Annotated in this window: 55 protein-coding genes and 2 tRNA genes (2 of these 57 running past the window's edge); 32 read left to right on the top strand and 25 right to left on the bottom strand. The window is 50.5% G+C overall.

The genetic code is table 11. The features are described from left to right. Together MLAB_RS03385 and MLAB_RS03380 are read right to left on the bottom strand one after the other, a co-directional pair. Nucleotides 1-192, bottom strand: the beginning of a protein-coding gene (locus MLAB_RS03385) for a peroxiredoxin (protein ID WP_011833018.1). It extends 276 nt beyond the left edge of the window; only the first 192 of its 468 coding nucleotides appear in the window; it begins with the start codon at nt 190-192; the stop codon falls past the left edge of the window. Nucleotides 193-226: 34 nt separating this feature from the next. Further along, a complete protein-coding gene (locus MLAB_RS03380) occupies nt 227-904 on the bottom strand; it encodes a RibD family protein (RefSeq protein ID WP_011833017.1) in 678 nt (225 codons plus the stop codon). A gap of 81 nt (nt 905-985) precedes the next feature. Here MLAB_RS03380 and MLAB_RS03375 point away from each other — a divergent pair, with 81 nt between their 5' ends. Continuing rightward, nucleotides 986-1633, top strand: coding sequence for a CDP-alcohol phosphatidyltransferase family protein (locus tag MLAB_RS03375; RefSeq protein WP_011833016.1), 648 nt, complete (start codon nt 986-988; stop codon nt 1631-1633). A gap of 29 nt (nt 1634-1662) precedes the next feature. Here MLAB_RS03375 and MLAB_RS03370 read toward each other — a convergent pair whose 3' ends face one another. Continuing rightward, nucleotides 1663-2685 (bottom strand): NOG1 family protein, encoded by a 1023-nt coding sequence (locus tag MLAB_RS03370; protein ID WP_011833015.1) that lies wholly within the window; start codon nt 2683-2685, stop codon nt 1663-1665. 55 nt (nt 2686-2740) lie between these two features. Between MLAB_RS03370 and MLAB_RS03365 the strand changes: the two genes are divergently transcribed. Together MLAB_RS03365 and MLAB_RS03360 are read left to right on the top strand one after the other, a co-directional pair. Beyond that, on the top strand, nt 2741-3619 hold the full coding sequence (locus tag MLAB_RS03365; protein ID WP_011833014.1) for a CBS domain-containing protein: 879 nt from the start codon (nt 2741-2743) through the stop codon (nt 3617-3619). 59 nt (nt 3620-3678) lie between these two features. Next, nucleotides 3679-3930 (top strand): PRC-barrel domain-containing protein, encoded by a 252-nt coding sequence (locus tag MLAB_RS03360; protein ID WP_011833013.1) that lies wholly within the window; start codon nt 3679-3681, stop codon nt 3928-3930. Nucleotides 3931-3956: 26 nt separating this feature from the next. Here the strand turns inward: MLAB_RS03360 and MLAB_RS03355 are convergent, their stop codons facing one another. Beyond that, entirely contained in the window at nt 3957-4637 is a 681-nt protein-coding gene (locus MLAB_RS03355) for a phosphoglycolate phosphatase (RefSeq protein WP_011833012.1), read from the bottom strand. Nucleotides 4638-4657: 20 nt separating this feature from the next. Continuing rightward, the gene (radA, locus tag MLAB_RS03350; RefSeq protein WP_011833011.1) at nt 4658-5647 is read right to left on the bottom strand and encodes a DNA repair and recombination protein RadA; all 990 of its coding nucleotides are present in this window, start codon (nt 5645-5647) and stop codon (nt 4658-4660) included. A 205-nt stretch (nt 5648-5852) separates the two neighbouring features. Here radA and MLAB_RS03345 point away from each other — a divergent pair, with 205 nt between their 5' ends. Then, nucleotides 5853-6038, top strand: a complete 186-nt coding sequence (locus MLAB_RS03345; RefSeq protein ID WP_011833010.1) for a hypothetical protein — start codon at nt 5853-5855, stop codon at nt 6036-6038. On the opposite strand, the gene MLAB_RS03340 is transcribed toward MLAB_RS03345, so the two are convergent. The 4 genes from MLAB_RS03340 to MLAB_RS03325 form a co-directional block, all read right to left on the bottom strand. Beyond that, a complete protein-coding gene (locus tag MLAB_RS03340; protein WP_011833009.1) occupies nt 6033-7307 on the bottom strand; it encodes a hypothetical protein in 1275 nt (424 codons plus the stop codon). The two genes, MLAB_RS03345 and MLAB_RS03340, sit on opposite strands and share 6 nt — an antisense overlap. A gap of 2 nt (nt 7308-7309) precedes the next feature. After that, nucleotides 7310-8611, bottom strand: coding sequence for a diaminopimelate decarboxylase (gene lysA, locus MLAB_RS03335; protein WP_011833008.1), 1302 nt, complete (start codon nt 8609-8611; stop codon nt 7310-7312). Between the two features lies 1 nt (nt 8612). Continuing rightward, the gene (locus tag MLAB_RS03330) at nt 8613-9767 is read right to left on the bottom strand and encodes an LL-diaminopimelate aminotransferase (RefSeq protein ID WP_011833007.1); all 1155 of its coding nucleotides are present in this window, start codon (nt 9765-9767) and stop codon (nt 8613-8615) included. A gap of 228 nt (nt 9768-9995) precedes the next feature. Next, nucleotides 9996-10220 (bottom strand): winged helix-turn-helix domain-containing protein, encoded by a 225-nt coding sequence (locus tag MLAB_RS03325; protein ID WP_245525977.1) that lies wholly within the window; start codon nt 10218-10220, stop codon nt 9996-9998. Nucleotides 10221-10427: 207 nt separating this feature from the next. Here MLAB_RS03325 and MLAB_RS03320 point away from each other — a divergent pair, with 207 nt between their 5' ends. Both MLAB_RS03320 and MLAB_RS03315 read left to right on the top strand, forming a co-directional pair. Further along, complete coding sequence (locus MLAB_RS03320) at nt 10428-10790, top strand: hypothetical protein (protein ID WP_011833006.1); 363 nt, start codon at nt 10428-10430, stop codon at nt 10788-10790. 33 nt (nt 10791-10823) lie between these two features. Next, nucleotides 10824-11225 carry a hypothetical protein gene (locus MLAB_RS03315; RefSeq protein ID WP_048062000.1) on the top strand — a complete coding sequence of 134 codons (402 nt, stop codon included), beginning with the start codon at nt 10824-10826 and terminating at the stop codon, nt 11223-11225. A gap of 285 nt (nt 11226-11510) precedes the next feature. On the opposite strand, the gene MLAB_RS03310 is transcribed toward MLAB_RS03315, so the two are convergent. Further along, entirely contained in the window at nt 11511-13163 is a 1653-nt protein-coding gene (locus tag MLAB_RS03310; RefSeq protein WP_011833004.1) for a phospholipase D-like domain-containing protein, read from the bottom strand. 36 nt (nt 13164-13199) lie between these two features. Between MLAB_RS03310 and MLAB_RS03305 the strand changes: the two genes are divergently transcribed. The 9 genes from MLAB_RS03305 (at nt 13200) to MLAB_RS03270 (ending at nt 22636) form a co-directional block, all read left to right on the top strand. After that, complete coding sequence (locus MLAB_RS03305; RefSeq protein WP_011833003.1) at nt 13200-13712, top strand: hypothetical protein; 513 nt, start codon at nt 13200-13202, stop codon at nt 13710-13712. 35 nt (nt 13713-13747) lie between these two features. After that, nucleotides 13748-13909, top strand: a complete 162-nt coding sequence (locus MLAB_RS09560; protein ID WP_011833002.1) for a zinc finger domain-containing protein — start codon at nt 13748-13750, stop codon at nt 13907-13909. A gap of 6 nt (nt 13910-13915) precedes the next feature. After that, the gene (locus MLAB_RS03300; protein WP_011833001.1) at nt 13916-14176 is read left to right on the top strand and encodes an elongation factor 1-beta; all 261 of its coding nucleotides are present in this window, start codon (nt 13916-13918) and stop codon (nt 14174-14176) included. Nucleotides 14177-14293: 117 nt separating this feature from the next. Then, on the top strand, nt 14294-16774 hold the full coding sequence (locus tag MLAB_RS03295; protein ID WP_011833000.1) for a CDC48 family AAA ATPase: 2481 nt from the start codon (nt 14294-14296) through the stop codon (nt 16772-16774). Between the two features lie 170 nt (nt 16775-16944). Next, nucleotides 16945-18117 carry a redox-regulated ATPase YchF gene (locus MLAB_RS03290; protein WP_011832999.1) on the top strand — a complete coding sequence of 391 codons (1173 nt, stop codon included), beginning with the start codon at nt 16945-16947 and terminating at the stop codon, nt 18115-18117. Between the two features lie 54 nt (nt 18118-18171). Further along, entirely contained in the window at nt 18172-18489 is a 318-nt protein-coding gene (locus MLAB_RS03285; protein ID WP_011832998.1) for a hypothetical protein, read from the top strand. 125 nt (nt 18490-18614) lie between these two features. Then, a complete protein-coding gene (locus MLAB_RS03280) occupies nt 18615-20066 on the top strand; it encodes an alanine/glycine:cation symporter family protein (protein ID WP_011832997.1) in 1452 nt (483 codons plus the stop codon). Nucleotides 20067-20147: 81 nt separating this feature from the next. Beyond that, complete coding sequence (locus MLAB_RS03275; protein ID WP_011832996.1) at nt 20148-20990, top strand: MBL fold metallo-hydrolase; 843 nt, start codon at nt 20148-20150, stop codon at nt 20988-20990. A gap of 5 nt (nt 20991-20995) precedes the next feature. Continuing rightward, nucleotides 20996-22636: an ATP-dependent DNA ligase gene (locus MLAB_RS03270; RefSeq protein WP_011832995.1), complete on the top strand. Its 1641-nt coding sequence runs from the start codon at nt 20996-20998 to the stop codon at nt 22634-22636. Between the two features lie 23 nt (nt 22637-22659). On the opposite strand, the gene MLAB_RS03265 is transcribed toward MLAB_RS03270, so the two are convergent. Both MLAB_RS03265 and MLAB_RS03260 read right to left on the bottom strand, forming a co-directional pair. Next, a tRNA-Gln gene (locus MLAB_RS03265) sits at nt 22660-22732 on the bottom strand. 109 nt (nt 22733-22841) lie between these two features. After that, nucleotides 22842-23714, bottom strand: coding sequence for an SPL family radical SAM protein (locus MLAB_RS03260; protein ID WP_011832994.1), 873 nt, complete (start codon nt 23712-23714; stop codon nt 22842-22844). Nucleotides 23715-23877: 163 nt separating this feature from the next. Between MLAB_RS03260 and MLAB_RS03255 the strand changes: the two genes are divergently transcribed. From MLAB_RS03255 to MLAB_RS03245, 3 genes are all read left to right on the top strand, one after another. Next, nucleotides 23878-23961: transfer RNA gene (locus tag MLAB_RS03255), tRNA-Leu, on the top strand. 51 nt (nt 23962-24012) lie between these two features. Then, nucleotides 24013-24780, top strand: coding sequence for an EFR1 family ferrodoxin (locus MLAB_RS03250; RefSeq protein ID WP_011832993.1), 768 nt, complete (start codon nt 24013-24015; stop codon nt 24778-24780). Between the two features lie 127 nt (nt 24781-24907). Next, nucleotides 24908-25834, top strand: a complete 927-nt coding sequence (locus MLAB_RS03245; protein WP_048061999.1) for a DNA polymerase subunit beta — start codon at nt 24908-24910, stop codon at nt 25832-25834. Nucleotides 25835-25882: 48 nt separating this feature from the next. On the opposite strand, the gene MLAB_RS03240 is transcribed toward MLAB_RS03245, so the two are convergent. Both MLAB_RS03240 and MLAB_RS03235 read right to left on the bottom strand, forming a co-directional pair. After that, a complete protein-coding gene (locus MLAB_RS03240) occupies nt 25883-28273 on the bottom strand; it encodes a DNA-directed DNA polymerase (RefSeq protein WP_011832991.1) in 2391 nt (796 codons plus the stop codon). Beyond that, nucleotides 28274-29125 (bottom strand): malate dehydrogenase, encoded by an 852-nt coding sequence (locus MLAB_RS03235; RefSeq protein WP_011832990.1) that lies wholly within the window; start codon nt 29123-29125, stop codon nt 28274-28276. A 159-nt stretch (nt 29126-29284) separates the two neighbouring features. Between MLAB_RS03235 and MLAB_RS09380 the strand changes: the two genes are divergently transcribed. From MLAB_RS09380 to MLAB_RS03210, 5 genes are all read left to right on the top strand, one after another. Continuing rightward, nucleotides 29285-29830 carry a GNAT family N-acetyltransferase gene (locus MLAB_RS09380; protein WP_011832989.1) on the top strand — a complete coding sequence of 182 codons (546 nt, stop codon included), beginning with the start codon at nt 29285-29287 and terminating at the stop codon, nt 29828-29830. A gap of 103 nt (nt 29831-29933) precedes the next feature. Next, nucleotides 29934-31577, top strand: coding sequence for a dihydroxy-acid dehydratase (gene ilvD / locus MLAB_RS03225; protein ID WP_011832988.1), 1644 nt, complete (start codon nt 29934-29936; stop codon nt 31575-31577). Nucleotides 31578-31716: 139 nt separating this feature from the next. Then, on the top strand, nt 31717-32910 hold the full coding sequence (locus MLAB_RS03220) for a M24 family metallopeptidase (RefSeq protein ID WP_011832987.1): 1194 nt from the start codon (nt 31717-31719) through the stop codon (nt 32908-32910). Nucleotides 32911-33095: 185 nt separating this feature from the next. Continuing rightward, nucleotides 33096-35045, top strand: coding sequence for a Na+/H+ antiporter NhaC family protein (locus MLAB_RS03215; RefSeq protein ID WP_143702763.1), 1950 nt, complete (start codon nt 33096-33098; stop codon nt 35043-35045). A gap of 108 nt (nt 35046-35153) precedes the next feature. After that, entirely contained in the window at nt 35154-36548 is a 1395-nt protein-coding gene (locus MLAB_RS03210; RefSeq protein ID WP_011832985.1) for an MFS transporter, read from the top strand. A 15-nt stretch (nt 36549-36563) separates the two neighbouring features. Here the strand turns inward: MLAB_RS03210 and MLAB_RS03205 are convergent, their stop codons facing one another. The 6 genes from MLAB_RS03205 to MLAB_RS03180 are packed head-to-tail and all read right to left on the bottom strand — an operon-like array spanning nt 36564 to nt 43138. Beyond that, nucleotides 36564-37688 (bottom strand): isocitrate/isopropylmalate dehydrogenase family protein, encoded by a 1125-nt coding sequence (locus MLAB_RS03205; protein WP_011832984.1) that lies wholly within the window; start codon nt 37686-37688, stop codon nt 36564-36566. Next, the gene (locus MLAB_RS03200; RefSeq protein ID WP_011832983.1) at nt 37685-38161 is read right to left on the bottom strand and encodes a 3-isopropylmalate dehydratase small subunit; all 477 of its coding nucleotides are present in this window, start codon (nt 38159-38161) and stop codon (nt 37685-37687) included. Before MLAB_RS03200 ends, MLAB_RS03205 begins: the two co-directional genes overlap by 4 nt. A 3-nt stretch (nt 38162-38164) precedes the next feature. Continuing rightward, complete coding sequence (locus MLAB_RS03195) at nt 38165-39415, bottom strand: 3-isopropylmalate dehydratase large subunit (RefSeq protein ID WP_048061998.1); 1251 nt, start codon at nt 39413-39415, stop codon at nt 38165-38167. Nucleotides 39416-39454: 39 nt separating this feature from the next. Next, the gene (gene ilvN / locus MLAB_RS03190; protein ID WP_011832981.1) at nt 39455-39958 is read right to left on the bottom strand and encodes an acetolactate synthase small subunit; all 504 of its coding nucleotides are present in this window, start codon (nt 39956-39958) and stop codon (nt 39455-39457) included. After that, the gene (gene ilvB, locus MLAB_RS03185; protein WP_048061997.1) at nt 39955-41652 is read right to left on the bottom strand and encodes a biosynthetic-type acetolactate synthase large subunit; all 1698 of its coding nucleotides are present in this window, start codon (nt 41650-41652) and stop codon (nt 39955-39957) included. Before ilvB ends, ilvN begins: the two co-directional genes overlap by 4 nt. Then, nucleotides 41624-43138 carry a 2-isopropylmalate synthase gene (locus MLAB_RS03180; protein WP_011832979.1) on the bottom strand — a complete coding sequence of 505 codons (1515 nt, stop codon included), beginning with the start codon at nt 43136-43138 and terminating at the stop codon, nt 41624-41626. Before MLAB_RS03180 ends, ilvB begins: the two co-directional genes overlap by 29 nt. 198 nt (nt 43139-43336) lie before the next feature. On the opposite strand from MLAB_RS03180, the gene MLAB_RS03175 reads away from it, so the two are divergent. From MLAB_RS03175 to MLAB_RS03145, 7 genes are all read left to right on the top strand, one after another. After that, nucleotides 43337-44905 carry a 2-isopropylmalate synthase gene (locus MLAB_RS03175; protein WP_011832978.1) on the top strand — a complete coding sequence of 523 codons (1569 nt, stop codon included), beginning with the start codon at nt 43337-43339 and terminating at the stop codon, nt 44903-44905. Nucleotides 44906-44964: 59 nt separating this feature from the next. Continuing rightward, nucleotides 44965-45957: a ketol-acid reductoisomerase gene (ilvC, locus tag MLAB_RS03170; protein WP_011832977.1), complete on the top strand. Its 993-nt coding sequence runs from the start codon at nt 44965-44967 to the stop codon at nt 45955-45957. A 293-nt stretch (nt 45958-46250) separates the two neighbouring features. After that, entirely contained in the window at nt 46251-47546 is a 1296-nt protein-coding gene (locus MLAB_RS03165; RefSeq protein WP_011832976.1) for a 4Fe-4S binding protein, read from the top strand. A gap of 451 nt (nt 47547-47997) precedes the next feature. Further along, nucleotides 47998-48795 (top strand): 2-amino-3,7-dideoxy-D-threo-hept-6-ulosonate synthase, encoded by a 798-nt coding sequence (locus MLAB_RS03160; protein WP_011832975.1) that lies wholly within the window; start codon nt 47998-48000, stop codon nt 48793-48795. Nucleotides 48796-48838: 43 nt separating this feature from the next. Continuing rightward, nucleotides 48839-49705: a prephenate dehydrogenase/arogenate dehydrogenase family protein gene (locus tag MLAB_RS03155; RefSeq protein WP_011832974.1), complete on the top strand. Its 867-nt coding sequence runs from the start codon at nt 48839-48841 to the stop codon at nt 49703-49705. Next, nucleotides 49702-50499 carry a prephenate dehydratase gene (locus MLAB_RS03150; RefSeq protein ID WP_011832973.1) on the top strand — a complete coding sequence of 266 codons (798 nt, stop codon included), beginning with the start codon at nt 49702-49704 and terminating at the stop codon, nt 50497-50499. The genes MLAB_RS03155 and MLAB_RS03150 overlap by 4 nt, the downstream gene beginning before the upstream one ends. A 365-nt stretch (nt 50500-50864) precedes the next feature. Continuing rightward, nucleotides 50865-51287, top strand: a complete 423-nt coding sequence (locus tag MLAB_RS03145) for a DUF3795 domain-containing protein (protein ID WP_222702366.1) — start codon at nt 50865-50867, stop codon at nt 51285-51287. Between the two features lie 15 nt (nt 51288-51302). On the opposite strand, the gene MLAB_RS03140 is transcribed toward MLAB_RS03145, so the two are convergent. The 5 genes from MLAB_RS03140 to msrB form a co-directional block, all read right to left on the bottom strand. After that, entirely contained in the window at nt 51303-51971 is a 669-nt protein-coding gene (locus tag MLAB_RS03140) for a CpXC domain-containing protein (RefSeq protein WP_011832971.1), read from the bottom strand. After that, entirely contained in the window at nt 51968-52594 is a 627-nt protein-coding gene (locus tag MLAB_RS03135; protein ID WP_011832970.1) for a CpXC domain-containing protein, read from the bottom strand. Before MLAB_RS03135 ends, MLAB_RS03140 begins: the two co-directional genes overlap by 4 nt. Continuing rightward, nucleotides 52594-53349: a dihydroorotate dehydrogenase electron transfer subunit gene (locus MLAB_RS03130; protein WP_011832969.1), complete on the bottom strand. Its 756-nt coding sequence runs from the start codon at nt 53347-53349 to the stop codon at nt 52594-52596. Before MLAB_RS03130 ends, MLAB_RS03135 begins: the two co-directional genes overlap by 1 nt. Beyond that, nucleotides 53342-54226: a dihydroorotate dehydrogenase gene (locus MLAB_RS03125; protein WP_011832968.1), complete on the bottom strand. Its 885-nt coding sequence runs from the start codon at nt 54224-54226 to the stop codon at nt 53342-53344. Before MLAB_RS03125 ends, MLAB_RS03130 begins: the two co-directional genes overlap by 8 nt. A gap of 64 nt (nt 54227-54290) precedes the next feature. After that, nucleotides 54291-55280, bottom strand: a complete 990-nt coding sequence (gene msrB / locus MLAB_RS03120; RefSeq protein ID WP_011832967.1) for a peptide-methionine (R)-S-oxide reductase MsrB — start codon at nt 55278-55280, stop codon at nt 54291-54293. Nucleotides 55281-56093: 813 nt separating this feature from the next. Here msrB and MLAB_RS03115 point away from each other — a divergent pair. Both MLAB_RS03115 and MLAB_RS03110 read left to right on the top strand, forming a co-directional pair. Then, complete coding sequence (locus tag MLAB_RS03115) at nt 56094-57305, top strand: YcaO-related McrA-glycine thioamidation protein (protein WP_011832966.1); 1212 nt, start codon at nt 56094-56096, stop codon at nt 57303-57305. Further along, nucleotides 57262-57364: the start of a TfuA-related McrA-glycine thioamidation protein gene (locus MLAB_RS03110; protein WP_011832965.1), read on the top strand. Its footprint extends 539 nt past the window's final position; only the first 103 of its 642 coding nucleotides appear in the window; the start codon lies at nt 57262-57264; its stop codon lies beyond the right edge, outside the window. Before MLAB_RS03115 ends, MLAB_RS03110 begins: the two co-directional genes overlap by 44 nt.

Below are 57364 nucleotides of genomic sequence, written 5' to 3'. Positions count from 1 at the left end.
TGTGTCGAGGCGGGAAAACTCCGGTAAAAGTGCGGAGAAGTCTTTTGCTTCGGCCGTGCATCCGGTGGAGTTGTCTTTCGGATAAAAATAGAGGACGGCAAAACGGAATGCGTCCGTTGGAAATGTCCATGTTTTTCCCGAAGCATCGGAAAGCGTGAAGGGGGAGACAAAATCGTTTACCTGAAGTGCCATGTCTGAATCTTGGCACGGCAAAAAGATAATAATTTCAGTAGAGGACCCGGTACTCGGTCACCAGATTGGTACCATACATCTTCGTGCTTCGAAGATCGAGTTTGATCATGTCGTTTTCCGAGGCAAGCGGCATCCCGCCGACCAGTGACGGCGTGTCGCTTCCGCCGACGATGAACGGCATGTGGATGAGTCTGATCTCGTCAACGAGGCCGTGATGAAGCATGTGCCAGTTGAGGGTCGGCCCGCCTTCGATGATGAGTTTTTTTATCTGATATTTGGCGGACAAAATATTCATCAGCTGCACAAAATCCACCCGGTCTTCGCCGCAGACGACCACGTCTACCCCGCGGGCGGTGAACGCATCGATCCGGTCTTTTGGAGCTTTTTCAGAAACGGCAAGAACGGTCCGGGCTTTTGTCGTGTCGAAGACGTTTGCTTCCAGCGGCAAATCAGCAAGGCTGTTTGGGATGACGCGGAGAGGGTTCTCCCCCTCGACCATTCTGACAGTCAGAAAGGAGTTATCAATACGTATCGTAGATGAACCAACCATGATCGCGTCGTACTCGGCACGTGTTTCGTGGAGAAGGATCTCGGCTTCATGGGACATATGTTTCATGAGTATTTTACTGGAAACACCTTTGCCAAGAGTGAGTTTCCCGTCAGCCGTGATCTCTGAAATCATCAGCACGTGTGGTTTTTGTAATGTCTCCATGAAAGTTTCCTTCTGATTCTTATAGCTTGACGATGTATAGATATTTAGCACGCACTGATAAATGATTTTACCTCTATATCCATGAATATTACATCGCTCAGATACAAACTTACGGGATGGCTCGACCCGATTGTTAGAGTATTCGTTAAAACAGGGATGAGTCCAAATCAGATCACTCTCCTTTCACTCTTTTTCGGGATCGGCGCGGCGGTCTGCTATTTTTGTCAGTCGTTTATCCTTGGAAGCATTCTTCTCCTGATATCCGGGATACTTGATCTGACGGACGGATCGGTCGCACGAATAACCAAAAAGAAAAGCGATTTCGGGGCGATCAGCGACTGGATCGTCGACAAATACGTGGACGGGATCGTGCTTCTCGCAATCGGTCTGTCAGGGGTTCCCATCATCTCCCAGTTTGTCGGATTTGCGCCGACGGCGGATATGCTGATCGCCGGCCTTGCCGTTATCGGTTCGATCATGAACACGTTTGTAAAACCGGTGACGTATGCCGAGATCGGCTACACCTGCAAAGAGGATGGAAAGATCTCGGACCCTCTTGAGGGAATCGGATTTTTCGGCAGGCCCGAGACGATGATCGCTCTTGTCCTTTTCGGCGTTATCGGTCAGATCTGGATTGCCGTGATTCTCGTTGCCGTCTGCACGAACCTTTCCGCATTCCAGAGGTTATGGTATCTCTGGAGAAAGCACGGGGAATACAAAAAAGATTAACTCTTTTTTTCTAAAAAAAGTTTGCCGGATCAGAAATCGGTTTCCGACTCCTGTCTTCCCCCGCGCCTCTTCATTTCCGGCTGCGGGAGTTCGGCGCGGATATCCACGACCTCGTCCACTTTCAACTCTTCGCGAAGACGGAGAAGTTCGGCAAGGACCTCGTCGACACCTTCGCCTGAGACGGTGGACATGTTGAAAAATCCTTCAACGGTCTTCACATCCGATTTGTTTACGACGGAGATCATCGGAACTGAGATGATAGATTCAATCTCCTCGCGGAGTTTCATCTGGGCTTCAAACGAATATCCGCAGTTCTCGCTTGCATCGATAACGAAGAGAACCAGATCGGCGACGTAGACAAGAGCGTTCAAGGCCTGTTTTTCGATCGCGTTTCGTTCCTCTTCCGTCCGGTCTAAAAGACCTGGCGTATCGATGAACTGGATCTTTTTTCGTCGCTCGGCATTCCTGTGTCCGACAATGACACCTTTTGTCGTAAAGGGGTAGGAAGCAATCTCGGGTTCTCCGCTGGAGACTAAGCGGATGAAGGAAGATTTTCCCACGTTAGGATATCCGGCAACGACGATCGTAAACTCGTCCGTGCTGATCACGGGGAGTTTTCGAAGAACGTTTCTCGCATCGTTCAGGTATCGAAGAGCGTCATCCGCCCGGTGAACGATCGAGGCGATCCGTGCGACGGCGCGTTTTCTTTCGACCTGCGTATCGGTCCAGCGCATCCCTTTGGAGATGCTTGCTCCCACATCACGCACATTCTTTGCGGCCCAGCCAACCATGCCCAGATTTTTCTTTAAATCATCCATCCCGAACAAAATATCGCAAAGGTCCCGGTAAAACGGCGGCAGCTCTTCAAATTCGGGGAAACTCTGGATAATTGCCACCAGCTTGTCATGCGTCGCCTGGGTGATCGCCCGGACGAAGTCCTCGTTTGCATGACGTTTATTTGTTTTTTCCCGCATTTTCTTCGAGGCACGGCGGAAACTGCGGTCAAGCAGTTCGTCTGCTGTTGGAACGGTCGGGATTTTATCGAAGTACATTTTTCATCCAATCCATTTGGTTTATTACTATAGCAATCAGAAAGAATCAGTAAGTATGGATTTATCACTAATTCAAAAAGATATCCTTATTACTCTTATCTCGCTTTATCATCAATATTCGCATCCAATCAAGAGCGAGGTCATAGCCGATATCATTCGAAGGAACCCGGGAACGGTCAGAAACCAGATGCTTGCTCTCAAAGTGCTTGGACTCGTAGACGGAATTCCCGGACCCAAAGGCGGATACCAGCCGACTGCCCGCGCCTATTCGGAACTGAATATTTCAACGGATTACTCGGAAAGCGAAGTGATCATTCAGAGAAACGGTGAACGGGTCGAGGGTGTGCGCGTAAATGAGATCGCCTTTACTACCCTCACCCACGCGGATCTGTGTCACGCATTGATCAAGATCATCGGCAATGTCAGGTCGTTTGAGGTCGGCGACAAAATAACCATCGGGCCGACTCCGGTGAACAAACTGCTCATCAAAGGAGAGGTTTTCGGAAAGGATGAGATCAACAGTGCTCTGTTGATTTCGACATCGGAGATGACATCGCTGCCGAAAAAACAGATCCGCGAATATATGAATTCCCCGCTGATCTCGCTTGAACCGGATATGACATTAGCATATGCGATGAAAACGTTTCTCCAGAGAAAGATCCATGGAGCACCGGTTGTTGAAAACGGGACACTGCTTGGAATCCTGACGATGACTGACATCGTTTCGGCACTGGACCGGGAGATGCCGACGACCTCTCTTGTAGCCGACGTGATGGTCACGAGAGTCATAACGATGCCGGGGGATATGCGGCTGTATGAAGTTATCAAACAGTTCAAGGAACAGCATGTTGGAAGGGTGATCGTTACCGAGGATGAAAAACCGATCGGCATTCTCACGCATTCGGATATCATCCAGGTGTTCCCGTCATTATAAATGCAGGACTTATACAAACGGATAAATACTATCTTGTCAAACTTTAAAGCTGATTAATCATGCAGAGTGAGCAGTTTACCCATAATATCCGGCGAAAGCGCGTGATGAGCACCGATGGCAAGATCATAGGACAGATCAGAAACGTAACTTTTGACGCACCGACCGGACAGCTGAAGGCGCTCGTCATCCGCCCCGATGCAGGTTTTGATACGACCGGTTATAAACTTGAAAACGAGGCGATTACCCTGCCATTTGAGGCCGTGAAGGATATCACGGACTTTATTGTGGTCGACAGGTATATGCTTCGCTGAATACGTTTAACCCCCTCACTCCTTTTTTAGAAGTATTTGCGCAGTGCTTCGGCCGTACCTTCGCCGTAGGATTTTTCCATCACGTGGTCTGCAGCCATTTTTGCTTCCGGAGAGGCATTTGCCGGAGCAACGGAGATCCCGCCGAGTTTCAGCATCGATACGTCGTTGACTGAGTCTCCGGCGACCAGGAAATCCGAAGGCGCAAGGCCCATCTGTTCAGCCAGTTTTTCAAATGCCGCACCTTTGGTGATGCCCGGGACCTGCAGATGGATGGCAAATCCCGTGTCGATGACGACGACCGGCATGTCTTTGAGGATCTCTTTTACAGTTTCTGTCGGCGCATCCCGGGAGAATGCGATATCTGAATCACGGTATCTGTTGCTGAAAAGCCGCAGGTCGTCACCTTTGGGCTGCAGTTCATCCACGACTTTCTGATACGCTGCAAGACAGAGTTCCTGGTTTCCCGAGATCTGCTTTTTACCGAGGTAACCAAGACGATACACCCCGCCGTTTTCCGCGATGATGGTCCCGTCCGTTCCGATCATGTGAGAAAAGGCATCCAGAAAACAGAGTGTGTTGCCCGAAGCAAGTATGATCGGGATATCGTTATCAAGAAGTTTACGCATCTCATCAACGACTTCCGTTGATAATCTGCGGCGGTCATCCGTCAACGTACCGTCGATATCAGTGATAAAGGCCCTGGGCATGATTAAAAATAGTATTGGGTTCAGCAGGGTTTGATACCTGCGGTTTCGACCATGAAGGTCGCTTCGCCTTCAGGAAGGTTGGGACTGTCCACAAGTCTGGCGATACGTTTGCCGGCTTTGCTCTTTCTGAGATAGACACGGTAGGTTGCCGTGTGGCCGACGATGTTTCCGCCGATCGGTTTGGTCGGGTCCCCGAAGAGAAGACCCGGGTTTGCCATGACCTGATTCGTGACTAAAGCGACCGCGTTCAGATCGTCGACCAGTTTGAAGAGGTCGTGCATATGTCTGTTGAGTTTCTGCTGTCTGCCGGCTAACGTTCCGCGTCCGGCATATTCCGAACGGAAGAGACTGGTCAGGGAATCGATGATGACGAGTTTGACCGGGAGACCGGATGCCGTAAGTTCGTTGGACAGTTCTCTGGCAGCGTCGATCAGGAGCATCTGGTGATCCGACGAGTGGGCGCGTGCCACATGGATATTTGCGAGGAACTCGTCAGGTGTTGGAACGACATATCCCTCCGGCAGATCGGCGAGTTCCAGCCCTTCGGCCATCTGCTCGATACGCTCGGGGCGGAAGGTATTTTCCGTGTCGATGTAGAGACAGCTGCCGCCAAGACCGCCAAGTTCCTGCGGGAGCTGGCAGTTTACCGCGAGCTGATGAGCGATCTGGGATTTTCCTGAACCGAATTCACCATAGAGTTCGGTAATTGCCTGGGTCTCAAGACCCCCGCCGAACAGTTCATCGATCTCCGGGACAAGGGTTTTGAGTTTGAGAACGTCCTGCCTGCGTGCAAGGATATCGGTCCCGGTTTTAAATCCGCCGATGTCGGCCATCTCGCGGGCTGCTTTGATGATCTTCTTTGTGGTGGACTCGCCAAGCTCGGCAGCTTCTGCAAGATCCACCGGCGTTGCCGTCGCGATGCTTTCGACCGTGATGTAGCCGGCGTCACGCAGCCGGTCGGCGGTTGCCGGCCCTACTCCCGGGATTTCTTCAATATCAAGTGCTGTCATATCTTCTTGTTCTCCTGTTTTTTCAGATATACTAATACATCTGCACAGAGCCATATAAACCCCTAACCGCGCGGTGCGATAATGCCCTGCCAACGCGCATAAACCCCGATCTCACTCAGAGAGATGCAGTTTTATTTTGGTATTTTTTCATTGATTTTTTGGCCGCTCCGATATCCTTATACCCGCCGTAGACCCATCTATCGGTATGGCCGAAAAAAACAATGAAGAATACAAAAATGCCCTCCTTGACATGGCCGGCGATATCGCAGCCAACCCGCTCGTGAAGCCGATCATTGACCAGCTCGTGTATGATTTTATCCGGTCTCCTGAATGTAAAAAGGCGTTCGGCGAATATGCCAAACGAAAGATCACCGACAAACTCGGATTATAAAAGAGGGTCGAGCCGCGAAACAAGCGGAGCGGGATATGTGGTCCGGACATTGAGATTCGTCACCTTAATCCGCCCGTTTTGCGAGACTCCGTCTACTTCTGCAATCATGCCGGGCTCCGGCATATGATCGCCAAGAAGTATCCAGACCTCGCTGCCGTCATCGAGTGAAAGGCCTTCGGGCCGCAAAATCACTATGCCGGTAACCGAAATATTTTCTCCGGGAAGGGAAACCATCTGAATCACCGAGCCGCGGCCGACGGAAAGCTCCAGTTCCCCGTAACGATTCAGTTTTGCAGCGGCGTTGATAATCTGGACAGAATCCCCCGGCAAAAAAAGGGTGTCCGCAGCATCACCCCATACGGCCGCATTCACGCTGCAGTTCGTCGAAGACCCGCGTATGGTCACGTTTCTGACACGCGACTCCGTTCCGCGGCGGGTGGTGAATGACCGGATCTCGGAAACGGACGTCACGACTCCGGTTATGATCGGGTTCGATCCTTCGCTCACTTCTGATGCATCTTTGGAAAGAACGGGGATCTCATCCGGGATGATGCGGATCTCGGCAGAGTCGGAGACGACATACTCGATGATGCCCTCATCCTCCTTTCTCTGCACACCGGAAATCGATACGCATGATCCAACATCCACATCGGCGAAAAGTTCGGGCGACCAGCTTACCAGACGTGCCGTGCCGGAAGCATCTCCTATGATGAACTCCTGCAGAAATGATGACGTTCCGTCGCGGCGGACGATCTCCTTCATCTCAAACGCGGCAAGGATTTTGACGGTAAGCGGAGCGGCCATGACTTCCGACTTGGGCGGCTTTTTCGTCTCGACGATCGTCACATTGCTTTCCCGAAGAGCAAGACAGTTTCCTTCCTTCTTTCCGGGGCGGGGTTTTGCGATCACTTCGATCACCGACCCGACTTCAAGCTCGGCCGCCGCCTCTGCACGTTCATCCCAGAGACTCAGAGTCACCGTTCCAGTGGGATCACCGAGAATGATCGAAGCAACGAGTCCGGGCGGTTCCCCTTCGCGGGTAAACTCACGCGGAGGTTTGATCTCGAGGATCTTTCCAAAAAAAGAGACGATGGAGGTTTTGGCCGTTGGAATCTCGCCGATTTTGATATGGCTTCGTCCAAGCTCATCCACGACCATCATCGCGGCCGTGACCTCATCCACCAGCCCGCCAAGGGAGGCTGATTTTTGCTCTACCCGCTCATCGAATGCTTCCTTACTGAGGAGATCAGAGACGAGCGCGTAATGCATTGTTATTTTCTGTGCCAGGATGGAGTGACTACGCAGCCGGTCATTTCCTCGTAGGTCTCGGCACGGCGCATAAGTTCTGCCTTGTCGCCGTTCACTAAGACCTCGGGGCACCGGGGACGCGAGTTGTACTGGGAAGACATCGAGTAACCGTATGCTCCTGCATCCAAAACCGCGATAAGATCACCGGCAACAACGGACGGGAGCGCCCGATCGGATCCGAAAATATCTCCGGTCTCACAGATGGGGCCGGTGATCGTGTAGGTCCCGTCTGCAGGCTGGTCAGCCTTGTTTGCTACGACGACCTCGTGCCAGGAGTCATACATCGCCGGACGGATCAGGAGGTTGAATCCTGCATCGACGTTCACAAAGGTCTTGTGGACCTTTTTCACGGAGTTGACGCGGGTCAGAAGGATCGTTGACTCGCCGACCATCCATCTGCCGGGCTCGACCCAGAATGCGGGTGAGATGCCGGCCTTTTTGCATCCTTCAAGGAATACCGGCATAACGGCTGCCGCATACTCCTCGGGGGTTGGAGCTTTGTCGACGGTTCCTTCACGGTGGTATGGAATACCGAGTCCTCCGCCGAAGTCGATAAACTCGAGTTTGACGCCGATTTTGGTGACCTCGCCGGCAACTTTCATGATAACGCCGCAGGCGATCGCGAATGGTTCGACTTCGAGGATCTGGGAACCGATATGACAGTGCATGCCGACCGGAACAACATATTCCATGGAAAGGGCTTCGCGGTATGCTTCCAGGATCATTTCGGCAGGGATGCCGAACTTACTGTTTTTAATACCGGTGGCGATCTTCGGGTGGGTCGGCACCTCGATTGCCGGGTTGACGCGGAATCCGATCTTTGCGGTCTTCTTGAGCTCTTTTGTGATCGCATCGATCTGACGGAGTTCATCGACCGAGTCAACCGAGATCATGATGTCTTTTTCGATGGCTGCGCGAAGATCGGCTTCGGTCTTGGAACTGCCGTTAAAGAGAAGGATCCCGGCAGGAATGCCGGCTTCAAGTGCGGCACGCATCTCTCCAAGCGAGAAGATATCTGCGCCGGCACCTTCGCGTGCAAGCGACTGGATGATCACCGGGTTCTCGTTTGCCTTTGCGGCGTAGAGAAGCTGAACGTTGTTTGTGTACTTCTTCAGCGCTGCTTCATAGCGTCTGAAGTTTCCGGTCACGTGATTTTCGTTCGTGACATACAGCGGGGTCCCGAACTTTTCCGCAAGTGAGACGCAGTCCGCGCCCCCGCAGAAAAGGTGACCGCCGCTAACTGAGAGAGACTCTGGAAGGTTCATGTTATCCTCTGATGCCGCATTCGTTCATGCGGTCGATTGCTTCATTGATTCTGTCGACGGGACGGGTAATGGCAAAGCGGACGTATCCCGCTCCGGATGCGCCGAATCCGGTTCCCGGGGTTACGACGATTCCTGCTTCATTGATCATTTTTGCAACGAACTCGACCGAGTCGGGCACCTTCATCCACACGTAGAAGGATGCTTTCGGGGAGGTTACTTCGAAACCAAGCGACCTAAGGCCGGAGACCAGTGCGTCGCGGCGTTCCTTGTACACGGCACATGCCTCGTCGACACAGTCCTGGGGGCCTGTGAGGGCAACGATCGAGGCACGCTGGATTGCATCGAATACACCCGAGTCGATGTTGGTTTTGACTCTGCCGAATGCCTCGATAAGACCTGCATTTCCAACACACATGCCGATACGCCAACCGGTCATGTTGTAGGTTTTGGAAAGCGAGTGGGTCTCAAGTCCAACGTCCATGGCGCCTTTTGCTTCGAGGAAGGAGGGAGATTTGTAGCCATCGAAGGAGATCTCCGAGTAGGCATTGTCGTGCACGACAATGATGTCGTTGTCTTTCGCGAAATCAACGGTCTCTTCGAAGAAGTCCATGGAGGCAACCGCACCTGTCGGGTTGTTCGGGTAGCCGATGAACATGAGTTTTGCAGTTTTCAGAACATCCTTTGGAATAGCGGAATAGTCCGGAAGGAAGTTGTTCTTCTCGAGAAGCGGCATCGGGTGGCATTTTCCCTCTGCGAAGAGTGTAGAGGTTTTGTAGACCGGATATCCGGGGTCGGATACGAGGACATAGTCACCTGGATTGACGAATGCCTCAGGGATGTGCGCGATACCCTCTTTGGATCCAATCAATGCGAGGACCTCTTTTTTCGGGTCGAGCTTCACGCCGAAACGTCTGTCATACCAGGTGGCGACCGCCTGCCTGTACTCGAGCATTCCTAAGTAGTCAGGATAATGATGTGTTGCAGGATCCCTGGCGGCTTCACATAACGCATCAACAATATGCTTCGGCGTCGGTAAATCCGGGTCCCCCACACCAAGATCAATTAAATCAACACCCTCGGCACGCTTCTGTGCCTTCAATGCATCTATCTGTGCGAAAAGATACGGAGGTAAGTTGTCAAGCCGTTTTGCGTACATCGCATTAATATTGAACGTGCAAATAAATTAAGACGTTTGTCGGGGGGTGTTGCGATCGCGTGAAGATTCCTAACATCGAAGTACAAACTATGAATAATACCTAAAAGTCGGGTGCTTTTTTTAGAACAATACGGGAAGTTGATCAATCGAATAAATACTTGGACAAATGCTTACGAAAAAGAAAAAGGTGAGTTTGTGAGGTGTATTCTTGAGGAGGTGCGTGAGACTTCAGGCCGATGCATGAGTCGGTGCTGTCGTCATCTTCGGCATGTAAATTGCCTGGCGTGCGTCACGGAAGTTGAACTTCTCGATGATGAGGCCATTTTCCTTCAGACGTCTGAGCGCATAGCGGACCGTGCGTGGCGCAAGTCCTGTGCTTAAGACAATATCTTTGTGCGTCTGAGAACCTGTGCGTTCCAGCAACTGGAAGATCGTGAGACACGACTTGGGCATGTTTGTTCTCTGCATACAAGATAATCTACGCGAAAGTATATAATCATTTCCCACACTAGTTCGTGTTATTTTGAACTGTTTGTTTATATGGTTCGATATTGTTCTGGTTGTCACGAACTAAAATACATCCCTCTGCCGGGTCTGTTGGGCAGACTGAGGCCGGAGACGAAGATTAATCAGGTCAGGGTAACATACACACAAACCAGTATGCTGACCCGCCCCGAACGCCGCGCGGTAGTGATCATGGTTGGTGTGATCCTGCTGCTTGCCGCACTGTATGCCGGAATGATGGTTCTGTTTCCGGACGGTGGGGCCGTTTTCTATCAGGATGACAGAGCGGACGGAACCCTCGTATATCTGGAGGGGGTCGTTTTTGACACGAAGATCACGAGTACCGGCGGTCATCTGATCGTGAATGTCTCGGGCGTGGATGTATTCGTTCCAAACGGAGGAAGTGAATCCGTACTTCTTCCCGGAGACCAGGTCAGAGTTCTGGGCACTGTCGATACCTATGCAGGAAAAAAAGAGATCACGACAAATGGGATATCAGACATCACGATTCTTGTATGATCTTAATAGTTTCAACCGACATACATGACTGGTATGACAGATATGCCCGCACCCGGTGAACAGATCGATCTGCTGAAACTCAAAGAGATCAGACAGCGCGAACGGATCAACGTCTATCTCTATATGGATGAAGAGATCGCAAAGACCTCGAATGTCGCGGATGATGTGGAAAAATACCGTCTGATCGACATGGATTTTCGCCCGGTCCTCGAGATCGAAGACTGGCTGAAAAATATGCAGAAACATATGAAGCAGATCGAAGGTCCGGGAGCAAACATCGAAAAAATGCTGAAAGAACAGCCTCTTTCCGCGGAAATTCTAGAAATCGGCACCATGCAGACGGCCGTCGGTCCGCGGGGATATATCAAAGCACTCCTCCCCTATCTTGATGAAATGGAGGAGATGGAAGTCAGAAAGGCGACAGGATTCAAATAAAAATAGGACGTAAGCGGTTTTATCCTCAATCCAACTTGGGAAAGGTATTGCTGGGTGTGGACATAAGAGATAATTTTACCGCGAATCTTCGCGAATTCTCGCGATTCGCGGTTTTTTTCTCTCTTGTGTTTACACTAATGCCATACACGAAATCGAAGTACGCTTTACACGTGTGTTAGATTTGTTGATTAAGAACGCCTCGCGTAAGTCCGATTCAAACAAAAATATGTGCGAGTCCAAAATATCTCGGATATCCTGGTTAAATTATGAAGGCACTTTACATAATCACCTTCTCCGATAGATCAGGATCCCGACAAGCAGGATCACGATCCCTCCCGCAAGAATAAACCGGACGTCAAAACCGATTTCGGTCGAAACCGGGTCTTTGTCGAAATCCCCGTCCCAGTCATATGCAAAAACGGCTGTATAATACTGTGCAGCCTCCGGGCTTTGTATGATCAGACCCGCCTCGCGATTATTGTTTGGAGAGTTATAATTCCAGTTAATAGAACTGATAAGAACATACTCGCCGTCAATGACCATTCCTTTGTTGTGCAGTTTGGTGAGATAGTCGCCGGGAAGCATCAGGTGTGCAGAAATAGTTGGACCGTATCTGTTCAGCGTAGCCACGAGCTCGTTATTGTCCGCTTCATCTTCCGTATTATAATACATGCCGTCCAGCATTACCCGAACATCAGCACCCCGGTCCGCCGCATCGAGAACGGCGGCGAGCCAGATATTGTCACCGTCCGGATACGGCGAAATATAGGCCTGCTGAAGATCGACCGATGTGTCGGCAGATCTGATCAAATCAAGAACAAGACTGATCGTATCCGGCGAGACGACCGGCGTTATGGTCACGTTGTAGAGAGTCAACGAAGAAAAATACGGCGTTATCTCCTCATCGGACCATGAATCAGGAAGGGGTTCTGTTCCGGCAGCGTATGGATATATGTCGTAGCCCAAAACATCTGCGGTGAAAACATCCGTGAAATACTCGGCGACCTCTGTGTCATAGACTGCCGCTCCCCACCCTCTGTTTCCTTTTGTTCCTGTGAGGGGGATCCCGCTTGGCTTGAAGTTTTCCGAAAGAACCGTTGTGACATAGTCATCAGCCACCATATATTTTGCATGCAGATACCGGTATCTTGCAGGGAGATTTCCTTCGCTTTCGATCGTCAATACTGAGACGCCGTTTTCCGTCAGATAGTTCAGAACACCCTTTTCTTCATCAGACACGCCGCCCACCGGACCGCCCTCAAGGAGAAGGGTCACCGAAACACCCCTATTTGCGGCGGCAGCGATCTCCCGGGCGAGTTCCGGATGAGTGAACTCATACATCGATATCAGCAGCGTGTCGGTTGATTCCCGGATAACATCCATCACGACATCGTATGACGCGTCCGGCGAAACGAAGAAGGTCACCGAGTCTGCGGTGAATGTTTCGGCAGAGAATCTGCTCTGACCGATTTTATAGATCCGTTCATCCCAACCTCCATCCGAATACACATGGACCCGACCGTTCGATGCGGCGAGTTCATCCGGCCAGGAGACCGTTTGAACGATTTGTCCATTGAAAAGAAGAGAGAGTTCGTCGCCGGTGTTCGCCATCTGAAATCTGCCGCTTTGGAGTACATTGGGCGTTGAGCCGCTCTCGAGGATCTCATAATCCGGGAAGGTTCCATGAATCGAATAATAGGCCTCGGCACTTCTGGCAACGATTATTTCCCCGCTGGAAAAAGATCCTGCGGGAAACGAGAGCGTCCCTTCACCGTCAGAGACGGTCCATCCGGCGAGACTGCCCGTTCCTTCCAGAATGAAATACTCGTCCCCGTCCCCGGAGGCATATCCGTCCGGGCAGAACTCGGCGAGAACGAAAGCCGAGACAGGAGATACGCAGAGAGAAAGAAGCAAAAAGGTAACGAGCAGCCTTTTCATACTGGTTTTTCTTTATTTACGTCATACTATTAGTGTATGACGGAGGTGACGGTGCTAAAAATCGGCGGGAGTCTGATGGATGCCGCAGAAAACATACTTGCCGAGATCCCGGCATCGCCGACATTAATCGTTCCCGGCGGCGGGGTCTTTGCAGATTTTGTCCGTGCCGAAAGGCTCGATGACGAGACCGCCCACTGGAAAGCGATCGAAGCGATGGAAAAATACGGCAGGTTTCTTTCCACATACGGCTATCCGGTCACGCACGAACTGAAAATCCCGGATGAACCGACCATCCTTCTTCCAAAATATATCCTGCAGAAAGAAGACCCGCTTCCCCACACATGGGACGTCACCTCCGACTCGATCGCGGCATGGGCGGCAGGCGTTCTCAAATGCCGGCTCTTGATCATAAAATCAACGGAATCCGGGGACGATCTCGTCGATCCCGAATTTGCATCCGTTCTTGCACAAAGCGGGGTCACGACTGAGATCATCAACGGACGGGCTTTCGGCAGTGTGAGGAGATACTTTGAAGCCACACGTTTATAATAAACGGACGCTAATTAACTAAGGAGTTTGATCGTATGGCAACTATAAAATGTACATCATGCAATGCCCCGCTCGCAGAGCGCGGTGCCACCGAGTTTAAATGCCCGGACTGTGGAGAGATAATTTACCGCTGCGCACGCTGCAGAAAACAGAGTGTCAAATACACCTGCCCGAAGTGCGGATTCCAGGGGCTCTGAATAGTCATGGGTGAAGTCGTTGTTATTCTGAAAATCATGCCGGAATCCCCGGACGTTGACCTTGAGAAACTGCAGGCAGACATCAGAGCAAAAGTATCCGGTATCGAGGATATGAAAGTCGAGCCGATCGGATTTGGTCTCTCTGCAATCAAGATCGCCATGATCACTGAAGATGACGAGGGAGCAGGCGATAAGATTGAAGGACTGTTTTCCCAGATCCCGGGCATCGACCGTACAGAGATCGAGTCTCTGAACCGGTTACTCTAAATATCTTTTTTCTTTTCAGCCGGCGTGCTGTTTATCCTGTATCCAATCCAAGACAGCGCATGCTGGATATCCCGCTGTAGAAAATTATTAACGACACCCATCGTATATACATCTATCATGCCGGAAATCACACTCAAGGTGGACAGTGCCTACCCGGAAGATCAGGGGAACGGGAAGGCACGTCTTGACCCATCAGCTATGCAGGCGCTGAACGTCAGTCCTGGCGATTTGGTCAGGATCACCGGAAAAACCTCCACCGTTGCCAAAGTATGGCGTTCGTTTGAAAGCGACTGGAATATGGAAAAGATCCGGATCGATAAATATACCCGGGCAAATGCCAGCGTCAATCCGGGAGACCGGGTAACCGTGGAAAAAGTCGAGGAGGAGATCCCGGCCACATCGGTTACTCTTGTATCGCCGTCGGAAATATCAGCAGCATTCCCCGATGAAGAGGATGATTATCTTATATCGCTCATCAACTTCCCGGTGTCCTTGGATGACATCATCCCGATAAAAACTTTCCACCCGGGACCCCCTCTTGAGTTCAAGGTATCCGCAATTGAACCGGAAAATGCCTGCATACTCAATAAAATGACGGAGCTCGTCTTCAATGACGATGATGAGTTCGATGGCACCAAAGCAATAACCTATGAGGACATCGGCGGACTGAAAGGAGAACTGAAACGCGTTCGGGAAATGATCGAACTCCCGATTCGTCACCCAGAACTGTTTGAAACGATGGGGATCGAACCGCCGAAGGGCGTCCTTCTTTACGGGCCGCCGGGAACCGGTAAAACGCTGATCGCGAAGGCCGTAGCAAATGAAAGCGGAGCACACTTCATTTCTATCGCGGGTCCCGAAATCATCTCCAAATACTACGGTGAGTCGGAACAGAAACTCAGAGAGATTTTTGAAGAGGCAGAGGAGGAGGCCCCCTCTATCATCTTCATCGATGAACTGGATTCGATCGCCCCGAAACGCGAGGATGTAAACGGCGAAGTCGAGCGGCGCGTGGTTGCCCAGCTTCTGACTATGCTTGACGGCATTACGGACAGGGGGCAGGTCATCGTGATCGGTGCAACGAACCGGCCCGATGCGATAGATCCTGCACTTCGGAGACCGGGAAGATTCGACCGGGAGATCGAGATCGGCGTTCCAGCCGAAGCAGACAGGATGGAGATCCTCCAGATCCACACAAAAGACATGCCGTTTGAAGGGATGGCAAAGCTGAAGGAGCTGCGCAGCAGCGAGCCGTCCGAGACCGTCCTTGAGAAGGCACTCGCAGACTACGAAGCATCGCGGGACAAACTGCTGTGGATGCTTGCTTCGCAGGCAAAAGGGTTTGTCGGGGCAGATCTCGCCGCTCTGGCACGCGAAGCTGCGATCCGGGCATTACGCCGGCAGATCGATGTGGCGGACATCGACAATGAAAAGATCCCGGAAGAAGTCCTGCGAAAACTGGAAGTCACAACGTCGGATTTCATCCTCGCTTCACGAGAGGTAGCCCCATCAGCGATGCGGGAGATCGCTCTGGAAACCGCAGACGTTTCCTGGACCGATATCGGAGGAAGCCGGGACGCGGTTCGCGATGTGCGCGAATCGGTGGAGTTCCCGCTCACGAGAAAAGAGGTCTTCGCACAACTCGGTATTCGTCCGCCAAAAGGCGTCCTCCTTTACGGGCCGCCGGGAACCGGCAAAACCATGATCGCCAAAGCGGTCGCTCATGAAAGCGGCGCCAACTTCATCGCTGTGAAAGGACCGGAACTTCTTTCGAAATGGGTCGGTGAATCCGAAAAGGCTGTTCGAGACATCTTTAAAAAAGCACGGCAGGTCGCTCCTGCGATCATCTTCTTTGATGAGCTCGACTCTTTAACGCCGTCACGCGGCGCTTCCGACGGCAGTCGAACGACAGAAAACGTCCTCAACCAGATCCTGACGGAGATGGACGGCATCGAAGAGTTGAACGATGTGATGATCCTGGCAGCCTCGAACCGTCCGGATATCATCGACCCGGCACTTCTCCGGAGCGGACGTTTCGACAGGCTCGTCTATATTTCAGAACCCGAAGAGGCCGACAGGAAAGAGATCCTTGCAGTCCACATGCAGAATATGCCAATCGAAGGATCATCATTCGATGAAGCGGTGAAAGAAGTCTCCGGGCTGAACGAGGCTTCACTCGAATCTCTGGGCGCAAAGTTTTCCGGAAAATCCGTAACCATCAAACAGATAAAAACGGCAGCCGGCAAATATACGAAAGGAACACCTCTCTCCCTTATCGAAGAGAGAAGACGTCTTGCGGCAGTTTTACGACAACATGCCGTAACCCTCAGTGATCCGGAAAAAACAAAACTGATCCGACAACTTGCAGAAGATACTGCCGGATATGTAGGATCGGATCTTGAAGGACTCTGCCGTGAAGCAGCAATGCATGCACTCAGAAATCAGGCGAACGTTGTCACCGCGGACGATTTTGCCGAAGCGAGAAAGAAGATCCATCCAACAATGAACGAGCGGGTGCGAGAATACTACATCTCCATCTCGCAGAGATTCAAAGGCGGACTGCCCAAAGAAGCGCAGAATCTGATCGAGTACCAGTAAAGAACACCGAGCAGCCCGGGACCCAACCCGAGCCTCGTTTGTTCATGTTCAAAGAGAAGACATCCGGAGTCATTTCACAGAAAACTGACTTTGGTCTTCTACACAACACATAAGAGTTCATCGGCCCTAATTATAGGTCAGAGATACCTCGATACAAGGAAAGATACACAATGTTACAAATTGCACTGGCTGGAAAACCAAACTGCGGCAAATCAACGTTTTATAAATCGCTGACTCTTGCAAATGTCGATATCGCCAATTATCCGTTCACGACCGTGAACCCGAACAAAGGGGTCGCCTATGTTCGGACGAGATGTCCGTGTAAGGAACTCGGGATCGAAGGATGTACTGAATGTATCGACGGAAACCGGTTTATTCCGGTCGAACTCATCGATGTGGCGGGCCTTGTCCCCGATGCGCATTTAGGCCGCGGTCTTGGAAACCAATTCCTCGACACCCTTCGCGAGGCGGATGCGATCATTCAGGTCGTTGACGCTTCCGGAAGCACGGACGCCGAAGGAAACCCGGTCGATATCGGGACCCGGAACCCCATCGAAGATGTCGAGTTTCTGCGCTACGAGTTCGCCATGTGGATGGCGGGGATCGTCGAGAAGCACCGTCCCCGGCTCGTCCGTCAGGCGCAGGGAAAAGAGCAGGTCCTGATCGATCTTTTAGGGGAAGCACTTGCGGGTCTTCGGATCAACGCGATCCAGATCAAAGAGGCGGTCGACGAATGCGGGATCAATCTCGCTAAGGCAACGCCGGAAGACATCGAGAAGATGTGCGAAGTTCTGCTCCGCGTTTCAAAACCGATGATCATTGCGGCAAACAAGGCCGATCTTGCTTCTGATGAAAACATCGAGGCACTCAAGGTTCTCGGCGCCGTCCCGACGATCGCGGCCGGCGAACTTGCTCTGAAAAGTGCCGCACATGCAAAGATCCTGAGATATCTTCCGGGAGATTCCAGTTTCGCTCCGATCGAGGGAGCAAAACTTTCCGCACCCCAGGTAAAAGCCCTGACGATGATCGCCGAGCACATGAAAAAGTTCGGAAGCACCGGCGTTCAGGAGATCTTAAACAAGATCGTCTTCGAGGATATCGGCATGATCGTGGTCTACCCGGTGGAAGACGACAACAAATACTGCAATGCGAAAGGGCAGGTCCTGCCGGATGCATTCCTTATGCCGATCGGATCGAACCCCAAAGACATGGCATTCCGCGTCCACACGGATATCGGGAACGGATTTTTGTATGCGGTCGATGCCCGCACGAAGATGCGGATCAAGGATACGACCGAACTGAAGTCCGGCGACATCATCAAGATCGTCAGTACCGCAAAATAACCCCTCTTTTTTGGCAAATCTATATATCGGATAACTCCCTAATGTAGAATACTTATGGGAAGCGAAGTCTATCAGGCTCAGGTCCTCCGGGCGTTTTTCGATACGATCACCGGCACCGACAGGAATCTGACCCGTATCTATATGTGCGTGATTTCGCTTGCCAAACTGAGAATGGAGTCTCCCGAAAGGCTGAGGTTCCTCGTTGAGCAGATGCAGGTCAGCAAAACCAAACGCGAACTTTCAATCGATATTCTTGACTACATGGTCGAGGTGGCAAACTCCCTCGACACTTGGGCAGGTCAGTCCGCGTTCGGCATCACTGCTCCCCAGAACTCCGACGATTTCGGCAGCGTCTCGCTTGACTCTCTGTGATATTTCGATCAAGGATTTCAGCCATTTTTTTGAATACTGATCGGATAATTTCTTTTTTTGAAAAGCTCTTTTCGGCAGACGAATCATACGGGTTAATTATGCATTATAGAGAAACGTTTTAGCTCATGAGTGTTTTAGAGGCAATTAACGACGCTGTTAACTCAGTGAACGACGTCGTCAATATGTATGCTTGGTATATAGCATTCGTATTCCTGATCGGTATCGGTCTATACTTTACCGTCAAAACGAAAGGCGTCCAGATCAATCGTCTGGGTGAAGCATGCAGAGTTGCGTTTACCGGATTACGCGCAGAAAAAGGCAAACAAACGATCTCGTCGTTCCAGGCCTTCTGCGTCAGTATGGGCGCACGTATCGGTGTCGGTAATATCGCCGGTGTCGCCGTGGCAATTGTCATGGGAGGTCCCGGAGCTGTTTTTTGGATGTGGATTTTTGCCTTGATCGGCGCTGCAACCAGTTTCGTTGAAACGACGGTCGGTCAGATCTACAAAGAAAAGAAGGATGACGGTCATTTCCACGGTGGTCCGGCATTCTACATTAAGAATGGTCTCGGCAAACCGAAGTTCGCAGCATTCATCGCAATTCTGATCATCATCACCTACGGTCTGATGTTCATCGGTGTGCAGGCTAACACGGCAACGCTCGCTTTCTCGAATGCGTTCAACACCCCGCAGATCGTCTTTGCGGTCATCATCACCGTTCTTGCAGCCTTAGTCGTCTTCGGCGGTATCAGACGTGTTGCAAAAGTTTCAACATGGCTTGTTCCGGCAATGGCAATCATCTGGCTCTTACTCTGTCTGCTGATCGTCCTCGTCAATTTCACTCAGGTCTCCCTCGTCATCCAGACGATCTTCTCCTACGCATTCGGTGTTCAGGCATTCGTCGGCGGAGGAATCGGAGCAGCCATCATGTGGGGTCTGAAGCGTGGTGTGTTCTCGAACGAGGCTGGTATCGGTTCTATCCCGAACGTCTCCTCGTCCGCAGATGTTAAACACCCGGTAAAGCAGGGACTTATGCAGTCTGTCGGTGTTTTAATCGATACACTCGTCGTTTGTTCGGCAACCGCCTTTGTGGTCATCATCTACACCAACGTTGCCTACCCAGGCTACGACGGCATCCCTGTTTCCGGAGCAGCCCTTGTTCAGGAAGCAATGAGCGCTACCTTCCTTGGAGCCGCCGGCCCGTATGTCATTGCGGTCTTCATGCTGATCTTTGCATTCAGCAGTCTGATCAGTTACTACTCCATGAGTGAAACGAACACGAAGTTCATCACCGAAAAGAAAGGAGCAGTAGTTGTTCTCCGTGTTGCGATCGTTGCGATGGTTTTCATCTCATCCATGATGTCCATGGGTCTTGCATGGAACCTTGCAGACACTTTCCAGGCACTTATGGGTATCTTCAACATGGGTGTCCTGTTCTTCCTTGGCAAACACGCCTTTGAAGCACTCAAAGATTACTTCGACCAGAAAGCCGACGGTGTCATGGAGCCGGTCTTCAACGCATCCTGTCTTTCCGACTCAACAGGTGTTACCTGCTGGTCCGAAGAAGAAAAGAAGTGATCCAATCCATAGGATTACTTACTTATTTTTTCACTCTTATTTTCCTCTGAGTATTTCTCTTAGTAAATCCAATACTGTGTAATGGATTGCGTCCTTCTTGCGAGCGGGAGTAAAGGAAACTGTATCTATGTTGGAAACGACACCGATTCGATCGTAATCGATGCGGGGCTGGGATATCTTATGCGGACACTGCAGAGTATGCGCCTGAATACCGATAATCTTCGCGGGCTCTGCATTACTCATGAACATTCGGATCATGTCAGATCAGCGAAAGCTTTTGTAAAAGCCGCACATGTTCCGGTTTTTGGATCCGGCGGCACGCTTGACGCACTCAGATATGGAAATATCATTCCGGCAACCGCGGAACGCGTCATCTGCCGCGAACATGTCCCGGTTCAGGCAGGCGGTCTGAAGATCACGACGTTTCGGGCATATCATGATGCGGCCGAGCCGACGGGGTTTGTTATCGACGACGGAGATTCCCGGATCGGGATCTGTCTCGACACCCACGAGGTCTCGGATACCATGAAAACGATCCTTTCCGCCTGCGATGCCGTCGTTTTGGAAAGCAACTACTGCTCCGAAGCGATGAAAAGCGATCAGTTCCCGGAATGCGAAGTCTGCCGGGCGTGCGGAGCGGAATGTCAGGGAAACAGGTGCGTTCTCAGGGTTTACCCGCGGTACCTGAAAGACCGTATCAGAAACGACGGGCACCTCTCGAACGAAAATTCCTCGGCATGCATCGCCGAGCTTTCGAAGGACGTCGGGATCATCGCTCTTGCGCATCTTTCGGAAAATTACAACCGTCCGAACATTGCCCGCGAGATGGCTTTGGCTGCGGCGGGCGAGAGCGGAACGGAAATTTACGTCAGTGATCAGCTTGCGGATTACCGGGAACGCCGCCTTGTCCGGTTCGAGGTGTAAAGAACATGCAGTTTGTCGAGTTTGCAGAGATATGTAATACGATCGAGGGAACATCCTCGCGTCTTGCGACGGCCGATATTCTGGCCGAAAAATTTCCTCTACTCACCGAAGAGGAACTGCCCGTCTTCGTCAGATTCATGCGGGGAAGACTCTTTCCCGACTGGTCGTCCGAGAAGCTCGGGTTCGGCCCGAATCTTTTGTATGATGCCCTTGCCTACGTCATCGGTAAAAAGCGGAGTTATGTGGTCTCGGCGATCAACAACGCAGGTGATATCGGTAAAGTCGTCGAGAGTCTTATCGAAAAACGGGAGCAGACGATGTTTTTCTCGGAAGAACTGGATCTTCTGGATGTGAACGCCCGGTTTCTGCAGATGGCAAAATCCTCGGGAAGACGATCTCAGCAGGAGCGGCTGAGATCCGCCCAGTATCTTCTTTCGAACGCAACGCCGCTTGAGGGGAGATACCTTGCCCGTCTCATGCTCGAAGAGATGCGGATCGGTGTTGGAGAAGGCGTCGTAAAAGACGCGGTCTCAAAAGCGTTCGGCGTTCCGTCAGACATTGTCGAACACGCTCATCAGGCTCTCAACGACCTCGGAGAGGTGGCGTTCCTCGCAAAAACCGACCCCTCCCGGCTTTCCAATGTTCATATCACCGCGTTTCGCCCGGTAAAAATGATGCTTGCCCAGCAGGGCTCCATCACCTCGATGGTCGAAACGCATGGAACACTCGCTGCGGAAAACAAATACGACGGCAGCAGATTCCAGTTCCATAAATCCGGCGGGAAGTGTGCGATCTACTCCAGGCGTCTTGAAGAGATGACGGCGTCACTTCCCGATGTTGTTAAGATGCTGGATAAGGCGACCGATCATGACGTCATCATCGACGGCGAGGTGATCGCGATCATGAATGGAAAACCCATGCCTTTCCAGACAATCCTTCGGCGGATCCGCAGGAAGCATGATGTCGGGGATGCGCAGGAGGCAATCACCCTTCTTCCCTGGGTGTTCGATATCCTTGCTGCCGACGGAGAGACCCTGATCGATCTGCCCTTTAGGGAGCGGCGCAAGATCCTTGAATCCGTCATGAATGCGTATGTCGCACCGCAGCTCGTCAGCGACTCCGCAGAAGAGATCGAAGCGTATTACCACTCCTCGCTCGACAATGGGAATGAAGGGATCATGCTCAAAGTGCTCGACTCGCCGTATCTTCCGGGAAATCGTGGCAAGCTCTGGATCAAGATCAAGCCCGAGGTCGATACGATCGACCTGGTGGTGACGGCGGCCGAGTGGGGCGAAGGAAAACGTGCGAAGATGTTCGGCTCGTTCCTTCTTGCCTGTCAGGATGAGAACGGCGACCTTCTGGAGATCTCGCGGGTGGCGACCGGTATCGACGACTCTATGCTTTCGACCCTGTATGATCTTTTCAAAGACAAGATCATTGCCGAAAAGGGAAAGACCGTGACCTTCGAACCGGATGTGGTCTTTGAGGTGGGGTATGCGGAACTGCAGAAAAGTACGAATTACGAGGCCGGGTATGCTCTCCGGTTCCCGCGTTTTGTCAGGCTTAGGGACGACAAGGATGTCTCGGAGATCGAGACGCTGGAAAGCCTGACCCGCCGGTATTCTCTGCAGAATAAGGAAGAGTAAACGCGAACAAAAAAACAGGCCGATACTCCTGGGCGGACTCGAACCACCGTCTCCGGCTCCAAAGGCCGGAATGATTGACCACTACACTACAGGAGTTGGCGAATTAAAAGACGCATGCGGTCTGCACTATCTTCTCCAGACATGTCGGTCTGGAAAGTATTTGTAGATTTCCGATTTTTCCACGAGAGGTCTTTCGAATACTATCTTATTCGAACAGGCTCATCTGTTTGTCGCGGTGTTTTTCTTCAAACGTGTTCAGATATGCGAATATCCGGTCGTTGTCGTGCACGATGCCGTTTTGTTCGCATGTTTCATGAAATACTTTCATGAGTTCCGAGCTTTTTGGACTCTCTATTCCGTAACTTTCCCCGTACTTCTCCATGTACTTCTCTTTCAGGTGCGGAAAATGTTTATCCAGCTGCTGGTAAAAGTATTCCCGGTTTCCTTCGCGAAGCGTCAGTCCCATGCCAAAACAGAGAACGCCGTAGACTTTTGCTTCTCTGCAGTAATCCAAAATCCCTTCAATGTTCTCTTTCGTATCATTGATAAACGGCAGGATCGGGCAAAGCCATACGACCGTTGGGATGCCTGCATCCCGCAGCTGCTTCAGGACTTCGAAGCGTTCCCTTGTTGTGCTTACGTTCGGCTCGATCTTTCTGCAGAGATCCTCATCGAATGTGGTCAGCGTCATCTGGACGACGCATTTCGTTTTGTCGTTTATTTTTTTCAGGAGGTCAATATCCCGCAAAACGCGGTTCGATTTTGTTATAAGCGTACATCCAAAGCCGTATTGCTCTATCAAAGACAGGGCTTTTCTCGTATGTTCAAGCTCCATCTCGAGCGGAATATAGGGATCCGTCATGGATCCGGTGCCTATCATGCATTTTTTCCGCTTGCGTCGAAGGGTTTCGCTTAGTAATTCGATGGCATTTTCCTTGACTTCGATGTCTTCAAACGCGTGGTCGATATGGTAGCACCTGCTTCTCGAATCACAATAGATACATCCGTGGGAACACCCGCGGTAGAGGTTCATCCCGTTATTGGCCGATAAGATCCCTTTGGATTTTACATAGTGCATGGCATTTTCCTCTTCAAACAGCCGTTTTGTGCGGCATACTTTTTTCCATCGCTCTGTTGATTTTATGGGGGTCTGAATGGTTGAATCTTTCTTTCGCGGGCACTCTTCTGCGGATATATTTCCGCTTTCTTTTTTATGTAGGAACATCAATGTAATAGGGTAGGCGAGGGTAGCCAAGCCAGGCCAAAGGCGCCAGACTTAAGATCTGGTCTTCAGTAGTTCATGGGTTCGAATCCCTTCCCTCGCATTTTTCTCAATCAAATGAATAACCTGAACATATTTGTTAAGGGAGTTTATCATGAAAATATTTTATTTTACGGGCACTGGAAACAGTTTATATGTTGCTAAAAGATTTGAAGGAGAGCTCTATTCCATACCAAAGGTTCTAAGAAGCAATGAATTGCGGTATAAAGATGAGAAAATCGGCATCATATTCCCCTGTTACGGATTAGCTGCTCCGAAAATCGTACGTGAATTTGTAGAGAAGGTGACCCTGGAAAGTCCGTATATCTTTGCTATTTTAACATACGGCAATATGATATCAAATGGGGTTGGCTGGTTTGCAAACTACGCAAAAAAGCATGGCATCTCTATAAACTATGCAAACAGCCTTTTGATGGTTGATAATTATCTGCCGATTTTTGACGTTGAAGAACAGAAAAAAAAGCAGAAGAACATAGAAGAAAATTTGAGCGTCTTACTAAAGGATATTTCTGAAAGTAAGGAATACATCAATAAAGGTTCAGTATTAGACGCCATTTTAACGAGTGGATTTCAACAAGTGACAAAGATCCTTCCCGAGTATAATTCACCAAAAAAATTCTCAATTAATGATGACTGCAGTAATTGCGGGACATGTGTCAGGGTGTGTCCGCGGGATAATATTTCACTTGACAAAGAGCAGGTAAACAGTAAACCAATTCATGGAGATACGTGTGAATTTTGTCTTTCCTGTATCAATCTCTGTCCGAAAAAAGCAATTAAACTAAAATCCGAGAAGAATCCGGATTCCCGGTTTAAAAATGAACATGTGACTCTAAAAGAAATAATAGAGTCTAATAGCTGAAATTATAGATACGCAATCGAAAAACAGGTGAATGAAACATGTTAGATCGAAAAATGCCAAAAAATGGAGACAAACTTTCCCTACCTGGATTTACCCGAATAGATGAAAAAAAGAGCCGTGTATTTTTATGAAACCGATTCGTTTACGTGATTTTGTTATGACCGAAGACGGCTGTCTTTACGCCGTTTCGGGGTATGAAAACGATTCCCGCGCCGAATGCGTGCTGCGCTATGTCCCGACACAGGACGGGGACAGAACAGCGCCGTCCGGGATCCGATATAAAAAATACGATTTTGCCGACGCCTTTGCCTGGGTCAAAGAACACAAACCCGAATACCTTGATCTGGTACACCGTGTTCCCCTCTCAGACATCGTGCGTGTGTTGAAGCCCGAAGAAGAAGCGGCAAACATTGCTGCGAGAAACCCCAGAGTCGCCCGGCTTTTTTCCCACTTTGATCTGCCCCCAATGACCTTTGGATGCACGGGATCCCTGCTTGCGGGTCTGGAAAATTCCGCGTCCGACATCGACATGGTCGTCTACGGCTCGGCCTGGTTTTTGGCACGCGAGCAGCTGATGGCCGCGGTGAAGGCGGGAAAGATCCCGGAGATGAGCGAAGAGATGTGGCAGAAAGTTTACCGGAAGCGGGTCCCCGACATCAGTTTCGACGACTTCGTTCTGCACGAGAGCCGGAAGTTCAACCGCGGCGAGTTCGAAGGGACCTACTTCGATCTGCTCTACTCAAGAGGATACGACAATATCAGATCCGTTCCGCCGATCACGCTCGGCGAAAAAACGGGCGTGATGACGATCGAAGCAAAAGTCACCGATGCAAGTCTGGCATTCGATTCGCCCGGGATCTATAAAGTCGACCACGAAGAGATCGACATGGTCTTATCTTTCACGCACACCTACTGCGGCCAGTGTTTCACGGGAGAAACGCTGGAAGCAAAGGGCGTCGTCGAGGAGCACGGGGATCAGACCTGGCTTATCGTCGGAACGACCCGCGAAGCCCACGGCGAGTACATCGTCTCGAGAACTCTGCTCGATCAGTAATTTTTTTAGAAAAGGTGCGGGAGTTTATACTAAACTCCTGTGCCAAATTTAGAAGAACATATCCAGCGTCGTTTTTCGTGACTTGGTCGGGTCAAACTCATCCCAGTCCCACCCGAGCGCGTCGAAGATCCGGTTCAGCGGTGCCTGGATCGTTTTTTCAAGCATCGTTTCCCAGTCGATCTCGAACGCTCCTTCTGGAACCTGATCGGGATACTCAAAGCAGAGTACATCCGTATCTGGATACTTTTCAGGCATATATGTCCGTTTGATGTAAAGCCGCTTGGGCTTGCTGCCGCGTTTGAAGTCGGTTCCAAGATAGGTATTCGAGTAGATGGCCCCACGTCCGTGCGCGTCTAGATGAGCGTAATCGGCAAGAGATTTATTTATCCCGCTTGGGATGCCGGCCTTTTCAAGCGGACATTTTCCCGCGCGGTACATCGTCAGAACCTCAGGCAGATACTGTTTTATGTCTTCTTTGCCGTTTCCTTTCAGGATCATCTCCAGAACACGCTCCTGTACTTCGCGAGTGATTTGTGCCGAATCGGATCTCTTCATCTCAAACCCGGTTATATCAATTTTATCGACATCCTGTCCCTCTTTCCAGATCAGATGTCCTGCATACCGCTTCTTTGCACCACCCTGGAAAAATCTCCGGTAGATCTTCTCGAACTTGATCGAGAAGAAGTTCATATCCGCGCCGAGAGTCTCCCGTGCAAATGACAGGTAGCTTGCGTTGAGTTCCTCCTCGATCTCTCGGGCGATTTTCATCGTATCTTCAAGAGACGTGAACGGTATCTGCACAAAACATGAATCCGTATCGCCGTAAATCACGTCATACCCGCGCTTGGTTATAACGAGTTTCGTGTGCTGAATGATCGCACGGCCTACGGAAGTCACGGCCGCTCCGATGTCCCGGTCATACAACCGGAATCTGGAGAAACCCGAGACTCCGTAATACGTGTTCATGATCACTTTCAGCACGTTCTGCTGCATATCGTACAGAGTGTACTCATCAGATCCGAACGGAAAACTGTTTCTGAGTTTTTTCCGTTCGTCGCGTTCTGCCATCAACTCGCTGATGATCGAACGGGTCAGACCGTCCGGAGATTTTCTGAACCGTATCCCGTTTGGGGCATGGATCTCGCCATCGGGGGATTTCGTCTCCGGAGAAGCGTTCAACGTCATCATAGCCATTGGATAGAGCGATTTCAGATCCAAAACGATGACGTTCTCCCGAACACCTTTACTTGGATCAAAAACGGTCGCTCCTTCGAACTCCTCGCCCGAGGCGTTTCCTTTGGACGGCAGGATAAATTTGCCGAACGCTTTTCTGAGAATATAGATGTCGATGACGTTCGAAGAGTTCAGCGTTTTATCCAGAGGACAGCCCACATATCTGGCAACTTCCTGATAGAACTCGATGATGTTGTTCTTCCTGTTGATCCCAACGCACAACTCGACATCCTTGAAGTTGTACTCTACCATCTTCAGGGGGTCGTTATCCCAGAGATCGCCAAGAGTTCCAATGTACCGGACTTTGGTCTCGCCGAGTTCATCTTCGGCGACGGCGTCGAGACGATACGACTCCTTCTGACTTCCCTGCATCTTCTTGTATGCTGCGAGAAGATCGAAGATGACACGTCCCCTCATCGCATTTCGCTCGGTCATTCCGGGCATCCGGGCAAAGACTTCGGAACGGAAACCTAGGGTTTCGGCACGCTTGAGGATGTACTCGGCATCGAAGTCGATGAAGTTCCAGCCGGAGAGAATATCGGGATCTTTCTCCTTGATGTAATCGATGAAGCCTGCGAAAAGATCGCGTTCGGTGTCATAGGAAATGATTGTATGACACTTGGAAAAACATCCGCTTGCAAGAGGTTCGGCGCTGCCGTATCCGCCTTTGGTTTTTCCATTCAAAACAAACGTTGTATACTGATCGTCGAACGAATCGTGACAGGTTATACAGATGATCGGATCGCGTTCCGGTTCGGGAAATCCGTTTCTGTCATCACACTCAATATCGCACATACAGACCCGCGGTCTGGATATTACCTCTGCCGGTGAGAGTTCGGTAAAAGAACACTCGTCCAACGGAGCACGGACACCGCCGGTAAGGCCGGTGTCGATGAGAAACCTGGTGGCGAACGGGATGTCGGCTTCGAAATGGTGGTAGTTGTCCCTGATATTTCTGACGTCGCCGGGTTTTTCCGTATATATCCGGCGAAGAGGTTCGCCTTTGATGGAGACCCCGCGATCCTGCGTAACGTCAATTTTTTCCGTGTGGGGTTTGTCTGCTTCGCTTTCACGAACCCAGAAGTAGGGACGAAATCCGGTGACTTTCAGCTGATGAGGGGTCCCGTCCGCTTCTCTTCCAAAGATGTGAACAACCGGACCTCCGGGAGCATTTGAGTATTCTGCCTGATTGATGGCAATTTCCATCTATACTCTCCTGCAAAGTCCCTGTAGGAAATCCGCAGCCTCATGAAGTTTTTCCATTTCCCAAGGGTCGAATTTTAGACTTTCATCGATCTTTGCGCCGGAACGCGTCACGACAGCCGGCAGTCCAAGTGAACAGCCTTCTATCCCGTAAGCACCGTTTGCCGGAAGAGAACAGATGATTCTTTCTCCCTTTTCGATTTTTTCCAGCATGGAGGCGATGTGATATGCCGGGCCAAAAACCGTACCTGCTTTTCCTTTGATGACCGGCATCGAAGAGCCGCGAAGACCGGTTAGGATCTCTTCTCTTACCGGGATAGGAATGTCGATGTCCAGACTGGAAAAGAGCGGGACCTGGTGTTCGCCGTGTTCGCCGAGGACCTGGCCCTCTGCTTCGATTCCTATTGAGCGAAGCACCACGGTGAATCTTCTGCTGTCGAGAAGACCGCCGAACCCGACGACCTGACTTTCGTCAAGGCAGCTTTTTTTGGCAAAGTACCAGGTAAAAACATCCATAGGATTTGTAACGACGATGAGTTTGCCGGAGAATCCTTTCAGAAGTTCCGAAGATTCCTTTGCGATCGGGAGATTTTTATCAAAAAGATCGGCACGCGTTTTTATGTTGGGGGACCGCGAGTAGCCGGCAGAAAATATACAGTAATCGGCGTCTTTGAGATCGGCAGGGTTTGTGGACACGGGAATATCCATCCCGTGAATTATATCGAGTTTTTGGGCATGCTGCAGGGGTTCGCTGATATCGAAAAGGACGAGTTCGTCGGCAAATTTTCTGAGGGCAGAAACGTATGCAACTTCTCCGCCGATTCTGCCCACTCCAAGGCATGCAACTATAGTCATCTGGTACTGTATTGGTTCTGGAGGGCTTTAATTATGGCGACCTCATACAGCGGATTTTTGTAAGGAGGGAATGACAAAGAATTTCCGGACACCGGCGAGGGTCCCCGACCCGAATTCACCCACGATAAATTTATTGTATCCGCCTTCCCACACTAGCTCATGGCTGAAAGTATCTCCGCACAGGTTCGGTTTTGCCCGGTCCAGGAGTCGGAACTTGGGCGGATCAATGAGTTATGCAATATCCCCGAGATTGCAGAGCATTTCGAATCCATCCCGCCGGTTTCGATGGAGGCAACAATGGCATTATGGTCTTACATCCAGTCAGGAATCGTTTCTCTCTGGTGCATGCATTACAAAGATCGGATAATCGGCGGTGCCGGCTTTTATTCCCAGCCGCCCGGAACCCGGCTATCCCACAGCGCGACATTTTTTCTGTATATCGAACCGGCGTACTGGGGGATGAGTATCGGTACAAAAGCGATAATGCATCTTGAAGATGAAGCCAAAAAACGCGGATTTATCCGGATGGAATGTCTGGTCGCCGACACGAATCCGCGTGCCGTCTGTCTGTATGAACGGCTGGGATACGAACTGGAAGGAACCAAAAAAATGGCGTTTTATCTTGACGGAAAATACACCGATCTAAAATTTCTCGGAAAGATCTTCTGGGACAATCTGAACGAAGAGGGGCTGCACCACAGATAAGCAGCCCGCTTTCCTTTTTTGCGCATTAGCTTTCCTTTAAGTAATCAGAAATTTTCGGCCGCTTGTTTTATTATTGCCTATTACCTTTATCTATGTGATTCAGATGCGCAGCGATGATGTGAAATCAGGATACACCAGAGCACCCAACAGGGCTCTTATACGCTCACTCGGGATTTCTGATCAAGAGATGAAAAAACCCTTTGTCGGGATCGCAAACTCCTGGAACACGATAGTTCCGGGACACACGCATCTCAGAATGGTTGCCGAACGCGTAAGAGAGGGAGTTGCGGCAGGCGGGGGTGTTGCTTTTGAGTTCAACACGATAGGAATTTGCGACGGTATCGCGATGGGACATGAAGGGATGCGGTACTCGCTAGCCTCACGGGAAAACATCGCGGATTCAGTTGAACTCATGATCCAGGCCCACCGGTTCGATGCTCTTGTCTGTATCTGCACTTGTGATAAGATCGTTCCCGGCATGCTTATGGCGGCGGCACGATGTAATATTCCGGCGATCGTCGTCACCGGCGGGAACATGCTCCCCGGACATCACAAAGGTTGCGAACTTTCCCTGACCGATATTTTCGAGGGGGTCGGCAAGGTGGCTGCCCGCAAAATGAGCGAGGAGGAACTTCATGAACTGGAAGCCGCGGCAATGCCTGGGTGCGGCAGTTGTCAGGGATTATATACGGCAAATACGATGGCCTGCATGACCGAAGCGATGGGAATGTCCCTTCCCGGCTGTGCGGCGATTCCCGCAGTGGATGCGGCCAAACTCCGGATCGCCTATGAAAGCGGTGTCAGAATCGTTGAGATGATCAAAGAGGATGTCAAACCCCGTGACATCATCACGAAAAATTCGCTGAAAAACGCCATCGCCGTAGATATGGCGCTTGGCGGTTCAACGAACACGGTCCTTCACTTAATGGCGATCGCTCAGGAAGCGGATGTCTCGCTGAGCCTTGATGATTTTACCCAGATGGGAGCAACCGTTCCGCACATCTGTTCGATGCAGCCCGGAGGACCACACTCAATGCAGACGTTATATCACTCAGGGGGGATCCCCGCGGTCTTCAAACAGATCAGACCGCATCTTGACGACTGTATGACGGTTTCGGGAAAAACAGTGTTTTCGATCGCAGACGGCGTGAAATACGTGGATGAAAATGTGATCCACAGTCTGGAAAATGCCGTTCACAAAGCAGGCGGGCTGAAGATCCTGAAAGGCTCGCTTGCGCCGAACGGGTCGGTGATCAAATCGGCAGCAGTAATCGATGCGATGTGGAAGCATCAGGGACCCGCACGGGTTTTTGACGGAGAGAACGAGGCGATGGACGCGATTCTTACCGGAAAGATCGTCGAAGGCGACGTGATCGTTATCCGGTATGAGGGACCGAAAGGAGGACCGGGCATGCCGGAGATGCTTTCCCCGACCTCGGCACTGATGGGTCTTGGCTATACGCATGTAGCTCTTGTGACGGACGGACGTTTTTCCGGCGGAACTCGTGGTCCGTGTATAGGTCATGTTGCTCCGGAAGCAAAGGCAGGAGGACCGATCGGCCTTGTTCGTGAGGGAGACATCATCAAGATCGATCTCTATGAACAAACACTGGATCTTCTCGTTGACGAGGCGGAACTTGCAGAGAGAAGAAAGACGTGGGTGCCCAAAGAAAGAGAGTTAAAGGGCGTGCTTGCACGATATGCACGATACGCTGGTCAGGCCGATAAGGGCGCCGTGCCTGAATAATTTTTTTATTTTTTTTAGAAAGCTCCACTTAAATCGGACGCGTGTGCATCTTCGCTTCAAGGAACCGAAGCCATATTTTTGCCGTCTGAATGCATTGCCGGATGCCAAGTATTATCCCTTTCTTCTCGATAAACTGGTTATGCAAAATAATGTCCCTCTCGCTGAACTTGAAAACCGGATGGCCCGTTTTCATGCTCAGATGGATAATAAATACCCGGACTGGGAATATGCAGCGGTTTTTGGCAAGGTCAATCTCTATTACTTCACCGGCACGATGCAGGACGGCGTTCTTCTGATACCAAAACGTGATGATGCAGTTTTCTGGGTAAGAAACAGTTATTCGCGCGCGCTCGACGAATCAACATTCAACGATATTCGGCCAATGGACAGTTTCCGCGATGCTGCAAAACAAACGGCCATTACCGGCGATACGGTGTATACGGAAACGGAAGTAATCTCGTATGCCCACCTGCAGAGATTTTTGAAGTATTTCCCGTTCAAGCATATCGCTTCAGCTGATCGAATAATTGCAGATGTCAGATCGGTGAAGAGTGAATATGAACTGACGCTGATGAGAAAATCCGGGGATATCCACCGCCATGTGAAAGAAGAACTGGTGCCCAATATTCTTCGGGAAGGGATGAGCGAAGCAGAACTTGGAACCGAGCTCTATCAGATCATGATTCGTGAAGGACATCAGGGAATCGTACGATTCGGGATGTTCGACACGGAAGTCAGGATGGGACATATCGGGTTCGGCGAGAGTTCCCTTTATCCGTCCTATTTTAACGGAGCAAGCGGAAACCGTGGTATAGGGCCGTATGCTCCGGTCCTTGGCAGTCCCGACAGGAAACTGAAATACGGCGATCTCGTGTATCTGGATGTAGGATGCGGGTATCACGGATATCAGACCGATAAAACGATGACCTATATGTTTGGCAAATCTCTGCCGGATGAGGTTATCGAGATGCACTACAAATGCGTCGATATCCAGAATGCCGTTGCCTCGATGCTGAAACCAGGCATGGCTCCGTCGGTGATCTATCAGACGATAATGGATGATCTCGATGAGGATTTCAAACAGAATTTCATGGGCTACAAAGAACGGGTGGTCAAATTCCTCGGTCACGGGATCGGCCTTCAGATCGACGAAATGCCGGTTATTGCAAAAGGATTCGATGAACCGCTTGCTGAAAATATGACTCTCGCTATTGAGCCGAAGAAGGGGATACAAGATATCGGGATTGTTGGGATAGAAAATACCTTTGTCGTCACACCTCAAGGCGGAGCGTGCCTCACAGGGAATAATCCCGGCATGATCTTGGTTGATTGAAGGCCTGAGGCCCATCACCATTTATCATCGCGTATTTTTTCGCATCGATAGAGTCAATTTGTCTGAAGTTGTTCTCTTCAAAGACTCTGTTTCAAAATGATATGACAGATAAATCGCTGACAATTAATAGGATGTGGTTTAAATCTTTTCCTATTCAGGGAAAACCCTGAGGTGTGATAAATTTTATGGATAAACAAAAACTACTTAGCATCATCAGTGTTATAGTGGTTCTCATTGCCTTCGCAATTCCGCTTGCCTATACCGGGGCCGCCACAATCCCCGATGAAGACTCCGGATTTATTTCTTGGTATGAAAATCACCCGGCAGCAACACTAGGTGAAGATTCCACCGGTGTTTACGCCGAAGATGTCGTGAACGATCCTGGCAAAGTGGACAAAATGCGACTCGCCTATGCATTAGGTTTCGTTACACTTCTTGCCCCGCTGCTCGCTCTTCTTCTTGCATTCCTCACAAAGAATGTTCTTCTTTCTCTGTTCCTTGGTGTTCTTAACGGGGCCTGGACCCTCTGTCTTGTTACCGGCACAATTTTTGGTGCAGCATCGGGAGCATTCCTGAACTCGACCGATTATTTTGTCGCAACGATGGCAGATCGGTGGGATGCCGGAATTCTCATGCAGGTCCTGGTCATCGGAGCACTGATCGCACTCATCACCCGTATGGGAGGTATGCGTGGTCTTGCAACGCTGATCACCAAGATCGCCAAAGGTCCCCGCAGTGCACAGGTCGCCATCTGGTTGTCTGGATGGATCATCTTCTTCGATGATTATGCAAACGCCCTTATTATTGGTCCTATCATGCGTACGGTCTGCGACAAGTTCCGCATCTCGCGTGAAAAACTTGCATTCCTCGTAGATTCGACGGCGGCACCGGTCGCAGGAATCGTTCTCGTTTCAACGTGGATCGGAACCGAAATCGTGAATATCAACACCGGTCTTAGTATTGCAGGCATCACCGACATGTCCGCATTCGGTATCTTCATCGAGACGATTCCCTACCGGTTCTACAATATTCTCGCACTCTTCTTCGTGCTGGCAACCGGCCTCCTTCTGCGTGAATACGGCCCGATGGCAAAAGCGGAGATGCGTGCCCGTACAACCGGTCAAACCATCAAACCCGGTTCCGAAGTTGCAACGGAAGAAGACTACGACAAAGATCCGGAAAAAGCTGAACTCAAGGATGACCACGGCATATTGACGACTTCCAGAAAAGTTCACCCGCCAAATATCTGGAATGCAATCATCCCAATCGCCGTTCTGATCATCTCGGCGCTCGTTCTCTTCTACACGAACGGTGTATCCTACATTATGGCAGGTGAAGGTATCGGCATTCTTCCGAACGGTCAGACCATCACTGCGGAATTGTTTACTCAGATGAGCTTCTTTGAAGGCCTCACCTATGCATACAGTTCTGCCGATGCAAGTATTGTCCTGTTCCAGGCCGGTCTTCTTGCCTGTATCGTTGCCATCATCATGGGTTTTGCCCAGAGGATTTTCACCGTGAAAGAAGGTATAGAGACCTGGGCACATGGTATGAAATCCATGGTCTTCGTCTGTATCGTCCTGATTCTTGCCTGGTCGATCGGATCAGTTATCAGCGATCTTGGTACGTCCTATTTCATTTCCGGTATTTTCTCAGATTCCATCCCGCTTTGGATCGTGCCCGCACTGATCTTCATCATTGCAGCTTTGATCTCTTTTGCAACAGGAACTGCGTATGGAACAATGGCGATTCTTCTGCCGCTGTGCATCCCTCTTGCAGCCGTTATCGGAGGAGGAGTTATCAACGGTGAAGCAGTAGATCCGCTCTTCATTGTGCTTTGCTCATCAGCGGTTCTTACCGGAGCCATCTTTGGTGATCACTGTTCTCCGATCTCGGATACGACGATTCTGTCATCGATGGGTTCTGGATGCGGTCTGATGGATCACGTTCAAACACAGATAGGCTACGCAATGACGATCGCCGTGATTTCCGTAGCGGCATATCTCCTGATCGGCCTTGGCCTTCCAATCTGGATCGTTCTTCCAATCGGTGCTGCGCTGTGTGTCGCGGCCCTTCTGATCCTCGGCAAAAAAATGCCGACCTGGGATCCGAAAACGGAAAAACTTCTCGAGTAAACTCGGGAACATCATCCCATTTCCTTTTTACTTCGCAGATTTCAAGTATTCATACTGTCAACGTGTTTAAGCGTGTATTCCGTCATCACAAGTCCACACCATCAGAAAATGCTGCTTTTGATTGCCGCATTTGCCGTTTTTATGGACGGACTTGACGGATCGATTGTCAACGTTGTTCTTCCGGTTATGGCCGCCGAGTTCGGTATCGACATCTCGGGAAGCTCGTGGATTGTAATCGCGTACCTTCTTTTCATGGCAGGATTCATTCTTGCATTCGGGAAAGTTGCCGACAACGGAAAAATTCGTGGAGTGTTCTCAATCGGTTTTGGGATTTTCGCCCTTGGTTCTCTGATGTGTGCTCTATCCCCGTCGCTTGAATGCATCGTCGCCGCACGTGCTCTGCAGGGGCTGGGTGCTTCGATGATCGCAGCGGCGGCGCCTCTGCTTGTTACAAGGTTCCTGCCGAAGGAAAGACGGGGATTTGGGATGGGCGTAATTGCGACGACCGGCGGTATCGCTCTAACCTTCGGCCCCCCTCTTGGGGGATTTATTTCGGCATACCTTTCATGGCACTGGATTTTTTTAATTAATGTCCCAATCGGAATCGCTGCCATCCTTCTTGCAAAGCTGGCTATCCCTTCGCCGAACGGCAAGCCAGTGAACGATCATTTCGATAAAACAGGTACGGCGCTGATGTTTGCAGCGATTGCATCGATGATTATTTTCTTCGAACGCGGCCCAGTCCTTGGATGGACGAATGCCACGATTCTCATCTGCGGAGCGGTATTTGCCTTCTCCTTTGCAGGGTTTTGTATCCATTCACTGCGAAGCCCGTACCCTCTTTTGAATATCAGAATATTCCGGCACTGGAAATTTACCTCAGTCACTATTTCCTATCTTCTGACATGTGCCGTTTTCTCAGGCGTGATGTATATGGTCCCGTATTATATGCAGACGGCGGTAGGTTTGTCGACGGTGACGTCGGGGATGCTTCTGATGATCGCATCGATTCTGACAGCGCTTGTTGGAATCCCTATCGGCGCATGGAGCGACAAAATCGGCTGCCGTACGCCCTGCATTATGGCCGCGTTGTTTCGAATATCCTTCTGTCTGATCTTCCTGCTGATAATTCCAGAGTGGGGGGCGGCAGCAATTATTCCCGGTTTGATTTGCATGGGCCTTTCGTTTGGGATCTCGGGAGGTCCGGCGACAACCCGTATTGTCCAGTTCTCTCCAAAAGGTGAAGACGGGATGGGGACGTCAGTCATGATCACCTCGGATTTTCTTGGAGGTGTTATAGGGGTTGCGGCGTATGCCGTCGTTTTTTCCCTGGCAGTCCCCGGATCGGTAGGAGTCTCGGTGAGTGATCTATCATCCGCTGCATTGACGAGCGGATTCCATGCTACAGCCGCTTTCGGCTTGATCCTTGGAATTATAACGCTTATTCTCTCAAGCGTCGTGCCGAATCTGATCGTGAAAAAAAGTGGGTTGGCAGACCCGTAAAAAAGTTGGAGGATTTTATCCTCTCAGAATATCTTTTGCGATCCAGTCGCCGATATCCGACGTGTGCATTGAACCGCCCATATCTTTTGTGACCGCCTTATTGAGGATCGAATGTTCGATCGAACTGACGACGGCCGATGCCGCCGCGTGTTCGCCGAGCGAATCCAGCAGAAGTGAGCCGGACCAGATCGTCGCGAGCGGATTTGCTACGTTTTTACCTTTGTATTTCGGTGCGGATCCATGGATCGGCTCGAACATCGAGGTTCCCTTCGGATTGATGTTTCCTCCCGGCGCAAGACCAAGCCCTCCCTGAATCATCGCCCCCAGATCGGTGATGATGTCTCCAAACATATTCGGGGTGACGACAACATCGAACCACTCAGGATTTTTCACAAACCACATCGTGATCGCATCAACGAAGTTGTATTCGGTCGTCACGTTCGGGTAGCCTTTCTTCGTCTCTTCGAACACTTCGCGCCAAAGTCCGTACACATCCGTTAAAACGTTCGCCTTATCAACAGACGTCAGCTTTTTCTTCCGCGTCTCTGCAAGATCGAACGCATACTCCATCACACGCTTCGAACCTTCGCGGCTCACGACGCCAATCTGATAGGCAAGTTCGTCGGAATCGGTTTCCACATCGACGCCGAATTTGACCGAGTAGAGATCGCGGATGACTTCCAAATGATCTCTCTGTTTACCCGCCTTTGCGCGTGAACCGATACCCACATAGAAGTCCTCTGTGTTTTCCCGCACGACCACGAAGTCGATATCTTCCGGCTTCTTGTTTGCGAGAGGAGTCTCGATTCCCTGCAGGAGTTTGATCGGACGGAGATTCACATACTGGTCGAAGTAGAATCTGACCGCAAGCAGAATTCCTTTCTCCAGGATTCCGGGCTTGACACGGTCGTCTCCGATAGCGCCGAAGTAGATCGCCGGGAATTTCCCAAGCTCTTTTAATTCATCTTCCGAGATCAGCTCTCCCGTCTGAAGATACTTCTCAGCTCCTGTATCAAAGTCGGTCCAATTGATGTCGAACCCGAATTTTTCTCCGGCAGCGTCCAATACTTTTCTTCCTTCGGCAATGATCTCCGGACCAATGCCGTCTCCCGGCATACATGCCGCATTATATGATGTCATTTATTTCCTCGCATTTTTGCGTATTCAACAAGGCCACCGGCCTCGACTATTCTCATCATGAACTCCGGAATCGGTTCAAGCGGATACTGTTTTTTGTCTGCTTCGATGTATGCCTGACCAAGATTCACGAAAACCTCGGCGCCGTCGGCAATCTTATCGGTATCCGGACAAACGAGCGGTAAAACGCCGGTGTTTATCGCATTCCGGTAAAAAATCCTCGCAAACGATTTTGCAACCACAAATTCGATGCCGGCCCCTTTCAGTGCAAGGGGTGCATGCTCCCGCGATGAACCGCAGCCGAAGTTTCTGCCGGCAACGATCACATCGCCGTCTTTTGAATTTGCAGCAAACTCATTGCGCGTACCTTCAAAGGCATGCGATGCAAGCTCTTTTGGATCATAGATCGTCAGGAACCGGCCAGGGATGATCGCATCGGTATCGATGTCGTCCCCGAATTTCCATGCTCTTCCCATGATTCACACCTCCCTCGGGTCGGTGATCACGCCGGTAATCGCGCTGGCGGCGGCGGTTGCTGGAGAAGAAAGATACACGAAACTCTCGGTACTTCCCTGTCTTCCCCTGAAATTGCGGTTCGATGTCGAGAGGGAAACTTCTCCCGGAGCTAAAAGCCCGAAAGCCCCGCCCATACACGGACCGCAGCACGGCGCTTCAACCAGTGCCCCTGCTTCGACGAACTTCTCGATAAGCCCTGCTTTCAGGACCTTCATGTACTCGGCTTTTGATGCCGGGACCATGATCACGCGCACATCTTCAGAGAAGACATTATCACCAAGAACTTCTGCCGCTTCGGCAAAGTCTTCGTATCTGCCGTTCGTGCATGACCCGATGAAGACCTGATCGACCGGTTTTCCGGCGACTTCGGTCACATCGACGACATTGTCGACATTATGCGGGACGGCGATCTTTGGATTGATTTTGGCGATGTCATAATTCCGTGTTTCAAAGAATACCGCATCCTCATCGCTCGCGAGGGAAAACGGTGTGACCTCGGTCCGTCCACGCATATATTCCCAGGTCTTTTCATCCGGCGGGACGATGCCTGCCTTTGCTCCCATCTCGATGGCCATGTTTGCACAGGTCATTCTTCCGGGAATGTCCATCTCCGAGAATGCATTCCCGCAGAATTCCAGAGCACGATACGTTGCGCCGTCTGCCCCGATATCTCCGGCGAGCGTTAAGATGAGGTCCTTTGGGCCGACACGGTTCTGGAATTTCCCGTTTGCATTAATCCGGATCGTCTCGGGGACTCTAAAGTAGAGTTCGCCGAATTTCAGGACATATGCCATATCAGTCGAGCCGATACCTGTCGAAAATGCACCAAGAGCGCCGTACGCACAGGTATGGGAATCCGACCCGACTACGATATCGCCGGGTTTTACTCTTCCCTTTTCGGGAACGACCTGATGACAGACCCCCTCTTTTATGTCATAGTTGTAGATGCCCTGTTCGCGGGCAAATGTTCTCATCATCACATGATTTTCTGCTGCGCTGATGGAGTCAGCCGGGATCTGATGGTCGAAGAGCATGATGACTTTTTTCGGATCAAAGACGCTGCCTCCACCCATCTCTTTCATTACATTGATCGCAAGAGGACCCGTGATATCATGTATCATCGCACCGTCGACCGGTGCCATTACTACATCTCCTGCTCTGCATTCTTTTTTGCAGTGAGCGGAGAAGATTTTTTCAGTTATGGTCAATCCCATTTACATCACTTTCGATTTTTATGATAATTTTTATTTTTTTTACTGACGAAGAGCGGAACTGGAGGTTCCTCTCTGCAGAGCAACTCTGCCGGTCCTGACAAGTTCGAGAATCCCGTAGGGACGCAGAAGGGATTCCAGAGCGAGAATCTTATCCGAGTCGCCCGTGATTTCAAGCACGAGAGTCTGTAATCCGACATCGATGATCTTCGCCCGGAAAATCCCGGCGATCTGCATGACTTCGGAACGCTGAAGTCCAGGTTCGGCATGAACTTTGATCAGGGCAAGTTCGCGCTCAACATGCTCTTTTTCCGTGATGTCCGTGATTTTTATAACATCAATCAATTTATTGAGCTGTTTTTTTACCTGTTCAATATGCATGTCGTCGCCGATCACAACAATCGTGATCCGGCTCATGCCCGGCGTTTCGCAGGTCCCGACAGCAAGACTTTCGATGTTGAACCCTCTTCGGGAGAAGAGGCCGGAAACCCGCGCGAGGACACCAGCCTTGTTTTCAACAAGGATGCTCATGATATGCTGTTTCATCTCCCTGACCCTCCGTTGTGACAGTGTTTTCCAATCATATCGCTGATTGCAGCACCTGCCGGAACCATGGGGTAAACATTTTCTCCCCGCTCGATCTGGAAATCCAGGAGATAGGGGCCGTTATAATCCAATGCGGTCTGGAGAGCTGCGTCTATCTGATCAACGGAATCAACTTTCATTCCCTGAATGCCGTAGGCTTTTGCGATTCCAACAAAATCCACAGCCGGGAGTTCCGTGTAGGAGTATCTTCTGTCGTAGAAGAGTTCCTGCCACTGTCTAACCATACCGAGATACATGTTGTTCAGAATCACGATCTTCACCGGGATCTTGTACTGCGCAACGGTGGCAAGTTCCTGAATGTTCATCTGGAAGCTCCCGTCGCCGGCGATAAGAACGACCGTTTCCTCGGGCTTCGCAAACCAGGCTCCGATCGCAGCCGGAAATCCGTACCCCATCGTTCCAAGGCCGCCAGAACTGATCCACTGACGGGGTTTTTTAAAGCCGTAGTGTTGTGCGGCCCACATCTGATTCTGACCGACCTCACTCACGATTATGCCGCCGCCGTCAAGAAGCTCGGAGAGCTTTTTGATGATGTTCTGCGGGTGAACTTTTCCGTCTTCTACGACACGCAGGGGATGGTTTGTCCGCCATAATTTCACCTGTTCCAGCCAGGGTTCTGAGATGCATCCGTTATTTTCTGCCAGACAGATCATATCGGCAAGGACGCTTTTGGCATCACCAACGATCGGCACGTCCGGATTCACATTTTTCCCGATTTCGGCGGGATCGATGTCGATATGGATGACTTTTGCATGCGTTGCGAAATGACTCAGCTTTCCGGTTACACGATCATCGAACCGTGCTCCGACCGCTATAAGCAGATCGGCTTCGGATACCGCGTAATTTGCATATTCGGTCCCATGCATCCCGAGCATTCCCAGATTCAACGGATGATCTGCAGGAATCGCGCCAAGACCCATCATCGTTGTCGTGACCGGAAGACAGAAGAGTTCGGCAAGTTTCACCAGCTCTTCTGATGCTCCTGATGTGATAACTCCGCCCCCAACGTACAGGACCGGTTTTTTTGCTTTGTATATCAGGTCGAGTGCCTTTTTGATCTGTTTGGAATGACCTTTGAGCGTCGGCTTATATCCTCGAAGTTCGGGTTCTCCGGAGAGAACCTCCTCTTCTGCTACTTTTGCCGTCAGCACGTCTTTAGGTAAATCGATGAGGACCGGCCCGTTTCGTCCGGTTCCAGCGATGTAAAACGCAGCTTTCACCGTCATTTTGATGTCGCGTGCATCTTTTACCAGATAGTTGTGTTTGGTGATCGGCAGTGTAATTCCGGTAATATCGGATTCCTGAAAGGCATCATTTCCCAGCATTCCGGTTGGAACCTGACCGGTAAGTGCAACAATTGGAACCGAATCCATGTTAGCCGTGGCAATACCAGAGATGAGATTGCAGGCCCCCGGACCCGATGTCGACAGACAGACACCTACACGTCCGCTGGCTCGGGCATATCCGTCCGCTGCATGAACCGCAGCCTGTTCATGTCTTACAAGGATATGGGTTAGCTCCGCATCGTATAGCTCGTCGTATATCGGGAGGACCGAGCCTCCCGGATATCCGAATATGATGTCGACACCCTCTTCTTTTAAGCTTTCAATCAGTATTGCTGCGCCTGTTTTCATTCTCATCTCTCAGTAATCTATTCATGCCTGCTATTACCGCCTCGACACTTGCCTCTACGATATCTGTTCTAGCGCCCCGGGAGGTAAGCACCCTCCCGTCCTTTCTCATTTTCACCGTTACATCGACCAAGGCATCCGTTCCGCCGTTGATCGCATCCACATGAAATTCCTCAAGCGTGATGTCCCCAAACTTGGCGACGGACTGCTGGAGGACTTTGATGGTTGCATCGACCGGACCTGTTCCGGTAGCCGCGCCGGTTACCTTCGTCCCGTTTACGACCATCGTTGCCGAAGCCGTCGGAATGGCGTTACTTCCGCTCACGACCGTGAACTGTTTGAGGCTGATCACCGGCTTGCATTCCAGAAGCATCACCGAATCTGCTATTGCCATAACATCGGCGTCGGTCACTTTCATGCCCATATCGCCGACTTTTTTGACCCTTGCGACGATCTCGGCAAGATGTTTTTCTCCCGGTTCGTAGCCAAGTTCCTTTAAGGCCGACTGCACCGAAGCGGTTCCTGAATGTTTTCCAAGAACGATTCTTCGTTTTCTGCCAACCGTTTCCGGGGACATAGGTTCATACGTCGTCGGATCCCGCAGGAGGCCGTGTGCATGGATACCGCTTTCGTGGGTAAATGCCATGCCGCCGACGATCGGCTTGTTGGCTGCAAGCGGGATCTTCGTCAGCTGTGATACGAGGGTCGACAGTGCATAGATCTTGGTTGTATCGATTCCGGTATCATAGCCGTACAGCTTTTCAAGCACCATCACGACCTCTTCAAAGGGCACATTTCCTGCACGTTCTCCCATTCCGTTGATGGTCGTGTGAGCACAGGTAGCTCCCGATCTTAACGCCGATATGGTATTCGAAAGAGCCAGTCCGAGGTCATTGTGACAGTGGATGCTCAGTGGTGCGAAGCATAACGGCGGGATAATTTCTGCTGTTTTTTCAGGCGTTAAAAGCCCGACGGTATCACAGAAACAAAGCCTGTCAGCTCCGTGTGCTACTCCATCTCTAAAAAGCCGGGCCAGATACTGCTGATCTGCCCTTGAAGAATCTTCACCCGAAAGTTCGACGATAAGTCCTCTTTCTTTGGCATATGCAACGGTTTCCATCGCCATTGCATAGACTTCTTCGCGGGTTTTCCCGAGTTTTTTGGTTATATGAAGGTCAGAAACCGGAACGACGAGATGCACCGAATCCACACCGCATTTCACAGCCAGATCGATATCTTCGGTCTTGGCCCGCGCATATGTGCAGATTTCCGCGTTGAGTCCCGCATCGGATATCAGCTTTATAGCCTCTCTTTCGCCTTCGGATGCGACCGCGGATCCAGCCTCGATCACATTCACGCCGATTGCGGAAAGTTCTTCTGCGATTTTCAGTTTCTGTACGGGTGTCAGAGAGACGCCCGGCGTCTGTTCCCCGTCACGAAGGGTCGTGTCCAGGAAACGGATGTTTTTATAGCCAAATAAAACAATCACTCATGGGATTAAACTCCGTTTAGATTGTCTAACTTCGATTGGTATATATAAGTTTGGGAAAAAACACCTTTGCCATGCGCTCGTGAATGTAATTTTCACAGAAGTGCGCAGATATGGGGGTCTAACCCACTTTTTTTAGACACTAAACGAAAGTATTATTATGTATCGATGCATTGATACTGGGTATGTCTCAGGAAGATGGGATCGGAGCAGTCACTGCGAAAGTGGCGGATTGCATTCTATTGCGATAAAAGTACAGTCAACACGAACAGAAGAGTGACTATTTTAGACACCACACTTCGTGATGGTGAACAGACTCCCGGCGTGTCATTCACACTGGAGCAGAAAATTGAAATTGCGCATCAGCTGTCCGATATCGGCGTTGATGTGATTGAAGCAGGCTTTCCGGCATCTTCGGATGTCGAATTTGAAACGGTCAAGAGGATTTGCGCTGAAGAGGGTATCCGCCCCAAGATCTGCGGACTCGCACGCTCTGTCAAAGCGGATGTAGACCGTTGTATCGAGGCCGGCGTTGATATGGTCCATGTGTTTATTCCCACATCTGAGATTCAGAGAACCTATACCATCAAAAAAAGTCATGCAGAAGTCCTGGCGATCACCCGGGAGATCATTACCTATGCACGTTCGAAGTGCGATTATGTGATGTTCTCGCCGATGGATGCAACCAGAACTGAACCGTCGGAACTGATTGAAATCTGCAAAGCAGCAGATGAAGCCGGCACGACGATAATCAACATTCCCGACACAGTCGGTGTAAGCACCCCTTCGATGATAAAACCCCTCATCGCAATGATTCGCGAAAACGTCAAATGCAAAATCGATGTGCATTGTCACAACGATTTCGGCCTGGCGACCGCAAACACCATTGCAGCAGTTGAAGGAGGAGCTGACCAGATTCAGGTCACCGTAAACGGTATCGGCGAACGGGCAGGTAACGCGGATTTAGCCCAGACGGTTATGATCCTGAAATCGATCTATGGAATCGAAACCAATATTCGGACCGAAAAACTGGTGGAGACTTCAAGAATGGTTTCCAGATTTTCACAGATTGCCGTTCTGCCGATCCAGCCGGTCGTAGGCGAAAATGCATTTTCGCATGAAAGCGGCATCCATTCCCACGGCGTAATGGCTAACCCCGGAACATTCGAGCCGGGAATCATGACGCCCGAAATGGTGGGTCACCGCCGGCGCTTAAAGCTTGGAAAGCATGTTGGAAAACATGCGGTCCGGCAGATGCTGGAGGACATAAACGTAAATCCGTCCGACCCCGAACTGGACATGATCGTCGCTAAAGTCAAGGAGATCTCCGGACGCGGGCGAAAAGTAACCGAGTTCGATCTCTTCGAGATCGCAAAAATCATCACCGGCAGTCATAACGACAAAAAAATGATCGAGCTGGATGATATTTCGGTATTTACCGGGAGCCATGCGATTCCGACTGCAAGCGTACAGGCCGTAGTCCACGGTGAAAACAAGATCTGTTCCAAAACGGGAGACGGACCGGTGGATGCAGCAATGAAGGCGCTTTTAGCGATCGCACCTGGAAAAGTTCAGTTGAAGAGCTTTCAGATCGAGGCGATCTCCGGTGGAAGCGATGCGCTCGGATGCGTCACTATCGAAGTCGAGGATGAAAAAGGCAGGATCTTTGATGCAGCCTCGTCAAACAGTGACATCGTGATTGCATCGGCTGAAGCGATGGTGAATGCCCTCAATGTCGTTTACCGCTCGGGTGGTTTCGACAGATAAACAATTAAATCGTAAGGAAGTTAATTTACTCAGTATCTATCAAAAAGGAAGGAAAAAAGATGATGGAAAAATATCATGAAACGGATGCGGACCTGAAAGATCTCTCAGGAAAAACAATCGCAGTTATCGGTTACGGATCGCAGGGAAGAGGCCAGTCACGGAATCTGAAAGACAGCGGTCTCAATGTGATCATCGGAATCAGAGCAGGAAAGAGCAGAGACCTTGCAAAGAGCGACGGATTTGAGACATATGATGTCGCCGAAGCGGCAAAGAAGGGAGACGTCATCATGATTCTCGTCCCCGACGAAAATCAGGCAGCAGTCTATAAAGCCGAGATCATGCCGTATCTGACTGAAAACAAGTGTCTTATGTTCTCCCACGGATTCAACATCCACTTCGGTCAGATCGTTCCTCCGGCAAACGTCGATGTGATCATGGTCGCACCCAAAGGTCCGGGCCACATGGTCAGAAGAACCTACGAAGAAGGAAAAGGTGTCCCGGCTCTGATTGCGATCGAGCAGGACCACACCGGAAACGCAAAGAAACTTGCTCTTGCCTATGCAAAAGGTATCGGTGCAACCAGAGCCGTCGTCCTTGAAACAACCTTCAGAGAGGAGACGGAAACCGATCTGTTCGGAGAACAGGCAGTTCTCTGCGGAGGAGTCACCTCTCTGATCAAGGCAGGATTCGACACGCTCGTCGACGCAGGATATGCACCCGAGATGGCATACCTGGAAGTTCTGCACGAGATGAAGCTCATCGTCGACCTGATTTACGAGGGCGGATTTACCAAAATGCGTGAAGCGATCTCAAACACTGCCCAGTACGGCGATATCACCCGCGGTCCCCGCGTGATTGGAAACGAGTCCTACGAAGCCATGCGTGAGATTCTCTACGAGATCCAGTCCGGCGAATTTGCCAAGGAATGGATCCTCGAGAACATGGTCAACAGACCGACGTTCACTGCGCTCACCCGGGCAGACGAAGAACATCTGATCGAAGAAGTCGGTTCAGAACTTCGTGCAATGATGCCTCAGTTCAAAAAGAACTAAACATCACCCACTTTTTTTAATTATTTTGAGTAGATACAATTTTTCAGAATTAGATTTTCCAGAGTGTATTTCCCGATTTTTTCGCTGCATCATCATATGTCCGCATTCAATACCTTTTTTGAGTGAACTATCTTAGAAATTGGATAGATGATCCAACATTCCCCGGATTCTTCAAATCAATCATATCCATCAGACACAAGTTTTGTTTTGTTTCCATATTGTAAAGTATATATTACATTATGTCATATGTATTAATCATAAAAAGGTCCCATTGATAGGTATCTGGTGATTGTATGATTTCAAAAAAACTGCGAAGGTCCCTCCTCGTTGCGGGAGGTACAGCATTGCTTGCCGCGCCTGCGTGTGCTGCAGTATGTCCGAAAGGACATTCTGCTTGCCCGTATCCTGGAAGATGTTTCCTCTATACGGATGCCGACGGGAACTCTCTGTGCGATTACACGTCCGGGGATTCGGGCACGTCAGTAAGTGAAACTGACCAGATTACCATTTCCGGGAGTTCTACGGATACATCAGCGACTACTCAGACAGATACCGGGAGTGATACGGTTTCATCCGTCATTTCAACCAGTTCGTCAACCGGCTCTGAAACCGTATCTTCCGGAGATTCAGGGTTAAGTCCGCTGGTATTTTCTGCTGCCGGACTTATACTCGGCGGTGCGGTTATTCTTCTCCTCGCGATCGCAATGAAATATCTCAGAAAAGAAAAACCTGAGGTCCTGCAAAAAATATTCGTCTATGCCGGCATTTCCCCGATTTTACTTGGGCTTCTCATCGTCCTCTATGATCCGGAATTATTCGGGATTACGGGAACATTGGCTGATATGATCTCATCCTACTCGGGAATTGTGTATATGTTTGGAGGCACACTTCTTGCTGCTGTTCTTTGGCTCAAAAACGCCATGTCAAAAGAAGCGCTGATATCGATTTCCATCCTTACATCAGCGGCAGGCTTTTTGCTTATTATTCCCATCGCACCTGATGGATTCTCCTCAACGATATCCGGAATAATTGCGTTGTCATTTGCAGGTCTTGGCTTTGCGGGACTGGTCGCTTTGCTCGTGATCACATACTTCTTCGGGCGTGTATTCTGCGCACACATGTGTCCGGCAGGAGTACTTCAGGAACTGTTATACCGCATTCCTGTGAAAAAAGTGCAGATCAAAGACCGACGGATTCCAAAAACCATTAGGGCCGGCTTCTTTGCAGCTCTCGTAATTGGGGTGTTTTGTTCCATCGACATATTCGAATATATCGGGATATCGTCATTCTTTGCGCTCATGTTCACGGCAGCGGCTGGAGTGTTTCTTGTGATCCTCCTTGCTTCGGTATTCATTTATCGGCCGTTTTGTACGTTCCTGTGCCCGTACGGATGTATATTTTCCATAATCTCACGGTTTGGGAGGTTTGGCTTGAAAAGAACGGATAAATGTATCAACTGCAGAAAATGCGAGAAGATTTGCCCGACCGGAGAAGCCGGCAGCGAGGCAAAAAAAGCAGAATGTTATCTCTGCGGGAAATGCATTGAGAAGTGCCCGGTTGAATCAGCCATCATTTACGGAAAAAGATGACAATAAAATTATTTTTTCATATAATTTTGATGTGGAATTAAGGATACAGTAGATCATTATTCAAATATTGCGGGATCAAGAAATATGCAGTCCCTTTTTTCCGCAGGGAATGGTTTTATTACCTATCATGATAATTTATATTAACATGTGCAATGACTGTCTGCCAGCTAAGCGAGGAATCGCCGCCAGCAGAAGCTCTGTACCACGCACATCACATAATTCGCCTTTTGAAGATGTTCTGTCCTCAGTAATGGACGTTCTATCATTTGTATACGTCAGCGTAGCTGGCATTTTTAGCATTAGCTATGTATTCTGGTTTAGACAGTAGTCAAACTGCACCAGAATAGATCTCCATAAAATAATCAAGCCTTTTATCGGGAACTCCTCTGGTGCAGTGGATACCAGATTTTTCCAAAGATCAAAAACAAGAAAATGAAAATGGAGCCCAAACATGAGAGGTAAAGAAATAAGACTCGAAAGAATCATGAAAAGAGATACAGGAACAACCGTCATCGTCCCGATGGACCACGGAGTTTCCAGCGGACCGATTCCCGGACTGATCGATCTGGAAAGATCGGTCGATCTGGTCGCAAAAGGAGGGGCCAACGCCGTAATCGGCCATATGGGACTCGCCCTTCACGGTCACCGGAAAGGAGGTCCGGACATCGGCCTGATCCTGCACCTATCCGCAAGTACGGATCTTGGACCGGATCCGAACAACAAAGTACTGGTCAACAACGTCCAGAATGCTCTGAAACTCGGAGCAGACGGTGTTTCCATGCATGTAAATATCGGCGCAGAGAACGAAGCAAACATGCTCAGCGATCTTGGACGTGTCGCCGTCGAGTGTATCGAATGGGGAATGCCGCTTCTTGCGATGATGTATCCACGAGGAAAAGACATCAAATCCGAGAACATGCATGAAGCCGTCAAACTCGCGGCCCGTGTGGGTTCGGAACTTGGAGCCGACATCATCAAAACCGTATACACCGGAGATCCCGATTCATTCAGGGAAGTAACCGAAGGATGCCATGTACCGGTAGTAATTGCCGGAGGTTCCAAAATGAGTGATCTGGCCACCATGCAGCTGATCGAGGGAGCGATGGAAGGGGGAGCTGCCGGCGTATCGATCGGAAGAAATGCATTCCAGCACAAATATCCGGACAAATTCGTCAGGGCTGCCGCGATGATTGTCCATGAACGGAGAACTGCAGAAGAGGCGATCGAGATCCTGCTGACAGAGGATTGAAGTCGCATGAAACGAAACAGAGAATCATCAGGTCAGAAAAGACATGAAATCATTCGCAGGAGATAAAGACGTGAATCCGGGAGATGTTGTTGGGATCATCGGCGGATTCGGCGGCATGGGTCATCTGTTCTCGGCGGTCTTCGAACGTGCGGGTTACAAAGTCCTGTGTTCGGGGAGAAAAACACCGGTCTCCAACGCGGATATTGCCTCTACCTGCGATATTATTATCGTCTCTGTTCCGATTCATGACACCGTCCGGGTGATCGATGAGATCGCTCCGCTCTTGAACGAAGAGCAGCTTCTCTGCGATCTGACCTCCATAAAAACCGCTCCGGTTGACGCGATGCTGAAATCCAAAGCACAGGTAATCGGGCTGCATCCGATGTTCGGCCCATCGGTTCCCACGATCTTTGGTCAGACGATCGCGGCATCGCCGGTCAGATGCGATGAAAAAACGCGGCACACGCTCTATCAGATATTTACGAACGAAGGAGCGAAGATTTGTCAGATGGAGCCAAAGGAGCATGACAAAATCATGAGCATCGTCCAGGGTCTTGTACACTTCACGACCCTCTCCGTTGCCGAGACGATAAAAAATACCGGCATCCCGCTTGAAGCAATTCTTCCGGTGATGAGTCCAGTTTATCGGATAGAACTTGGGTTGGTCGGAAGAATCCTCGGGCAGGATCCGTCACTATATGCAGACATACTGCAGATGAACCCGGAAACGGTCGGTATTATTGAAAAAATGTCAGATTCCGTCACTGCCTTGAAAGCGATCGTCGCATCGAAGGATTCTGAGAAGTTCGCCGCGTTCTTCACGGAAAACAGCGATGCGTTCAAAGCCTATATTCCCCAGGCAACGGAAGAGACCGATCTTATGATAAATACACTGGTGAAGATGAAATGACATTGGCAGTACTCGGCCCGAAAGGCACGTTCTCCTGCGAGCTTGCCGAAAAAATCAGGAACGAAAATGAAGAGATCATTCTGTTCCCAACGATCCGGGACGTTTTCACCGCGGTCCTCGAGAAAAATATCCGGGGCATCGTTCCGGTTGAAAACAGCGAGGCGGGCGGCGTTGGCGAAACCCTGGACGGCCTTTTACAGACTGAGTGCCGTATCACCGCTGAATATTATATGCCGATCCGTCATTTCTTCGTTTCAAGATACAGTCCTGATGAGATCTCGGTCATCTACACTCATCCGCAGTCCCATGAGCAGTGCAGCATCTATCTGAACGGCATGAAAAGGGCCTCCCTGATCCACACGAGCAGCAATGCCCAGAGTGCCAAAGAGGCGTCGTTTATCAGCGGATCGGCGGCCGTAACGACGGAAAGCGCCGCAAAACTGTATGATCTGCCCATACTGCAGAAGGATATTCAGAATTCACTAAACAATACCACGCGGTTTCTTGAGATCTCGGCAGGTGCGCTAGATCCGGATGACCCCGAAAAATGCAGTGTCGTCATCATCCCAAGAGAAAACAGGCCGGGTCTGTTGTATGGGATCTTGGGAATTTTTGCACAAAGAGGAATCAATCTGACGCGTATCGAGTCCCGGCCGTCGAAGGAGGGGATCGGAAGATATGTCTTCTTCATCGATTTTGAGACCGATCCCGGCTGGCAGGAGACGATCACGGAGTTGAAAAAAATCACCGGCGTCAAGGAACTGGGCTGCTATAGAAAAAAGGATTACGTATAATCAGGTGTCGAATACAGAAATACTGATACGGATATCTCACCGGGCACAAGTAGAGATATCTCCTTTATTATTCCTCTATTATTATAGTGCTAAAGACGGGGTGTTGAATTTTCCATCATCCTTCATTTGGCACTATAATAATTCACACAAAAATGACACTCTGGTAAACAAGCGAATCCTTTTTCAACTAGTAGTGCATAGTAAATAAAGCCTGTTCCCATAACCAGTTTAGCGGCGGTGAAGGAACAGGCATTTGTTTTTCCATAGTTCATCCGTTCCAAAATCATACTGCCGGATACGTATATGCGGGTTTTATGTATACCCTGAAAAATAGTATTACGTATCGAGGTGTGTGGTCGATGATAATGCCGGATACGATTCCAACAGATATGTTTGCTCCCTGCGGGATGAACTGTATGGTCTGTTATAGGCATTGCGTATCAAAAAAATCCTGCGGAGGGTGTTTTTCGAACAAAAACGGCACATCCGAGGAATGCAGGTCCTGCAGGATTCATGCTTGCGTTGGTGAGAAAGGGATAGAATACTGTTTTTCCTGCAAAATTTTTCCCTGTAAACAGATAAAAAAGATGGATAAAAGATACAGGGACAGATATGATCAAAGTCTGATAGAAAACGGCCTTATGGCGAAAGAACAGGGTCTTGCAGCATTTCTCGCTGCTGAGCGGAGTAAATGGACCTGCGGAAAATGTGAGGGGATCATCTCGCTGCATGACAATGAATGCAGCGAGTGTCAGACTTTTTTTGGAAAAAAACGTGCAGGTGTCTAACCATCACCCAGGATTTCATTCTTCCGTTTCTTTTTCTTCCCCGAGACGCTCCATGACCCACTGCTGATCGATCGCCGCGCACTCCGTTACCGGCACATCCCAGATTGGTTCGCCGGAAAGAACACAGGTTTGATACAGAGAATACGGCATCTCCAGTGTTCCCAAAAGCTCTTCATTGCGGAAAGCTGCAAATAAAAGCATATCCTCACCGTTGATCTCGGCTCGCTTGGTGAACTTCAGTTCGTCCGGAATCTTTTCAGGATCGTCGTCCTGCATCTTTGCAAGCGTCAGGACCTTAAAAAGCTCAACAACACGGTCATCGAGTCCTGCTTCGAAGATGAAGATCTTATCTTTCAGCGAGTTCATGTCCGGAACAAGCCTCATCGGTCTCTCGTGATAAATCACCTGATCGGCGATGTCGCCTTCGATCCCGACCTCGCGATCTTCGCAGTCGGGTTCGAGATAGATCAGAAATCCGCCGTTCGTTTCTTTATCCTCGTACACGAACGGATAGCCGGCATATCCTGAAAAACCGCATTTATCGCAGGTGAACTCGAAAATCTCCCCGCTCAGGACTTTCTCCCGCATTTCGGGATCGGTCGTCACGTTCACCGACGGGCAGATCGTGATCGTCTGTTCGTGCTCGCAGACTGGGCACACCACAACATCTTCATCGGTAATCATACACGGATCCACTCTTTATCGACAACGGTATATCCTTCCACCGGACGTTCCCAGATCACGTGCATGAGCATCTTGATCTTCTCATACGTCTCGAAGGGGATCTTGATCGGATCAAGATATTCGGTTCCAAGGCGCGGGACAAAGATCAGCGATCTGCCTTCGCAGGCGAAACGATCCTCGGCATAATACAGAGCATCGGGGATGATTTTTTCCTTTTTCGCTTCCATTTCGCGGAGGATCGAATCTTTTACGAGTTCGATGATCCGATCATCCAGTTTGTCACGGAAGATGAAGATCTTCTCGCGCATATCATCCTGCGTGTGGACAAGACGCATTCTGATCTCGGAGAGAAGATGCGCGGGCAAAACATTTTGGAGACTGACTGTGCGTTCTGTCGAATCCGGCTGGAAGTAGAGGGAGAACTTTTCGTTCAGATCATGATAGAGGAGAGGATATTCAACAGCCCCGGAAAAACCGCAGTTGTCACAGACGAGCATCGTGAGCGATCCGTCGAGGAATTTCTCGCGAATTTCGTGGTTCGATGCGTTGATACTTCTATAGAGCGTGAACTCCTGTTTTGACCCGCATTTCGGGCAGGTGATGACTTGTACTTCCGATTTCATTACTCTTTCCTCCCGCTTGGTCCGCGGTGATAGTGTGCAAACTCCCCTGTTTTTATCAGATCTCCAGTGAAAACCGGACCGTCTTTGCAGACCCTAAGACCGTGATCATCCATACAGCAGGATCCGCAGACCCCTGCCGCGCATTTCATGTACCTGTGCATGGAAAACTGACCGCGGTTTTCGATGCCTTTTGCGACCAGACGGTCAAGGATACCTTTCATCATCATCTCGGGACCGCAGACACAGATCGTATCGTAGGATTCTGCATCGATCTGATCAAGAATGCCGGTCACAAATCCGTGGAATCCAAAGGTCCCGTCATCTGTGGCGATTTTGAGGTCGCTGACTTTTGCGAGTTCCTCGGCAAAGACAAGTTCTTCACGGGTCCGCGCACCGAGAATGAAGGTGTCCACTTCGCCGGAAGCCGCCAGGGTAAAGAGCGGGGTGACCCCGATTCCTCCGGCGATCGCAAGTACTTTTCCGCTCGGTGAAAACCCGTTTCCAAACGGACCGCGAATACCTAGTTTATCTCCGGCTTTCAGTGAGAAGAGCGCTTCTGTGGCATCTCCTACTTTCATCACCGTGATGGAGTTTACAGCAGAAAATGCCATAGGGATCTCGTCGACTCCGGGGACCCAGACCATGCAGAACTGACCGGGTCTGAATGCAAAGAGTTTGTCGAAGACGAATGTTTTGATGGTAGGTGTTTCGTCAACGACCGTTGTGATCGTGACGATCTCCGGCATCTCAGACATGGGCGCACCCCACGATCTCCTCAGCGGGTATTCCGTCTTTTGAGTAAAGATCGGCTGCAATTTCTGAGAAGATGTTGACCGAGTCATGGATCGCGCTGCCGATCTCGACTGCCGAGGCACCTGCCATCATCATCTCGAGAACATTGTCGGCACTCGAGATCCCGCCGCAGCCGATGATCGGGATATCAACGGCATCATACAGATCGTAAACGCTTCGAACAGCGATCGGGAAGATCGCTTGACCTGAAAGCCCGCCGAAGACGTTGCCCAGAACCGGGCGACGCAGTTCGGTGGATATCCGCATTGCCTTTACCGTATTTACTGCGACAATCGCGTCGGCCCCGCCCTCTTCTGCGGCTTTTCCTATTATTTTGATATCGGTTACGTTGGGGGTGAGTTTGACCCAGACGGGTTTATTGTATGTTTTCACGATCTCGGTACATTCCCGGACGACACGTGGATTGACGCCGATGGATGCACCGTATCCTTCAGCGTGGGGGCACGAGAGGTTCAGCTCGAATGCGGCCGCATCCGGGAACCAGGAAGCTACGGTCCCAAACTCCTCTGGAGTTCCGCCGAAGATGCTGACAACAACCGGCTCTCCCTTGAGAGGGGCGATCTCCTCGACGAAGTCTTTGGAGGGGTTTGGAAGTCCCATGGCATTGATGAGTCCGCCGTCGACCGGGATGAGGGCGGGTCCGTGATGGCCGGGGATCGCTTTCGGGCCGATGGATTTTGTCACGACACCTCCTGCGCCGAGATTGAGCATTCGTTTTAATGATGCACCGGTGGTCCCGAGGATCCCTGCCGCAAGCAGCATATGATTTCTGAGAGGGACGCCGGCGATCTCCTCTTCTGGTAGTTTTATCTGGATCATTGTATTTCTTGCAGGTACTATTCGCGGTTTTGGGTTATGTAACTCTCTGTTCGAGACAGGGGCATTATACTCTGCTCTTCAGGTACCCGTATCCCTCCTTTTCCATATCAGCATAAGGGATGAAGCGAAGCGATGCACTGTTTATACAGTACCGCATGCCGCTGGGAGATTCAGGATCTCCGGAAAAAACATGCCCGAGGTGAGAGTTCCCTGATCTGCTTTTCACTTCGGTCCTTCTCATGCCAAACGAGGTGTCTTCCCGTGAGACGATGGTGTTGTCATCAATACTTTTCGAAAATGCCGGCCAGCCGCAGGAGCTTTGATACTTGTCGGATGAGGTGAAAAGCGGTTCGCCGGTGACGACATCCACATAGACCCCTTTCTCATGCCGGTCCCAGAACGCATTTTGGAATGCCGGCTCTGTATCGGCGTGCTGGGTCACGCGAAATGCGGTCTCGTCTAACATTTCAGCGAGTGTTTCCTTTTTCGGACGCGGGTATTTTCCCGGATCGATGATCATTTCGGTCGCCTCCTTAAATTCAGCCGCACCTATATGGCAGTATCCGCCGGGATTTTTATCCAGATACTTCTGGTGATACTCCTCGGCATCGTAAAAGGAGGTCAGCGGACCGATCTCCACGTTGAATACCGGATTCCTTTCCCGTTCGATCTCCGCTATCCGCATGACCGTCTCTTTCGACGAGTCATCGACATAGTAGATTCCCGTCTGATACTGGGTGCCCCGGTCGTTTCCCTGTCTGTTCTCAAGGGTGGGATCTATCACCCGGAAGTACGAAAACAGCAGGGCATCGAGACTGACTTTTCTGGAATCATACTCGACTCTGACCGTCTCGCGGTATCCGGTTTTTCCTGAGGAGACCGTTTTGTAGTCCGGAATCACGGAAGAGTTTCCGTTGGCATAACCAACGGTTGTTTGAATCACGCCCGGAATTGACTGCATCAGTTTTTCCATTCCCCAGAAACATCCTCCGGCAAAATAGATCACGGATGTTTCATCATTTTGTGCGGATTCACGGTTATGTTCCATCGTCATAATTCGCCCCGATATTATTGAGTATTCACCCCCGTCTGTATATATACCTCTATAAACAGGCAATATCAACCATTTTTTCTAATAGGACTCACAGGGTGTGATCTCAACCGAAAAAATAGACTGAAGTCCTTTGAGACGTACTTCGATTTCGTTCACGGCCTTAGTGTAGACACAAGAGAAAAAACCGACCGCGAATCTCCGCGAATTCTCGCGAATCGCATTTTCCTTACGTTCGGGTGCTCTGCTTCGGCTGATCGCCTACGCAGGAATCGCACCCTCTCTTGAAAAATGCTGAGGAAAAACCCGCGTCCGGGTTTTTCTGTTGATTCATTTTTTTCGATTACCTTAAATGAAACGGTTACGGAGAGAAAAACCGGCACGCCGGTTTTTCCAATAGCATTTGTCCAAGAGCCAAAGGCTCTTGAGACGTCTCACGAGCTTTCAGCTCGTGGACTTTTCCAGACGGCGTGCGATTCCTGCGTAGGCGAAGCCCAAATGGGCAAAGCCCATTTGAGGCGGCACGCAAATCTTCGATTTGCACGCATAAGCCGGAGCAGAGCACGGCGGCGCAAGAAAAATGCGATTCGCGTTAATTTGCGGAGGCGTGCAACCCAAAGGCTTGCGTGCCGCCTCAAATGGGCTTTGCCCATTTGGGCTTATTCGCGGTTAAATAATCTCTTGTCTCCCACCCGGTAATACCCATCCCGAATTGACGTGAAACTAACACCGCGTAACGCCTATTCTCAGAGAAAAACGAGAGGCGGAATTTCCATCCCGCAACATACTTTAGCTTTCCCGCCAGATACTCATACAATGATAGAACTGCAGTCATCTCCCAAAGTTTACACCGGATGGACCGAACGGAGCTGCACACCTGACGAAACCCTCAAGCGGATCGAACAGTTCGTTCCGGAGGCAGGCATCACCCGTGTTGCCGACATCACCGACCTTGACCGGATCGGGATCCCCGTATACTCTTGCATCCGTCCAACAGCCGCCGACGGGGCAATCTCGGTATACAACGGAAAAGGCGGGACCCCGGCCGAAGCCAGAGTCGCCGGGATCATGGAAGGGATCGAACGATACTCGGCCGAAGCAATACCCCGGGATATCGCAAATATCTCCTACAGCAATCTTCGGAGAACCGAAACCGCCGTCGATCCCGTGGACCTCATCCTTCCCCACACAACCGATCCCAATCTCGAAGTCCCCTGGGTCGACGGGTGGGACATCACCAATAATGAAGCGGTCAAACTTCCGCTTTGCGCCGTCATTCATCCAAATCCTTTCAGCTACCCGACACTCTTTCGAACAAGTTCCAACGGTATCGCATCAGGAAACACCCTGGAAGAGGCGCTCTTCTATGCACTTACCGAAGTGATCGAGCGGGATGCATGGTCACTGGTCGAAACTACCAGAAATACCGGCCCAAAACTCACCGACCTCCCGCCAAGAGCCGCGGAGATGCTCGCAAAATTCACCGCCGCCGGAGTCGAAGTGACACTTCGAAACATCACCTCGGACGTCGGGATCCCGACGATCGCCGCCGTATCCGATGATATCGAACTCAAAGACTCCCGGCTTTTGACGATAGGAATGGGGACCCACACCAACCCCGAGATCGCCATGATCAGGGCACTCTCCGAAGTCGCACAGAGCAGAGCGACCCAGATCCACGGGGCACGTGAGGACGCAACGCTTGCCCAGTTCCGCGAAATGATGGGATACGACCGGGTCAAACGGATGAATGCCTACTGGTTCAAAGGCGATGAATATCAGGCCGCATCCGAAATCCCGAACAATGCAACGAAAGATTTCAAAACCGACATCGAGCTGATCGTGAAAAATCTCGCGGACGTCGGCCTTGACCGTGTGATCGTCTGCGATCTTACCGATCCGGAACTCAAAATCCCGGTCGTCCGCGTAGTGGTCCCGGGTCTTGAATGTTATACCATCGACAACGAACGCAGAGGAAAGAGGTGTGTGGAGATTGAACGTCGTCGTCTTCATCGGACCCAGTCTTGATCTGGCAGCCGCCAAATCAATTCTTCCGGACGCGGTCTTTTTACCGCCGGTAAAACGCG

Source organism: Methanocorpusculum labreanum Z, from assembly GCF_000015765.1.
Classification (GTDB): domain Archaea; phylum Halobacteriota; class Methanomicrobia; order Methanomicrobiales; family Methanocorpusculaceae; genus Methanocorpusculum; species Methanocorpusculum labreanum.
Note: the sequence above shows the minus strand (reverse complement) of the source record. Positions and strands in the feature narration are given on the sequence as shown.

What these genes read in the sequence shown, in the direction of transcription:
- MLAB_RS03260 (WP_011832994.1), bottom strand. Translation starts at nt 23,714, where the DNA reads ATGCACTATGTAAAATCCAAAGGGATCTTATCGGCCAATAACGGGATG.
- MLAB_RS03135 (WP_011832970.1), bottom strand. Translation starts at nt 52,594, where the DNA reads ATGAAATCGGAAGTACAAGTCATCACCTGCCCGAAATGCGGGTCAAAA.
- msrB (WP_011832967.1), bottom strand. Translation starts at nt 55,280, where the DNA reads ATGACGATGGAACATAACCGTGAATCCGCACAAAATGATGAAACATCC.
- MLAB_RS03345 (WP_011833010.1), top strand. Translation starts at nt 5,853, where the DNA reads ATGGCCGAAAAAAACAATGAAGAATACAAAAATGCCCTCCTTGACATG.
- MLAB_RS03290 (WP_011832999.1), top strand. Translation starts at nt 16,945, where the DNA reads ATGTTACAAATTGCACTGGCTGGAAAACCAAACTGCGGCAAATCAACG.
- MLAB_RS09380 (WP_011832989.1), top strand. Translation starts at nt 29,285, where the DNA reads ATGGCTGAAAGTATCTCCGCACAGGTTCGGTTTTGCCCGGTCCAGGAG.
- MLAB_RS03165 (WP_011832976.1), top strand. Translation starts at nt 46,251, where the DNA reads ATGATTTCAAAAAAACTGCGAAGGTCCCTCCTCGTTGCGGGAGGTACA.
- MLAB_RS03205 (WP_011832984.1), bottom strand. Translation starts at nt 37,688, where the DNA reads ATGACATCATATAATGCGGCATGTATGCCGGGAGACGGCATTGGTCCG.
- MLAB_RS03200 (WP_011832983.1), bottom strand. Translation starts at nt 38,161, where the DNA reads ATGGGAAGAGCATGGAAATTCGGGGACGACATCGATACCGATGCGATC.
- MLAB_RS03310 (WP_011833004.1), bottom strand. Translation starts at nt 13,163, where the DNA reads ATGAAAAGGCTGCTCGTTACCTTTTTGCTTCTTTCTCTCTGCGTATCT.
- MLAB_RS03305 (WP_011833003.1), top strand. Translation starts at nt 13,200, where the DNA reads ATGACGGAGGTGACGGTGCTAAAAATCGGCGGGAGTCTGATGGATGCC.
- MLAB_RS03380 (WP_011833017.1), bottom strand. Translation starts at nt 904, where the DNA reads ATGGAGACATTACAAAAACCACACGTGCTGATGATTTCAGAGATCACG.
- MLAB_RS03215 (WP_143702763.1), top strand. Translation starts at nt 33,096, where the DNA reads ATGGATAAACAAAAACTACTTAGCATCATCAGTGTTATAGTGGTTCTC.
- MLAB_RS03155 (WP_011832974.1), top strand. Translation starts at nt 48,839, where the DNA reads ATGAAATCATTCGCAGGAGATAAAGACGTGAATCCGGGAGATGTTGTT.
- MLAB_RS03275 (WP_011832996.1), top strand. Translation starts at nt 20,148, where the DNA reads ATGGATTGCGTCCTTCTTGCGAGCGGGAGTAAAGGAAACTGTATCTAT.
- MLAB_RS03130 (WP_011832969.1), bottom strand. Translation starts at nt 53,349, where the DNA reads ATGTCTGAGATGCCGGAGATCGTCACGATCACAACGGTCGTTGACGAA.
- MLAB_RS03250 (WP_011832993.1), top strand. Translation starts at nt 24,013, where the DNA reads ATGAAAATATTTTATTTTACGGGCACTGGAAACAGTTTATATGTTGCT.
- MLAB_RS03270 (WP_011832995.1), top strand. Translation starts at nt 20,996, where the DNA reads ATGCAGTTTGTCGAGTTTGCAGAGATATGTAATACGATCGAGGGAACA.
- MLAB_RS03330 (WP_011833007.1), bottom strand. Translation starts at nt 9,767, where the DNA reads ATGTACGCAAAACGGCTTGACAACTTACCTCCGTATCTTTTCGCACAG.
- MLAB_RS03145 (WP_222702366.1), top strand. Translation starts at nt 50,865, where the DNA reads ATGCCGGATACGATTCCAACAGATATGTTTGCTCCCTGCGGGATGAAC.
- MLAB_RS03315 (WP_048062000.1), top strand. Translation starts at nt 10,824, where the DNA reads ATGACAGATATGCCCGCACCCGGTGAACAGATCGATCTGCTGAAACTC.
- ilvN (WP_011832981.1), bottom strand. Translation starts at nt 39,958, where the DNA reads ATGAAACAGCATATCATGAGCATCCTTGTTGAAAACAAGGCTGGTGTC.
- ilvB (WP_048061997.1), bottom strand. Translation starts at nt 41,652, where the DNA reads ATGAAAACAGGCGCAGCAATACTGATTGAAAGCTTAAAAGAAGAGGGT.
- MLAB_RS03220 (WP_011832987.1), top strand. Translation starts at nt 31,717, where the DNA reads ATGCAAAATAATGTCCCTCTCGCTGAACTTGAAAACCGGATGGCCCGT.
- MLAB_RS03365 (WP_011833014.1), top strand. Translation starts at nt 2,741, where the DNA reads ATGGATTTATCACTAATTCAAAAAGATATCCTTATTACTCTTATCTCG.
- MLAB_RS03360 (WP_011833013.1), top strand. Translation starts at nt 3,679, where the DNA reads ATGCAGAGTGAGCAGTTTACCCATAATATCCGGCGAAAGCGCGTGATG.
- MLAB_RS03150 (WP_011832973.1), top strand. Translation starts at nt 49,702, where the DNA reads ATGACATTGGCAGTACTCGGCCCGAAAGGCACGTTCTCCTGCGAGCTT.
- lysA (WP_011833008.1), bottom strand. Translation starts at nt 8,611, where the DNA reads ATGAACCTTCCAGAGTCTCTCTCAGTTAGCGGCGGTCACCTTTTCTGC.
- MLAB_RS03300 (WP_011833001.1), top strand. Translation starts at nt 13,916, where the DNA reads ATGGGTGAAGTCGTTGTTATTCTGAAAATCATGCCGGAATCCCCGGAC.
- MLAB_RS03140 (WP_011832971.1), bottom strand. Translation starts at nt 51,971, where the DNA reads ATGATTACCGATGAAGATGTTGTGGTGTGCCCAGTCTGCGAGCACGAA.
- MLAB_RS03325 (WP_245525977.1), bottom strand. Translation starts at nt 10,220, where the DNA reads ATGCCCAAGTCGTGTCTCACGATCTTCCAGTTGCTGGAACGCACAGGT.
- MLAB_RS03210 (WP_011832985.1), top strand. Translation starts at nt 35,154, where the DNA reads ATGCTGCTTTTGATTGCCGCATTTGCCGTTTTTATGGACGGACTTGAC.
- ilvC (WP_011832977.1), top strand. Translation starts at nt 44,965, where the DNA reads ATGATGGAAAAATATCATGAAACGGATGCGGACCTGAAAGATCTCTCA.
- radA (WP_011833011.1), bottom strand. Translation starts at nt 5,647, where the DNA reads ATGACAGCACTTGATATTGAAGAAATCCCGGGAGTAGGGCCGGCAACC.
- MLAB_RS03340 (WP_011833009.1), bottom strand. Translation starts at nt 7,307, where the DNA reads ATGCATTACGCGCTCGTCTCTGATCTCCTCAGTAAGGAAGCATTCGAT.
- MLAB_RS03280 (WP_011832997.1), top strand. Translation starts at nt 18,615, where the DNA reads ATGAGTGTTTTAGAGGCAATTAACGACGCTGTTAACTCAGTGAACGAC.
- MLAB_RS03195 (WP_048061998.1), bottom strand. Translation starts at nt 39,415, where the DNA reads ATGGGATTGACCATAACTGAAAAAATCTTCTCCGCTCACTGCAAAAAA.
- MLAB_RS03295 (WP_011833000.1), top strand. Translation starts at nt 14,294, where the DNA reads ATGCCGGAAATCACACTCAAGGTGGACAGTGCCTACCCGGAAGATCAG.
- MLAB_RS03235 (WP_011832990.1), bottom strand. Translation starts at nt 29,125, where the DNA reads ATGACTATAGTTGCATGCCTTGGAGTGGGCAGAATCGGCGGAGAAGTT.
- MLAB_RS09560 (WP_011833002.1), top strand. Translation starts at nt 13,748, where the DNA reads ATGGCAACTATAAAATGTACATCATGCAATGCCCCGCTCGCAGAGCGC.
- MLAB_RS03240 (WP_011832991.1), bottom strand. Translation starts at nt 28,273, where the DNA reads ATGGAAATTGCCATCAATCAGGCAGAATACTCAAATGCTCCCGGAGGT.
- MLAB_RS03115 (WP_011832966.1), top strand. Translation starts at nt 56,094, where the DNA reads ATGATAGAACTGCAGTCATCTCCCAAAGTTTACACCGGATGGACCGAA.
- MLAB_RS03175 (WP_011832978.1), top strand. Translation starts at nt 43,337, where the DNA reads ATGGGATCGGAGCAGTCACTGCGAAAGTGGCGGATTGCATTCTATTGC.
- MLAB_RS03125 (WP_011832968.1), bottom strand. Translation starts at nt 54,226, where the DNA reads ATGATCCAGATAAAACTACCAGAAGAGGAGATCGCCGGCGTCCCTCTC.
- MLAB_RS03285 (WP_011832998.1), top strand. Translation starts at nt 18,172, where the DNA reads ATGGGAAGCGAAGTCTATCAGGCTCAGGTCCTCCGGGCGTTTTTCGAT.
- MLAB_RS03370 (WP_011833015.1), bottom strand. Translation starts at nt 2,685, where the DNA reads ATGTACTTCGATAAAATCCCGACCGTTCCAACAGCAGACGAACTGCTT.
- ilvD (WP_011832988.1), top strand. Translation starts at nt 29,934, where the DNA reads ATGCGCAGCGATGATGTGAAATCAGGATACACCAGAGCACCCAACAGG.
- MLAB_RS03355 (WP_011833012.1), bottom strand. Translation starts at nt 4,637, where the DNA reads ATGCCCAGGGCCTTTATCACTGATATCGACGGTACGTTGACGGATGAC.
- MLAB_RS03160 (WP_011832975.1), top strand. Translation starts at nt 47,998, where the DNA reads ATGAGAGGTAAAGAAATAAGACTCGAAAGAATCATGAAAAGAGATACA.
- MLAB_RS03375 (WP_011833016.1), top strand. Translation starts at nt 986, where the DNA reads ATGAATATTACATCGCTCAGATACAAACTTACGGGATGGCTCGACCCG.
- MLAB_RS03245 (WP_048061999.1), top strand. Translation starts at nt 24,908, where the DNA reads ATGAAACCGATTCGTTTACGTGATTTTGTTATGACCGAAGACGGCTGT.
- MLAB_RS03320 (WP_011833006.1), top strand. Translation starts at nt 10,428, where the DNA reads ATGCTGACCCGCCCCGAACGCCGCGCGGTAGTGATCATGGTTGGTGTG.